The 57,452-nt window shown below is 62.4% G+C and carries 52 protein-coding genes (1 of these 52 running past the window's edge); 28 read left to right on the forward strand and 24 right to left on the reverse strand.

Annotated elements, in window-relative coordinates; all coding sequences use genetic code 11:
* Positions 1–180: 180 nt before the first annotated feature.
* Positions 181–1,200, reverse strand: coding sequence for a TRAP transporter substrate-binding protein (locus CXP40_RS21825; RefSeq protein ID WP_106735426.1), 1,020 nt, complete (start codon positions 1,198–1,200; stop codon positions 181–183).
* Between the two features lie 118 nt (positions 1,201–1,318).
* Positions 1,319–2,239, reverse strand: a complete 921-nt coding sequence (locus tag CXP40_RS21830) for a LysR family transcriptional regulator (RefSeq protein WP_106735427.1) — start codon at positions 2,237–2,239, stop codon at positions 1,319–1,321.
* Between the two features lie 168 nt (positions 2,240–2,407).
* Here CXP40_RS21830 and CXP40_RS21835 point away from each other — a divergent pair, with 168 nt between their 5' ends.
* Both CXP40_RS21835 and CXP40_RS21840 read left to right on the forward strand, forming a co-directional pair.
* On the forward strand, positions 2,408–3,610 hold the full coding sequence (locus tag CXP40_RS21835; protein WP_106735428.1) for a CaiB/BaiF CoA-transferase family protein: 1,203 nt from the start codon (positions 2,408–2,410) through the stop codon (positions 3,608–3,610).
* 163 nt (positions 3,611–3,773) lie between these two features.
* The gene (locus CXP40_RS21840) at positions 3,774–4,709 is read left to right on the forward strand and encodes a hydroxymethylglutaryl-CoA lyase (RefSeq protein ID WP_106735429.1); all 936 of its coding nucleotides are present in this window, start codon (positions 3,774–3,776) and stop codon (positions 4,707–4,709) included.
* Between the two features lie 63 nt (positions 4,710–4,772).
* Here the strand turns inward: CXP40_RS21840 and CXP40_RS21845 are convergent, their stop codons facing one another.
* From CXP40_RS21845 to CXP40_RS21870, 6 genes are all read right to left on the reverse strand, one after another.
* The gene (locus CXP40_RS21845) at positions 4,773–5,768 is read right to left on the reverse strand and encodes a TRAP transporter substrate-binding protein (protein WP_106735430.1); all 996 of its coding nucleotides are present in this window, start codon (positions 5,766–5,768) and stop codon (positions 4,773–4,775) included.
* A gap of 74 nt (positions 5,769–5,842) precedes the next feature.
* Entirely contained in the window at positions 5,843–6,670 is an 828-nt protein-coding gene (locus CXP40_RS21850; protein WP_106735431.1) for a CoA ester lyase, read from the reverse strand.
* Positions 6,670–7,872, reverse strand: coding sequence for a CaiB/BaiF CoA-transferase family protein (locus CXP40_RS21855; RefSeq protein ID WP_106735432.1), 1,203 nt, complete (start codon positions 7,870–7,872; stop codon positions 6,670–6,672). Before CXP40_RS21855 ends, CXP40_RS21850 begins: the two co-directional genes overlap by 1 nt.
* Before the next feature lie 14 nt (positions 7,873–7,886).
* A complete protein-coding gene (locus tag CXP40_RS21860; protein ID WP_106735433.1) occupies positions 7,887–9,239 on the reverse strand; it encodes an MmgE/PrpD family protein in 1,353 nt (450 codons plus the stop codon).
* Positions 9,240–9,249: 10 nt separating this feature from the next.
* A complete protein-coding gene (locus CXP40_RS21865; RefSeq protein WP_106735434.1) occupies positions 9,250–10,413 on the reverse strand; it encodes an acyl-CoA dehydrogenase family protein in 1,164 nt (387 codons plus the stop codon).
* 68 nt (positions 10,414–10,481) lie between these two features.
* Positions 10,482–11,309 carry a MaoC family dehydratase N-terminal domain-containing protein gene (locus CXP40_RS21870; RefSeq protein WP_106735435.1) on the reverse strand — a complete coding sequence of 276 codons (828 nt, stop codon included), beginning with the start codon at positions 11,307–11,309 and terminating at the stop codon, positions 10,482–10,484.
* 213 nt (positions 11,310–11,522) lie between these two features.
* On the opposite strand from CXP40_RS21870, the gene CXP40_RS21875 reads away from it, so the two are divergent.
* Both CXP40_RS21875 and CXP40_RS21880 read left to right on the forward strand, forming a co-directional pair.
* Positions 11,523–12,410 carry a LysR substrate-binding domain-containing protein gene (locus CXP40_RS21875; RefSeq protein ID WP_106735436.1) on the forward strand — a complete coding sequence of 296 codons (888 nt, stop codon included), beginning with the start codon at positions 11,523–11,525 and terminating at the stop codon, positions 12,408–12,410.
* Between the two features lie 227 nt (positions 12,411–12,637).
* A complete protein-coding gene (locus CXP40_RS21880) occupies positions 12,638–13,192 on the forward strand; it encodes a nucleoside deaminase (protein ID WP_106735437.1) in 555 nt (184 codons plus the stop codon).
* Positions 13,193–13,278: 86 nt separating this feature from the next.
* Here CXP40_RS21880 and CXP40_RS21885 read toward each other — a convergent pair whose 3' ends face one another.
* On the reverse strand, positions 13,279–14,832 hold the full coding sequence (locus CXP40_RS21885) for a sigma-54-dependent transcriptional regulator (protein WP_106735438.1): 1,554 nt from the start codon (positions 14,830–14,832) through the stop codon (positions 13,279–13,281).
* A 70-nt stretch (positions 14,833–14,902) separates the two neighbouring features.
* On the opposite strand from CXP40_RS21885, the gene phhA reads away from it, so the two are divergent.
* The 6 genes from phhA to ggpS all read left to right on the forward strand — a co-directional run bounded on the left by phhA (position 14,903) and on the right by ggpS (position 22,917).
* Positions 14,903–15,871: a phenylalanine 4-monooxygenase gene (gene phhA, locus CXP40_RS21890; RefSeq protein WP_371916979.1), complete on the forward strand. Its 969-nt coding sequence runs from the start codon at positions 14,903–14,905 to the stop codon at positions 15,869–15,871.
* A gap of 93 nt (positions 15,872–15,964) precedes the next feature.
* Positions 15,965–16,372 (forward strand): 4a-hydroxytetrahydrobiopterin dehydratase, encoded by a 408-nt coding sequence (locus CXP40_RS21895; protein WP_106735440.1) that lies wholly within the window; start codon positions 15,965–15,967, stop codon positions 16,370–16,372.
* A complete protein-coding gene (locus CXP40_RS21900; RefSeq protein ID WP_106735504.1) occupies positions 16,372–17,517 on the forward strand; it encodes an amino acid aminotransferase in 1,146 nt (381 codons plus the stop codon). Before CXP40_RS21895 ends, CXP40_RS21900 begins: the two co-directional genes overlap by 1 nt.
* 244 nt (positions 17,518–17,761) lie before the next feature.
* Positions 17,762–19,105, forward strand: a complete 1,344-nt coding sequence (locus tag CXP40_RS21905) for a DUF2254 domain-containing protein (protein ID WP_106735441.1) — start codon at positions 17,762–17,764, stop codon at positions 19,103–19,105.
* 145 nt (positions 19,106–19,250) lie between these two features.
* Positions 19,251–20,513, forward strand: coding sequence for an MFS transporter (locus CXP40_RS21910; RefSeq protein ID WP_106735442.1), 1,263 nt, complete (start codon positions 19,251–19,253; stop codon positions 20,511–20,513).
* 145 nt (positions 20,514–20,658) lie between these two features.
* On the forward strand, positions 20,659–22,917 hold the full coding sequence (ggpS, locus tag CXP40_RS21915; RefSeq protein ID WP_106735443.1) for a glucosylglycerol-phosphate synthase: 2,259 nt from the start codon (positions 20,659–20,661) through the stop codon (positions 22,915–22,917).
* 141 nt (positions 22,918–23,058) lie between these two features.
* Here the strand turns inward: ggpS and CXP40_RS21920 are convergent, their stop codons facing one another.
* The 6 genes from CXP40_RS21920 to zwf all read right to left on the reverse strand — a co-directional run bounded on the left by CXP40_RS21920 (position 23,059) and on the right by zwf (position 29,027).
* Complete coding sequence (locus CXP40_RS21920) at positions 23,059–23,478, reverse strand: VOC family protein (RefSeq protein ID WP_106735444.1); 420 nt, start codon at positions 23,476–23,478, stop codon at positions 23,059–23,061.
* Positions 23,479–23,480: 2 nt separating this feature from the next.
* Entirely contained in the window at positions 23,481–23,915 is a 435-nt protein-coding gene (locus CXP40_RS21925; protein ID WP_106735445.1) for a YciI family protein, read from the reverse strand.
* Between the two features lie 205 nt (positions 23,916–24,120).
* Positions 24,121–26,043, reverse strand: a complete 1,923-nt coding sequence (locus CXP40_RS21930; RefSeq protein WP_106735446.1) for a methyl-accepting chemotaxis protein — start codon at positions 26,041–26,043, stop codon at positions 24,121–24,123.
* Between the two features lie 141 nt (positions 26,044–26,184).
* Positions 26,185–26,856, reverse strand: a complete 672-nt coding sequence (locus tag CXP40_RS21935) for a bifunctional 4-hydroxy-2-oxoglutarate aldolase/2-dehydro-3-deoxy-phosphogluconate aldolase (protein ID WP_106735447.1) — start codon at positions 26,854–26,856, stop codon at positions 26,185–26,187.
* A gap of 1 nt (position 26,857) precedes the next feature.
* Positions 26,858–27,571 (reverse strand): 6-phosphogluconolactonase, encoded by a 714-nt coding sequence (pgl, locus tag CXP40_RS21940; protein WP_106735448.1) that lies wholly within the window; start codon positions 27,569–27,571, stop codon positions 26,858–26,860.
* Complete coding sequence (gene zwf / locus CXP40_RS21945) at positions 27,558–29,027, reverse strand: glucose-6-phosphate dehydrogenase (protein ID WP_106735449.1); 1,470 nt, start codon at positions 29,025–29,027, stop codon at positions 27,558–27,560. The genes pgl and zwf overlap by 14 nt, the downstream gene beginning before the upstream one ends.
* A gap of 211 nt (positions 29,028–29,238) precedes the next feature.
* On the opposite strand from zwf, the gene CXP40_RS21950 reads away from it, so the two are divergent.
* The 3 genes from CXP40_RS21950 (at position 29,239) to sugE (ending at position 31,688) form a co-directional block, all read left to right on the forward strand.
* Entirely contained in the window at positions 29,239–30,099 is an 861-nt protein-coding gene (locus tag CXP40_RS21950) for a MurR/RpiR family transcriptional regulator (protein ID WP_177429707.1), read from the forward strand.
* Positions 30,100–30,283: 184 nt separating this feature from the next.
* Positions 30,284–31,231, forward strand: a complete 948-nt coding sequence (locus CXP40_RS21955; protein WP_106735450.1) for a bile acid:sodium symporter family protein — start codon at positions 30,284–30,286, stop codon at positions 31,229–31,231.
* A 142-nt stretch (positions 31,232–31,373) separates the two neighbouring features.
* Complete coding sequence (sugE, locus tag CXP40_RS21960; RefSeq protein WP_017674886.1) at positions 31,374–31,688, forward strand: quaternary ammonium compound efflux SMR transporter SugE; 315 nt, start codon at positions 31,374–31,376, stop codon at positions 31,686–31,688.
* 75 nt (positions 31,689–31,763) lie between these two features.
* Here the strand turns inward: sugE and CXP40_RS21965 are convergent, their stop codons facing one another.
* Complete coding sequence (locus tag CXP40_RS21965; protein ID WP_106735451.1) at positions 31,764–33,638, reverse strand: MFS transporter; 1,875 nt, start codon at positions 33,636–33,638, stop codon at positions 31,764–31,766.
* A gap of 623 nt (positions 33,639–34,261) precedes the next feature.
* Between CXP40_RS21965 and CXP40_RS21970 the strand changes: the two genes are divergently transcribed.
* Positions 34,262–34,966, forward strand: a complete 705-nt coding sequence (locus CXP40_RS21970) for a 4'-phosphopantetheinyl transferase (protein WP_106735452.1) — start codon at positions 34,262–34,264, stop codon at positions 34,964–34,966.
* A gap of 120 nt (positions 34,967–35,086) precedes the next feature.
* On the opposite strand, the gene CXP40_RS21975 is transcribed toward CXP40_RS21970, so the two are convergent.
* On the reverse strand, positions 35,087–36,694 hold the full coding sequence (locus CXP40_RS21975; protein WP_106735453.1) for an ATP-binding protein: 1,608 nt from the start codon (positions 36,692–36,694) through the stop codon (positions 35,087–35,089).
* 10 nt (positions 36,695–36,704) lie between these two features.
* Positions 36,705–37,460 carry a winged helix-turn-helix domain-containing protein gene (locus tag CXP40_RS21980; protein ID WP_106735505.1) on the reverse strand — a complete coding sequence of 252 codons (756 nt, stop codon included), beginning with the start codon at positions 37,458–37,460 and terminating at the stop codon, positions 36,705–36,707.
* Positions 37,461–38,222: 762 nt separating this feature from the next.
* Here CXP40_RS21980 and CXP40_RS21985 point away from each other — a divergent pair.
* From CXP40_RS21985 to CXP40_RS23735, 5 genes are all read left to right on the forward strand, one after another.
* Positions 38,223–41,129: a ribonucleoside-diphosphate reductase subunit alpha gene (locus CXP40_RS21985; RefSeq protein ID WP_106735454.1), complete on the forward strand. Its 2,907-nt coding sequence runs from the start codon at positions 38,223–38,225 to the stop codon at positions 41,127–41,129.
* Between the two features lie 430 nt (positions 41,130–41,559).
* The gene (locus CXP40_RS21990; RefSeq protein WP_106735455.1) at positions 41,560–42,810 is read left to right on the forward strand and encodes a ribonucleotide-diphosphate reductase subunit beta; all 1,251 of its coding nucleotides are present in this window, start codon (positions 41,560–41,562) and stop codon (positions 42,808–42,810) included.
* Between the two features lie 323 nt (positions 42,811–43,133).
* Positions 43,134–44,060 (forward strand): hypothetical protein, encoded by a 927-nt coding sequence (locus CXP40_RS23730; RefSeq protein WP_157831705.1) that lies wholly within the window; start codon positions 43,134–43,136, stop codon positions 44,058–44,060.
* Positions 44,061–44,072: 12 nt separating this feature from the next.
* Complete coding sequence (locus tag CXP40_RS22000) at positions 44,073–44,447, forward strand: STAS-like domain-containing protein (RefSeq protein ID WP_106735457.1); 375 nt, start codon at positions 44,073–44,075, stop codon at positions 44,445–44,447.
* Positions 44,448–44,924, forward strand: coding sequence for a hypothetical protein (locus CXP40_RS23735; protein WP_157831706.1), 477 nt, complete (start codon positions 44,448–44,450; stop codon positions 44,922–44,924).
* A gap of 892 nt (positions 44,925–45,816) precedes the next feature.
* Here the strand turns inward: CXP40_RS23735 and CXP40_RS22005 are convergent.
* Both CXP40_RS22005 and CXP40_RS22010 read right to left on the reverse strand, forming a co-directional pair.
* Positions 45,817–46,008 carry a DUF1289 domain-containing protein gene (locus CXP40_RS22005; RefSeq protein ID WP_106735458.1) on the reverse strand — a complete coding sequence of 64 codons (192 nt, stop codon included), beginning with the start codon at positions 46,006–46,008 and terminating at the stop codon, positions 45,817–45,819.
* Complete coding sequence (locus tag CXP40_RS22010; protein ID WP_106735459.1) at positions 45,992–46,327, reverse strand: hypothetical protein; 336 nt, start codon at positions 46,325–46,327, stop codon at positions 45,992–45,994. The genes CXP40_RS22005 and CXP40_RS22010 overlap by 17 nt, the downstream gene beginning before the upstream one ends.
* A 241-nt stretch (positions 46,328–46,568) precedes the next feature.
* Here CXP40_RS22010 and CXP40_RS22015 point away from each other — a divergent pair, with 241 nt between their 5' ends.
* The gene (locus CXP40_RS22015) at positions 46,569–47,741 is read left to right on the forward strand and encodes a GGDEF domain-containing protein (RefSeq protein ID WP_106735460.1); all 1,173 of its coding nucleotides are present in this window, start codon (positions 46,569–46,571) and stop codon (positions 47,739–47,741) included.
* Positions 47,742–47,938: 197 nt separating this feature from the next.
* Positions 47,939–48,634: a GNAT family N-acetyltransferase gene (locus CXP40_RS22020; RefSeq protein ID WP_106735461.1), complete on the forward strand. Its 696-nt coding sequence runs from the start codon at positions 47,939–47,941 to the stop codon at positions 48,632–48,634.
* Between the two features lie 251 nt (positions 48,635–48,885).
* On the opposite strand, the gene CXP40_RS22025 is transcribed toward CXP40_RS22020, so the two are convergent.
* On the reverse strand, positions 48,886–49,185 hold the full coding sequence (locus tag CXP40_RS22025) for a putative quinol monooxygenase (RefSeq protein WP_059391271.1): 300 nt from the start codon (positions 49,183–49,185) through the stop codon (positions 48,886–48,888).
* A gap of 293 nt (positions 49,186–49,478) precedes the next feature.
* Between CXP40_RS22025 and CXP40_RS22030 the strand changes: the two genes are divergently transcribed.
* The gene (locus CXP40_RS22030; protein WP_106735462.1) at positions 49,479–50,891 is read left to right on the forward strand and encodes an FAD-binding oxidoreductase; all 1,413 of its coding nucleotides are present in this window, start codon (positions 49,479–49,481) and stop codon (positions 50,889–50,891) included.
* A 10-nt stretch (positions 50,892–50,901) separates the two neighbouring features.
* Here the strand turns inward: CXP40_RS22030 and gcvA are convergent, their stop codons facing one another.
* Positions 50,902–51,801: a transcriptional regulator GcvA gene (gene gcvA / locus CXP40_RS22035; RefSeq protein WP_106735463.1), complete on the reverse strand. Its 900-nt coding sequence runs from the start codon at positions 51,799–51,801 to the stop codon at positions 50,902–50,904.
* Between the two features lie 119 nt (positions 51,802–51,920).
* Between gcvA and CXP40_RS22040 the strand changes: the two genes are divergently transcribed.
* The gene (locus CXP40_RS22040) at positions 51,921–52,622 is read left to right on the forward strand and encodes an FMN-dependent NADH-azoreductase (protein WP_106735464.1); all 702 of its coding nucleotides are present in this window, start codon (positions 51,921–51,923) and stop codon (positions 52,620–52,622) included.
* Between the two features lie 35 nt (positions 52,623–52,657).
* Here the strand turns inward: CXP40_RS22040 and CXP40_RS22045 are convergent, their stop codons facing one another.
* Entirely contained in the window at positions 52,658–53,401 is a 744-nt protein-coding gene (locus tag CXP40_RS22045) for a class I SAM-dependent methyltransferase (protein WP_106735506.1), read from the reverse strand.
* 313 nt (positions 53,402–53,714) lie between these two features.
* Here CXP40_RS22045 and CXP40_RS22050 point away from each other — a divergent pair, with 313 nt between their 5' ends.
* The 5 genes from CXP40_RS22050 to CXP40_RS22070 all read left to right on the forward strand — a co-directional run bounded on the left by CXP40_RS22050 (position 53,715) and on the right by CXP40_RS22070 (position 57,421).
* Positions 53,715–54,806, forward strand: coding sequence for an SMP-30/gluconolactonase/LRE family protein (locus tag CXP40_RS22050; RefSeq protein WP_106735465.1), 1,092 nt, complete (start codon positions 53,715–53,717; stop codon positions 54,804–54,806).
* Between the two features lie 187 nt (positions 54,807–54,993).
* Positions 54,994–55,395: a hypothetical protein gene (locus CXP40_RS22055; RefSeq protein WP_106735466.1), complete on the forward strand. Its 402-nt coding sequence runs from the start codon at positions 54,994–54,996 to the stop codon at positions 55,393–55,395.
* Between the two features lie 211 nt (positions 55,396–55,606).
* Entirely contained in the window at positions 55,607–55,954 is a 348-nt protein-coding gene (locus CXP40_RS22060; RefSeq protein WP_106735467.1) for a cupin domain-containing protein, read from the forward strand.
* 227 nt (positions 55,955–56,181) lie between these two features.
* Positions 56,182–56,772, forward strand: a complete 591-nt coding sequence (locus CXP40_RS22065) for an SCO family protein (protein ID WP_177429706.1) — start codon at positions 56,182–56,184, stop codon at positions 56,770–56,772.
* The gene (locus CXP40_RS22070; RefSeq protein ID WP_106735469.1) at positions 56,762–57,421 is read left to right on the forward strand and encodes a cytochrome c oxidase assembly protein; all 660 of its coding nucleotides are present in this window, start codon (positions 56,762–56,764) and stop codon (positions 57,419–57,421) included. Before CXP40_RS22065 ends, CXP40_RS22070 begins: the two co-directional genes overlap by 11 nt.
* A 20-nt stretch (positions 57,422–57,441) precedes the next feature.
* On the opposite strand, the gene CXP40_RS22075 is transcribed toward CXP40_RS22070, so the two are convergent.
* Positions 57,442–57,452 carry the final stretch of a DUF2798 domain-containing protein gene (locus tag CXP40_RS22075; RefSeq protein WP_106735470.1) on the reverse strand. 259 nt of this gene lie beyond the right edge of the window, so 11 of the gene's 270 nt are visible here — the last part of the coding sequence; its start codon lies off the right edge, out of view — the gene reads right to left on this strand; the stop codon is at positions 57,442–57,444.

Consider the following 57,452-nt stretch of genomic DNA (forward strand, 5'->3'; position numbering starts at 1 on the left):
TGCTCCCAGCCGCGCCGCAAGGCGTTCATGGCATCTCCGCGAGGTTCTTGTGATTGTCAGGAGTCGGACGAATCTAACCGAGCCTGGAACGGCGCGATATTCGTCATTGGCAAACGCCGTCTTAGGCGACGGCGAATGAAAGGCCGCTCCGGGTGCGTGGGCCCGGAGCGGCTGTGGGGCTTACGGCTGGTTGGCGGCTTGCGCGGCTTCGATCACGTCGGTGCCGATCTCGGCTTCGAACTTCTTCCAGGCCGGGCGTACGGCGTCACGCCAGGCAGCACGTTGCTCGGGCGTCAGGGTGATGATCTCGCTCTTGCCGGTAGCGACGATGGCCTGACGGGCTTCGGTATTCAGCGCCTCGGCCTGCTTGTTCACCTCGACGGTCACCTCGTCGACGATCTGCTCCAGCTCGCTGCGGATATCCGCCGGCAGACCGTTCCAGAACTGGGTGTTGGTGATCAGCAGGTAGTTGCCGATGGCATGGTTGGACTCGGTCATGTACTTCTGCACCTCGAAGTACTTCTGCGAGTAGATGTTCGACCAGGGGTTGTCCTGGGCGTTGACCACGCCAGTCTGCAGGCCCTGGTAGATCTCGGCGAAGGCCATCTTGCGCGGCACCGCACGCAGGGCGCTGTATTGCGCGGCCTGCAGGTCGGAAGGTTGCACGCGGAATTTCTGCCCACGGGCATCGGCAGGCTCGACCAGTGGTTTGTTGGCGGTGAGCTGGCGCATGCCGTTGAGCCAGTAGGCCAGGCCGGTGATGCCTTTGCTCTCCATCGACTTGAGCAGCGCTTTGCCCTTGTCCGAAGACTGGAAGCGCTGCGCGGCAGCCACGTCATCGAACAGGAACATCATGTCGAACAGCTGCAGCTGCTTGGTGTACTGCTCCAGCTTGGACGGTGCCGGCGCCAGCATCTGCACTTCATTGAGCAGCAGCGCTTCCATTTCCTTGCCATCGCCATACAGCGAGGAGTTGGCATAGACGTCGACCTTGACCTTGCCGGCCAGGCGCTCCTCCACCAGCTTCTTGAACATCAGCGCGCCCTGGCCCTTCGGCGTGCTGTCGGCGGTGATATGGGAAAACTTGATCAAGATCGGGGCGGTCGGCTGCGACTCGGCTGCGTGTGCCGAGAGTGCGCCAAGCAGTGCGCAACCGGCGAGCACACCGGCCAGGCCACGACGGACGAAAGAAAACTTCATGGAAGGCTCCTGTTGTTTTTGTCTGAGCGTCGAGGGAGAAACCCCTTCGATTGGCACGGACTCTACTCCGCCGTCCCCCAGGCTGAAATTCACATTTGAACAACCGAGCCTTCGGCATTCACGAAGGCAGCGCAGAACTCTCCCCCGCCACACCGCTGTTTCTCAGGTGATCGAGCATCTGCTTCGCGGTCAGCGAAAGGTTGTCCTGATTACGTACCGCCACCTTGAGTTCGCGCCGCGCCCAGGGGTCGTGCAGCGGGATGACCCGCACATTGAGCGCCGGCAGGTAGGTACGTACCGCCAGGTCCGGCAATACGCCGACGCCCATGCCGGTGTGGATCATCCGGCAGATGGCCTCGAAGCTGCGCACCTGAATACGCAGGCGCAGTGCTACGCCCTGACTCTGCGCCGAATGCTGCAACAGGCCATGTAATGAGGCGTCCTGCTGCAGGCCGATGAAATCGAAGCCCACCGCCTCGCGCAGGAACAGGCCGTCGCGCTCGGCCAGCGGATGCTCGCGCGGGGTGACCAGCACCAACTGATCGTGACGGTAGGTGAACACCTGCAGATCCTCGGCCGGCACATGCCCGGCGAAGATGCCGATATCGGTCAGCCCCTCGCGCACGGCGCGGATGGTTTCGCTGCTGACCCGCTCCTCCAGATCGATCTTCACCTGCGGGTGCAGGCGACTGAAGCTGGCCAGATCCTCGGGCAGAAACTCGATCACTGCCGAGGTGTTGGCGTGGATGCGCACATGGCCTTTCACCCCTTCGCTGAACTCGCTGAGGTCGGCATTGAGCTGCTCGAGGTTGTCCATCATGTTGCGCGCGTGGTGCAGCAGCGCGTGGCCGGCCGGGGTCAGTTCTACGCCCTTGGGCTGACGATAGAGCAGCGCGATGCCGAGCTGATTTTCCAGGTCGCTGACGCGCTTGCTCACCGCCGCCAGAGCCAGATGCTCGCGCTCGGCGGCGCGGGTCAGGCTGCGCTCGTCGGCGATGGCGACGAACAGCTTGAGGGTGACGAAATCGATACGGCGCATGAAGGTCTCCATTTCGTGTCTGGCGAAGCGAGGCTGCCAGAAAGCTGATTTACAGCATGCCACTTCGCGATACGCGAAGCCTAGCTTGGCCATTGGGCAATTGTCGGCACCGCGCCGCTGCGCCATTCTGCGCACCACGAGAAACGCACAGGCAAATCAGGTGCAGCCATGACTCAAAACAACACCAGCAACATGGCCCTGCAGGGGCTCAAGGTGATCGAGATGGGCCAGCTCATCGCCGGTCCCTTCGCCAGCAAACTGCTCGGCGAATTCGGCGCCGACGTGATCAAGATCGAGCCGCCGAGCGTCGGCGACCCACTACGCAAATGGCGCAAGATCAAGGACGGCACCTCGCTCTGGTGGCACGTGCAGTCGCGCAACAAGCGCTCGCTGACGCTCGACCTGAAGCAGGCTGAAGCCCAGGACATCGTGCGCAAGCTGGTGGCCGAGGCCGATGTGCTGGTGGAGAACTTCCGCCCCGGCACGCTGGAAGGCTGGGGCCTGGGTTATGACGCGCTGAAGGCGATCAACCCACGGCTGATCATGCTGCGCATCTCCGGTTACGGGCAGACCGGCCCCTACCGCGACCTGCCAGGTTTCGGCGTGATCGGCGAAGCCATGGGCGGCCTGCGCCACCTCTCCGGCTACCCCGGCCAGGCGCCGGTGCGCGTGGGCATCAGCATCGGCGACTCGCTGTCCTCGCTGTACGGCGTGATCGGCGTGCTGCTGGCCCTGCAGGAGCGTGCGCGCAGTGGCGAAGGCCAGGAAATCGACGTGGCGCTGTACGAGTCGGTATTCGCCATGATGGAAAGCCTGATCCCCGAATACGATGCCTTTGGCTACATCCGCGAGCCAGCCGGCAGCGCCCTGCCCGGCATCACGCCGTCCAATTCCTACCCGTGCAACGACGGCAGCTACGTGCTGATCGCCGGCAATGGCGACAGCATCTACAAGCGCCTGATGAGCCTGATCGGCCGCGACGACCTGGGCAACGACCCGCGCCTGGCGCAGAACGACGGGCGCAGCCAGCACGCCGAACTGATCGACGGTGCCATCGCCGAATGGACCGCCCAGCGTGGCCGCGACGAAGTGATCGAAGCACTCAAGGGCGCCCGTGTGCCAGCCGGCTACCCCTACACGGCTGCGGACATCGTGCAAGACCCGCACTACCTGGCGCGGCAGATGATCGAGCAGGTGCAGACCAGCGTCGGCCCGCTCAAGGTGCCGGGCGTGCTGCCCAAACTCAGCCGCACACCGGGCCGTATCGGCACCGGCGGCCCGCAGCTCGGTGAGCACAATGACGACATCCTCGCCGGCCTTGGCCTGAGCGCGCAACAGGTCGCCGGACTGCGCGAGCGCGGGATCATCTAACAGCAGTACCACTTAGCCCGTAGGGTGTCGCGGGGCCGCCTAGGCCGTGCGCATTACAACAGTTCGTAGGGTGGACAACGCGAAGCTTGTCCACCAAGACAGCAACGCAGCTCAAGCCGGTGCGCACAGCGCACCCTACGCCGCGAACAACCAGGATCATGCCATGAGCAAACGCCTTTATATCCAGGACGTCGCCACCCGTGACGGCTTCCAGATCGAAGCTTCCTTCATCCCCACCGAAGACAAGATCGCCCTGATCGACCGCCTGTCCCACACCGGCCTGGCCAAGATCGAGGTCACCTCCTTCACCTCGCCCAAGGCCATCCCCAACCTGCGCGATGCCGAAGAAGTGATGCGCGGCATCCAGCGCGTGGCCGGCGTGGAGTACACCGTGCTGGTGCCCAACGTGAAGGGTTGCGAGCGCGCACTGTCCTGCGAAGTGGACGAGATCAACCTGGTCATGTCGGCCAGTGACACCCACGGTCTGGCCAACCTGCGCATGACGCCGGAGCAGTCGCTGGCGCAGTTCGCCGAGATCATCGAGGTCAGCCGTGGCAGCGGCGTATTCATCAACGCCTCGCTGTCGACCACCTTCGGTTGCCCCTTCGAGGGCGAGGTGCCCGAGGCCCGCGTATACGAGCTGACCGAGCGCCTGCTGGAGATCGGCGTGCAGGGCGTGACCCTCTGCGACACCACCGGCATGGCCGACCCGGCCCAGGTGGAGCGCATCTGTCGCGAGTCGCTGCAGCGCTGGCCCGAAGCAGTATTCACCGCGCATTTCCATAACACCCGCGGCATGGGCCTGGCCAATGCCCTGGCAGCCCTGAACGTCGGTATCGACCGCTTCGACGCCTCCCTTGGCGGCCTCGGTGGCTGCCCTTATGCACCGGGCGCCAGCGGCAATATCTGCACCGAGGATCTGGTGCACATGTTCCAGCGTATGGGCCTGGACACCGGCGTGAACCTCGATGCCCTGCTCGACGCCGCCGCCACCCTGCCCGGCCTGATTGGCCACGACGTACCCGGCGCCATCCTCAAGGCCGGCAAGTCGGACCGTCGTTATCCCAAGCCCAAGTGGATGCAGGAAGCCGGGCTCTAAGGCTCGGCCGAGACAAAAAAACGCCCGGTGCAAGCACCGGGCGTTTTCGTTTGCAGCGCAACATCACTGCTGGTTGGAATTCTCCGCCGCCTGGATCAGCTCGGCGCCGATCTCCTGCTCGAATTTCTTCCACACCGGGCGCATCGCTTCACGCCATTCGGCGCGCTGCTGCGGGGTCAGCTCGATGATCTCGGTGGTGCCGGCCTTGGCGATGTCTTGCTTGGCCGTGCGGTTGAGTTCATCAGCCTGCTTGTTCACCTCGACGGAAACCTCGGCCATGACCTTCTCCAGCTCGCTGCGCACGTCATCCGGCAGGCCCTTCCAGAACTTGGTGTTGGTGATCACCATGTAATCGATCAGGCCATGATCGGACTCGGTCATATACTTCTGCACCTCGTGCACCTTCTGGCTGTAGTAGTTCGACCAGGTGTTCTCGGTGCCGTTGACCACGCCGGTCTGCAGGCCCTGGTAGACCTCGGCGAAGCTCATCTTGCGCGGGTTTGCACGGACTGCCTTGAACTGCTCCTCCAGCACCGCCGAGGCCTGCACGCGGAACTTCAGGCCACGGGCATCGGCCGGATCGCGCAACGGTTTGTTGGCCGACATCACCTTCAGGCCGTTGTGCCAGTAGGCTAGGCCGGTGATGTTCTTGTCTTCCATGGAGGTCAGCAGCCCACGGCCCTCAGGGCTAGCCTGGAAGCGGTCGACCGCCTCCATGTTGTCGAACAGAAATGGCAGGTCGAAGATCTGCACCGGTTTGGCGTACTGCTCGAACTTGGCCAGTGACGGCGCCAGCATCTGCACGTCGCCGAGCAGCAGCGCCTCCATCTCCTTGCCATCGCCGAACAGCGACGAGTTGGGGTAGACCTCTACCTTCACCCGGCCTGGCAGGCGCTCTTCGGCCAGTTGCTTGAACAGCAACGCGCCCTGCCCCTTGGGCGTGTTGTCCGCCACCACATGGGCGAACTTGATCAGGATGGGCGCATCCGCAGCCTGGGCCAGGCCGGCACAAGAGAAGATGGCAGCGCAGGCGAGCGCCTTGGCGGTGAATTTGAACATGACGTTACCTCATTGTTTTTGTAGGTCGGTACGTGGGACGAAATGGCCGGCGGCACTGCGCCGCAGGCCGGTATTCAGGCCGGGTTCTCGCCGGCGCGTTGCAGCAGACGACGAGCGCGACCGAGCACCGGGGCGTCGACCATCTGGCCGTCGACCACGAAAACACCTTCGCCGCTGCTGGCCGCTGCCATCACGCGTCGTGCCCAGGCCAGCTCTTCCTCGGCCGGATGCAACGCGTGATGGATGACCTCCACCTGTTTGGGATGGATGCAGAGCAAACCGTCGAAGCCCATGTCACGGGCATCGCGCGTCGTGCGAGCAAGGCCGTCGCGGTCCTCGATGGCGGGGAACACACTGTCCAGTGGCGCCGCCAGGCCTGCCGTGCGCGAATGCAGCAACAGGGCATAACGAGCCTGATCGAGGATGCGTTCGGCCGCAGCGCTGCCGCTGCTCAGACCGAGATCCAGCCCCAGGTCGAGTGCGCCAAAGGACAAACGCTCGACGCCTTCCGCGCGGGCGATTTCCGCCAACGCCAACAAACCCGCCGCACTCTCGATGATCGGCCACACCGGCTTGCCACAAGCAGCCACGCGCACCACCTGCGCGGCACTTTCCACCTTGGGCAGCAGCACGCCGATGACACCCGCATGACGGCCGCACAGTTCGATATCGGCGCCATGGCCGGCATGCTCTGGCGCGTTGATGCGCACCAGCAAGCGAGCCTCTGGATTGGCGATGAGAAAGCCATCGAGATAGGCGCGGGCCTCGACCTTGAGGCTCTCCTGCACCGCGTCTTCCAGGTCGACGATCACCGCGTCGGCACCAACGGCGAGCGCCTTGGGGATGCGCTCCGGTCTACTGGCTGGCACGAACAGCGCGGTACGAATGATGGATGGGCTCATCACACGGCCCCCTGCTGATGCAGACGCTGGATATCGCCAGCGGCGTAGCCCAGCTCGGCGAGCAGCGTATCGGTGTGCTGCCCCAACGCTGGAATGGCGTCCATGCGCGGCTCGAAGGTGTTGTTGCGCCCTGGCGGCAGCAGGGCCGGCAGGCTGCCGCTGGGGCTGTCGACCTGGCGCCAACGCTGGCGCGCTTCGAGTTGCGGGTGAGCCCAGACGCCGGCCATGTCGTTGACCTGGGCATTGGCGATCTGCGCCAGCTCCAGGCGCTCGATCACTTGCGCGGTGCTCATTCGCGAGAAGGCTTCGACGATCAGCGCACGCAGCTCTCTGCGGTTTTCGGAACGTTTGAAGTTGGCGGCAAAGCGCTCGTCACTGGCCAGTTCGGGCTGCTCCAGCACCTTGGCGCAGAACGCCTGCCACTCACGTTCGTTCTGCAGGCCGAGCATCACCGTGCCGCCGTCGCCAGCCGGGAACGGGCCGTAGGGGTAGATGGTCGAGTGCGCGGCGCCAGCGCGCGGCGGCGGCGTGGCGCCATCGTAGGCGTAGTACAGCGGGTAACCCATCCACTCCACCAGGCTTTCCAGCATCGACACATCGACGCGACTGCCGACACCGGTCTTGCCGCGCAGCATCAGCGCTGACAGCACGCCGGTGTAGGCGTACATGCCGGCAGCGATATCGGCGATAGAGCAGCCGGCCTTGGCCATCTCCTCCTCGCCAGCACCGCCAGTGACAGAGAGAAAGCCGCCCTCGCTCTGGATCAGCAGGTCGTAAGCCTTCTTCTGCTCGTACGGGCCGCCCTCGCCATAGCCGGAGATGTCGCAGACGATCAGTTGCGGGAAGCGTTCGTGCAGCGCTTCGAACGACAAGCCCATGCGCGCGGCGGCACCAGGTGCAAGGTTCTGCACCAGCACATCGGCCTTGGCCAGCAGGCTGCCGAGCACCTGCATCGCATCGTCCTGCTTGAGGTCGAGGGTCAGGCTTTCCTTGGAGCGGTTGGTCCAGACGAAATGCGAGGCCAGACCGTCGACGCGCTCGTCATAGCCACGGGCGAAATCGCCACTGCCGGGACGCTCGACCTTGATCACTCGCGCGCCGAGGTCGGCGAGCTGGCGGGTACAGAACGGCGCAGCGATGGCGTGCTCCAGGCTGACCACGGTGATGCCATCCAGTGGCCGGGGTTGTTGTGCGTTGTTCATGTCCATGTCCTCGGTCAGGCCAGCTGGCTCAGGTCGTCGGTCTCGCGCAGGCGCCAGACCCGCTCGATCAGCACGCCCGCCTCATCGCTGCTGCGCTTGCCGGCAAAGGCCAGCAGGCGGCGGAACTTGTCTTCCAGCTCGACACGGCTGAGGGTGTTACCGGGGTCGCCCTTGGGCTCGTCGATGGCACCACGCAGGGTGCGGCCATCGGTGGTGATCACCTCGACGCGGCCCAGCCAGCGCTGCGGATAGGCCACATCGACTTCAGGGTCCAGGCGCATCTGCACCTTGTCGCGGAAGGCGGCCACGGCCGGGTCTTGCAGGGCCAGGTTGGCGAACTCGGTCAGCTGCGCACTGCCATGCACGGCGATCAGGCCGAGCACGGTGCCCATGGAGAACTTGGCCTGGTGCACGGTCTGCGGCACCTTCACCCGGCCGAGCACATCGATGGCGCCTTGATGCACGCGGGCGATGACGCGCTCGATCTGCTCGTGGCGCAGGCCTTCGCGCTGCATCAGGCCAAGCAGTGCGTCAGCCGCCGGATGGGTGTGCCGGCAGGAGGCGTGAAACTTGAACGAGGTTTCCACCAGCGCCCAGCGCCGACCGAGACGGTCCGAGAGCTTGCCTGGATTGGCGTCACTGGACATGCCCGCGGCCATGCCCTGCTCGCCTTCGAGAATGTTCTGCGCGCCGGTCAGGCCCTGCTCGGTGAAGTAGGCGGCCAGCAGGCCATCAGCCGCGGCCTTGGCGGTATGCAGTTGCTTGGAGTCGGCGGCGTCGCGCAGGAACTCCCACAAGCCGGCGGCCTGGGTACCGGCATTGCCGAGCAGGTGGACGAACTGCTGCTGATCGAAGTCCAGCAGCTTGCCCACCGCCACCGCCGCAGCCAGGGTGCCGACCGTCGCCGTGGTGTGGAAGATGCGGTAGTGCGAGCGACCCAGGAACTCGCCGATGCGAATGCCCGCCTCATAGCCGGCGACCGAGGCCAGCAGCAGCTCGCGGCCGGATTTTCCGAGGTCCTGCGCCGCAGCCAGGGCCGCCGGAAACACCACCGTGGCCGGGTGCAGCACCGAGCTGTTGTGCAGATCGTCCTGCTCCACCAGGTGCGACGATGCGCCGTTGACCAGTGCGGCAAAGTACGCCGAGGTGCCACGACCATTGACCAGGATGCGCGCCGGACCATCGGCCGGGCCCATCTTCTGCGCATAGGCCTCGAACAGTGGGATCGGCCGTGCGCCTTCGCTGGCGAGGGCCGAGCCGAGCCAGTCGAGGAACAGGTCTTCGGTGCGATCCAGTACGTGCTCGGGAATCTGCTCGTAATTGAGATTGGCGAGGAATGCAGCGAGTTGCTGAGTATGTGTGCTCATCGCGGAGACCTCAGAAAGAGCGTGGCAGCTCGAGCAGATGCTCGGCCACGTAGCTCAGGATCAAGTTGGTGGAAATCGGAGCCACTTGGTACAGGCGGGTCTCGCGGAACTTGCGCTCGACGTCGTATTCGTTGGCAAAACCGAAGCCACCGTGGGTCTGCAGGCAGGCGTTGGCCGCCTCCCAGCTGGCCTTGGCCGCCAGGTACTTGGCCATGTTCGCTGCCGCTCCGGCGTTGCGCCCGGCGTCATATTCCTCGCAGGCGCGCCAGCGCATCAGGTCGGCGGCCTCGATCTCGATATGCGCCTCGGCGATGGGGAACTGCACGCCCTGGTTCTGGCCGATGGGTCGGCCGAACACCACGCGATCGCGGGCGTATTGCGCGGATTTCTCGATGAACCAGCGACCGTCACCGATGCATTCGGCAGCGATCAGCGTGCGCTCGGCATTGAGGCCATCGAGGATGTAGCGGAAGCCCTTGCCCTCTTCGCCGATCAGGCTGCTGGCGGGAATTCCCAGGTTGTCGAAGAACAGCTCGTTGGTCTCGTGATTGACCATGTTGGCGATCGGCTGCACGGTCAGGCCGTTGCCGATGGCCTCGCGCAGGTCGACCAGAAAGATCGACATGCCTTCGGACTTGCGCTGCACCTCGGCCAGCGGCGTGGTGCGCGCCAGCAGGATCATCAGGTCGGAGTGCTGCACGCGGGAGATCCACACCTTCTGCCCGTTGATGACGTACTTGTCGCCCTTCTTGACTGCAGTGGTCTTGATCTTGGTGGTGTCGGTGCCGGTGGTGGGCTCGGTGACGCCCATCGACTGCAGACGCAGCTCGCCGCTGGCGAGCTTGGGCAGGTAGTAGCGCTTCTGCTCCTCGCTGCCGTTACGCAGCAGGGTGAACATGTTGTACATCTGCCCGTGGATGGTGCCGGAGTTGCCACCGCAGTGGTTGACCTCCTCGAGGATCACCGAGGCTTCGGCCAGCCCCAGGCCCGAGCCGCCGTATTCCTCGGGGATCATCGCCGACAGCCAGCCGGCTTCAGTCATGGCCGTGACGAAGGCCTCGGGGAAGCCCTTCTCTTCATCGATCTTGCGCCAGTATTCGGCCGGAAACTCCGCACAGAGCGCGCGCACGCCTTCACGGATGGCGTTGAGTTCTTCGTTGTTATAAGCGTTCATCGGTGTCCCTCGGAAATCGCGTCGTGGCACCCGCCGGGCTCCCACGAATCAGTGTTTGCAATCAGAAATCAGTCGAACTGCACGTCGGCGCGCTGCGCCAGGCCGGCCTCGTTGCCCGCCCAAAGCTCGGCCTGGCCCTCGCCGCTGATGCGCCCGCCCACCTCGAACGGCTGCGGCGCGATCAGCGGGCGCAGGCCGCGGTAGGCGAAGCGGCGCAGACGCGCCTGCGGGTTGGCGCGGCAGAAGGCGCGCAGGTTCAGGGTGGCGGTCAGCGGGCCGTGCACCACCAGGCCGCTATAGCCTTCGGTTTCGGTGACGTAGGGCCAGTCGTAATGGATGCGGTGGCCGTTGAAGGTCACGGCGCTGTAGCGAAACAGCAAGGTGCTGGACGGCGTGACCGCCTCGCGCCAGTCGCCGGCAACCAGCGGTTCGCCGCTGCTGGTCTTGGGCGGGCTTGGCTCGCGGTAGACGATGTCCTGCTCCTCGCGGATGGCCAACTGGCCGTCCTGCAGGTAATCGTGCTGCACCGTGACGAACAGCAGCGCGCCGGTACGGCCGTGCTTTTCCTCGATGTGTTTGATGGTCGAGACCCGGCTGGCTTCGCCGCCCACGCGCAGTGGCTGGATGAACTCGACACGACCGCCAGCCCACATGCGGTTGCGGTTGTCAGCCGGCGGCAGGAAGCCACCGCGCGCCGGATGGCCGTCCTCGCCCAGACCGTTCTCGGCGACCGGCTCCTGAAAGAATGCCCAGTGCCACAGCGGCGGCAGCGCCTCGCCATGGGCCGGCGTGGCTTCGCCGAAGGTGGCGGCGATGCGCTTGACCAGATTGCGGCTGAGTTGGTCGTGGACTTCTTCGCTACGACCGATCCAGGCGGAGAAAGCAGAATCACTCATGAGGCAGGTTCCAGCTCGGTTCTTGTGTGAGCTGGAGCATGCGACGCAGCATGCGTTCAGAGAATCCGCATTTATTTAAACCAGCGTTCGGATATGCTTAACACCACATTTCTATATGGGAGGGGCTTTAGCCGCGATGTTTTCCGGGGAAGCCAGGGCGTCGCGGCTAAAGCGGATCGCCGCCCGGCCCCTCCCACAGAAGCAGAGGAACCCATGCATTTCGATCTGCCCGACCTGCGCCTGTTCATCCACATTGCCGAGTCGCCGAGCCTAACCCAGGGCGCGCGTAAGGCGTTTCTCTCGCCGGCCGCCGCCAGTGCGCGGATCAAGGCATTGGAGGGCCAGCTCGGTTCGCGCCTGCTGTACCGCGACAGCCGTGGCGTCGAGCTGACCCCGGCCGGCCAGCGCCTGTTGCAGCATGCGCGGCTGATCATGCGTCAGGTGGACTACCTGAAAAGCGAATTCACCGAATACGGCACCGACGCCGCCGGGCATATCCGCATCTTCGCCAACACCACTGCAGTGACCGAATTTCTCCCCGAGGTGCTGGCCGGTTTTCTCGCCGAACGTCCCGGCGTTACCGTCGACCTGCAGGAGCGTCTGAGCCGCGATATCGTCCGTGGCGTACTCGATGGCGCGGCGGATCTCGGCATCATCGCCGGCCCGGTGCAGGCGCCAGGTTTGCAGGTGCTGCACTTCAGCACAGACCGCCTGGTGCTGGCCGTGCCGCTGGGCCATGCCCTGGCGCAGCGGCAGTCGGTAAGTTTCGCCGACACCCTCGCCTACCAGCACATCGGCCTGCACGAAGGCAGCACCCTGCTGAGTTTTTTGCGTGAGCAAGTGGAAGAACTCGGCGGCAACCTGGCCCTGCGTATCCAGGTCTCGAGCTTCGAGGCGATCTGCCGGATGATCGAAGGCGGCGTCGGCATCGGCATCATCCCCGAGTCGGCTGCACGCCGGCACAGCCGCACCATGCAGCTGGCCATCCTGCAGTTGGACGAAGCCTGGGCGGTGCGCGAGCGCAGCATGCTGGTACGTGAGCTGGATGCGCTGCCGGGCAGCGTACGCGCGCTGATCGACCGGCTGAACCAGGGCGTCTAGCGCCGGGCGAAATTCCGGGCAAAAAAAGGGCGACCAATTGGTCGCCCGCCCATTCAAGGCATTCCTCGAAAGGAATGCGGAAACGCTTGCACCCAAATCACGCAGGATGATCGGGACGACCTCAGTGTCGCCGCCGGTGCCTGCCCTGCCTATTGCACCAAGGTCGTAGGGCACGTGACCAATGGCGGGCCATACTCCGGCAACATTTCGCCGGCCATGGAGACGCCATGAACACCGAGCACCTCGCCCTGTTGCAGCAGGCCCCAGCCAGCATCCACGACGATGACACCTGGGCCAGGCTCTGCTGCGAACAAGCCCTGCTGGCACTCGAAGAAGGCTGTTATGCGGTCGGCGCACTGCTGGTGGATGGCGCAGGTGAATTGCTGTGCAGCGCTCGCAACCAGGTGTTCACCTCGACTTACAGCAGCGCCGCTCACGCGGAGATGCAGGTGCTCGACCAGCTCGAAAGCGAACATGCGCAAGTCGACCGCCGAGGTCTGACCCTCTACGTCAGCCTCGAACCCTGCCTGATGTGCTACGGCCGTATCCTGCTGGCTGGCATCACCCGCGTGCGCTATCTGGCACGCGACCGTGACGGCGGCTTCGCCCTGCGTCACGGCCGCCTGCCTCCGGCATGGGCCAATCTCGCTTCCGGTTTGTGCGTGGTGCAGGCCAAGGTCGATCCCTACTGGCTCGACCTGACCGGGCAACTGATCGAGCGCCTGCAAGACCGACGAGCCATGCGCGAGCGCGTGCTCGCGGCCTGGCGCGGCGGTCGTTGAAAGCCGCAGGGGGCGCCGTGCGCACCAAAAATCTCAGGCATCAGCCAGGGCTAGCGGGGCGTTGGTGCGCGCGGCGCACCCTACGTCTACTCCTTGCCCAGCCCGTGCTGCCGTAGCTTGTTGGCGATGGTGGTGTGGGAAACGCCGAGGCGCTTACCCAACTGACGGCTGCTCGGGTGGTCGCGAAACAGCCGCTCCAGCACCGCCTTCTCGAAGCGGCCGAGAATATCGTCGAGGCCGCCTTCCACCGAAAACTCGCCCAACGGCTGTGGCGCACCATAATCCGGCAGGCGGATATGCTCGGCCTTTACCGTGCCGCCATCGCACAGCGAAACCGCCTGAAACAGCACGTTCTCCAACTGCCGCACGTTGCCCGGCCAGTGGTAATGGGCCATGCGCTCGAAGGCCTGCGGCGCCAGCTTGGGCAGCGCGCAACCGATCTGCCGGCTGGCCGAATCGAGAAAGTGCTCGACCAGAGGCGCCAGGCCGTCGAGGCATTCACGCAGCGGCGGGATATGCAGGCTGAGCACATTGAGGCGGTGGTAGAGATCCTGACGAAACTCGCCGTGGGCGCAAAGCTCGGACAGGTCGACCTGGGTGGCGCAGATCACCCGTACGTCCAGATACACCTCCTCATCGCTGCCGACACGGCGGAAGCAGCCATCCTGCAGAAAGCGCAGCAACTTGGCCTGCAGACGCGGGCTCATCTCGCCGACGCCGTCGAGAAACAACGTGCCGCCAGCAGTCAGCTCTAGCAGACCGAGTTTGCCTTCCGGGCGCGCGCCCTCGAAGGCGCCGGGGCCGTAGCCGAACAGCTCGGTCTCGGCCATGGACTCGGGCAGGCCGGCGCAGTTGAGCGCCATGAACGGCGACTGCCCACGCGGGCTGGCCAGGTGACAAGCGCGCGCCAGTAATTCCTTGCCGGTACCGGTTTCACCCTCGATCAGCAGCGGCGCATCCAGCGGCGCCATGCGCCGCGCTTCCTTGACCACCGCCGCCATCACTTTGGAGCTCTGGAAGATCGAGTCGAAGCCGCGCAGCTCCTGTTTGCGCACGTGGTAGATGCGCTCACCGACGCGGTCGGCGCGGTGCAGGGTCAGCACCGCACCGGCCAGCGCCTCGCTGTCGTCGTGTTCGTTCTGCAGCGGGGCGATATCGGCGAGAAACACATCGCCCTTGATCTTCACCCGCAGGCCGTTGATCCGCGTCTTGTTGGCGCGCACCAGCTCCGGCAGGTCGAAGTCTTCGGCGTAGCGCGACAGCGCCATGCCCGGTACCTCGTCCACGCGCACGCCGAGCAACTGCGCGGCGCTACGGTTGGCGGCGACGATACTGCCGCCCATGTCGATGGACAGCACGGGGAAATCCAGTGCACCAAGCAGCGCATTGAGCTCCAGGTGACGCCGTTCGCTGGGCATCAGTCCGACGCGCTTGACACCGAATACGCCGGCAATGGCCTCGAACTTCGGCCTCAGAGACTGGAACTGCAGATTGATCAGATTCGGACAGTGCAGGTAGATGGCGTTGCCCTGCTCGCCCCCGACTTCGCCACGGGCGACGTTGATGCCGTAGTCGACCAGCAGGTTGAGGATGTCACGCAGGATGCCGACTCGGTTCTGGCAGTGGACCTTGATACGCATGGCTCAGGCTCTTGTTGTTGTGGCCGCCGGGTCGCAGAAATCGACGATGGCAGCATAATTTCCGTCAAGAATATGTGACACCAAAACCAACCAGCAAGCTGGATATTCGCCATTCCGGCAAAATCGTAATCAAAATTTTACAGTTTCTGGACTCTGCGTAAGGCACCGCCTCTCACTCGCCTGCTTTCAACCCGAGCAATCAGCGGCATGCTCGGGTCAAGACAAGAACAACAGCCCCCAGAAGGAGGCAGCGATGAAGAGTACGCAGTACCTGGCCCGGGAACCGGACGAGAGTGGCTTTATCCATTACCCGGAAAGCGAGCATCAGGTGTGGAATACCCTGATCACCCGCCAGCTGGAGGTGATCGAGAATCGCGCCTGCCAGGAATACCTGGACGGTATAGAGCAACTCGGCCTGCCCATGGAGCGCATTCCGCAGCTCGGCGAGATCAACCGTGTGCTCGAAGCCAGCACCGGCTGGCGCGTGGCGCGGGTGCCGGCGCTGATCCCGTTCCAGACCTTCTTCGAGCTGCTGGCCAGCAAGCAGTTTCCCGTCGCCACCTTCATCCGCACGCCCGAGGAGCTGGACTACCTGAAGGAACCGGACATCTTCCACGAGATATTCGGCCACTGCCCAATGCTCACCAACCCCTGGTTCGCCGAATTCACCCACACCTACGGCAAGCTCGGCCTTCAGGCCACGAAAGAGCAGCGCGTCTATCTGGCGCGGCTGTACTGGCTGACCATCGAATTCGGCCTGCTCGACACCCCACAGGGCCGGCGCATCTACGGTGGCGGCATCCTCTCCTCGCCGAAGGAAACTCTCTACGCGCTGTCCGACGTGCCCGAACACCAGCCCTTCGATGCACTCGAAGCGATGCGCACGCCGTATCGCATCGATATCCTGCAGCCGGTGTACTTCGTCCTGCCCGAGCTCAAGCGCCTGTTCGAGTTGGCTCAGGAAGACATCATGGCGCTGGTGCATCAGGCCATGGCGCTCGGCCTGCACGCGCCGAAATTTCCGCCGAAAGCCGCGTAGCCTTTTTAGCTCCCTCGCCCATTCATTGGCGAGGGAGCTGTTCGATACCGCTTACCTTCTATGCTCTGACCTCTAATCCTCAAGGAGCCTGAAATGACCAGCCTTGCCCAAGCCCAATGTGAAGCCTGCCGCGCCGATGCGCCGAAAGTGACCGATGAAGAACTGGCCGAGCTGATCCGCGAGATCCCCGAATGGAACATCGAGGTGCGCGGCGACCACATGGAGCTGGAGCGCGTGTACCTGTTCAAGAACTTCCGCCATGCCCTGGCCTTCACCAATGCCGTGGGCGCCATCGCCGAGGAAGTGGGTCACCATCCGGCGCTGCTCACCGAATGGGGCAAGGTCACCGTCACCTGGTGGAGCCACGAGATGCGCGGCCTGCACCGCAACGACTTCATCATGGCCGCACGTACCGACGTATTGGCCGCCAGCGCCGAGGGCCGCAAGTTAGCCATTTCGCCCAGGTCGCCCGCGTGCCGGGCGATCCCATCCTCAGCCTGATGGAAGCCTATCGGCAGGACAGCAACCCGGCGCGCCTGGACCTTGGCGTCGGCGTCTACAAGGACGCCCAAGGCCTGACGCCGATCCCGCGCGCAGTGAAACTGGCCGAGCAACGCCTGCTCGACCTCGAACAGACCAAGACCTACATCGGCGGCCATGGCGACGCGGCGTTCGGCACGCTGCTCAGCCAGCTGGTGCTGGGTGTGGACTCGGCACTGCTCGCCGAGCAGCGCGCCGGCGCAACGCAAACACCAGGCGGCACCGGTGCCCTGCGTCTGGCGGGTGATTTCATTCGTCACTGCCTGCCGGGGCGTGGGATCTGGCTGAGCGATCCGACCTGGCCGATCCATGAAACCCTGTTCGCCGAAGCCGGGCTCAAGGTCGGCCACTACCCCTACGTCGGCGCTGACAACCGCCTCGACGTGGAAGCCATGATCGCCGCCCTCGCTCACCTGCCCAAGGGCGACGTGGTACTGCTGCATGCCTGCTGCCACAACCCCACCGGTTTTGACCTGACCCCGCGCGACTGGAAACGCGTGCTGGAGGTGGTCAAGGCACGTGAACTGCTGCCGCTGATCGACTTCGCCTACCAGGGCTTCGGTGATGGCCTGGAAGAAGACGCCTGGGCAGTGCGCCTGTTCGCCGCCGAGTTGCCGGAGCTGCTGATCACCAGCTCCTGCTCGAAGAACTTCGGCCTCTATCGCGAACGCACCGGTGCCCTGATCGTCTGCGCCAGCGGCGCAGAGAAACTCATCGACATTCGCAGTCAGTTGGCCTCCATCGCCCGCAACCTGTGGTCGACGCCGCCCGCCCATGGCGCGGCGGTGGTGGCGCAGATACTCGGCGACGAGGAGTTGAAAGGCCTCTGGCTGGACGAGCTGGAAGGTATGCGCCTACGCGTGGCCAGCCTGCGCCGTGGCCTGGTCGAAGCACTTGCGCCGCACGGTTTGAACGAGCGTTTCGCGCATATCGCCGAACAGCGCGGCATGTTCTCCTACACCGGCCTGTCGCCGCTGCAGGTGCAACGCTTGCGCGAGGAGTTCAGCGTGTACATGGTCGGCAGCGGCCGCGCCAACGTCGCGGGGCTGGATGCCAGCCGACTGGATCAACTAGCCGACGCCATCGCTCGAGTCTGCGTGAACTGAGTCAACAGGCGGCTGGTCTTAGAGCCTGTTTACGATCTCGCGAGCTAGAGCGATACAAGGCAAAAACAAGCGAGGAAGCGCAGTTTACGAGTGGTAAATGAGCATTCCGACCGGGCTGGCGCTCCAGCTTGTTTTTAACGCAGTAGCGCCGACGCGCAGCAGATCGTAAACAGGTTCTTAGAGACCGCCGCCTGCCAGCTTCACAGCTATAGTGCGGTCATCGCCATTCACGACGGATTCGCCAATGGCCGTACCCAGCAACATCCTTTTTCGCGCCTACCAGCGCATCATCCACAGCCTGGCGTTTTACCCGACGCTGATCGCCATCGGCTTTTTCCTGCTGTGCCTGCTGACCATGGCTGCCGAGTACCAACCATGGATGATGGCGTTCAAGGATCACGTCGATCTTGGCCTGGTAAGCAATGCAGACAATGCCAGGCTGATCCTCGGCACGCTGGTCACGGGTATTCTGTCATTGATGGTGTTCAGTTTCTCGATGGTCATGGTGGTGCTCAACAACGCAGCCGCATCGCTGTCACCACGGGTGATTCCCGGCCTGGTCAGTAACAAGGGGCACCAGAAAACCCTGGGGTTCTACCTCGGCACCATCCTCTACGCGCTGCTGCTGATCACCACCATCGAGCAGGGCAACAATGAGCGAATACCCAGCCTCGGCGTACTCATAACCCTGGCCCTGGGCATCGTCTGCCTGGGCTTGTTCGTGCACTTCATTCGCTCGATATCGCAGTCGATTCAGGTCGAGCACATCCTCGGTAACCTCTACAGCACCAGCCTGGAAAAGCTCGATGCCTGCGGTGGCAGTCCAGCTTCGCGCGACGTCGCGCCCCAATGGCCGGATGACAGTGAGTGGATCACCGTTCACGCGCAGCGCAACGGCTACTTCAAGGAGCTCAACATCAAGGAGGTCAACACGCTGCTGCAGCGCCATCAGGTACGGATGACAGTCCTTGCCCACCGCGGTTTCTTCGTCAGCGAGGGGCATCCGCTGTTTCGCCTGGAGCGTCCGCTAGATGGAGCCGTGTGCCAGCAACTGCTCGATTGCTTCGACTTCTTCATCGAGGAGTACGCCAGCAGCCATTACTTCTTCGGTTGCCGGCAGATGTCGGAGATCGCCGTGAAGGCGCTGAGCCCCGGCATCAACGATCCGGGCACGGCAATCAAGACCGTGGACCTGCTCAGCGTACTGTTGAGCAGACGCCTGGCGCTGTCCGAACGAGATTTCGCCAGCCTGCCCGACGAGCCACCGCGGCTGTGCTACCAGGAGCTTTCGCTGGACCAGCTACTGCTGCAACTGCTGGGTCCGATACGCACCTATGGCGCCGCCGATGTCTGTGTGCTGGTCAGCCTGCTGCAGGCCTTCAAGAACCTGCTGCATCGCCCTGCCAGCTGCCAGCAACGCGCCGACCTTCTGTGCCATGCACGCAGCGTACGCGACACCGCCGAGCGCCATTTGCGCGAGCGGCGTGATCGCGAGGAAATCAACGATTTCATCACTCGCATCAATCGCGCGTTGCAGGACTCGGATCAGCCGCTGGCGCCCCTGCAAATCGCGAACGAGGCACCATGATGGTGCCAAGTTTGCCGCCAAAAAATTGCATGACCGTTCATCAGTAAAAATAATCGTTATAAATCAAATAGATAAAAACGAAACGCAAAAAACATGGCGTACTTCATGCTTGCTATCAGGGGCACAGTTCCCTAGGGTAGTTTGCATGTGGTCCCTGATTGCCCCCATCAGTTCATTGCTGAGCGGGGTCGCGTTACTCCTGCTTGGCAATGGTCTGCTCAACACCCTCCTGACCCTGCGTGGCGTCGCCGAAGGCTACTCCACCACGATGCTCGGACTGATCATGTCCGGGTACTTCGTCGGGTTCCTCCTCGGTACCTGGCTGGCGACTCCGCTGGTCAAACGTATCGGGCACATTCGCGCGTTCGCCTGTTGTGCCGCCCTGGCCGCCATCGCCGCCCTGCTCCATCTGCTGCTGATAAATCCCTGGGTCTGGCTGGGCCTGCGGGTGCTCTACGGCCTGGGGCTGGTGACGTTGTACATGGTCATCGAGAGCTGGCTCAACGCCCAGGCGCCCAACGAGAAGCGCGGCCAGGTGTTCGCCGTGTACATGGCGGTCAACCTTGGCGCACTGGCGCTGGCCCAGCAGTTGCTGCACCTGGCCGACCCGGTGCAATTCACGCTGTTCGCCATCGCAGCAATCCTCATCAGCGCTGCGCTGATGCCCATTACCCTGACTCGTCAGGCACAGCCGAGCCTGCCGGAAACGCCGCCGACCAACCTGCGCCAACTGTGGACTATCGCACCGCTGGCGATAGTCGCCGCCGGGCTTTCCGGCCTGGCCATGGGCGGTTTCTGGGGCATGGCGCCGGTCTACGCCAGCCTGGCCGGCTTCGATACCTCCGGCGTAGGCCTGCTGATGACCGCGACCATTCTCGGCGGCGCCCTGTTGCAATGGCCCATCGGTATCTACTCGGATCGTCACGACCGGCGCCAGGTACTGCTCTGGGTGGTGATACTGGCAGTCGCCCTGGCGCTGATCATGAGCCTACTGCCGGCCGGTCCGCTGCTACTCGGCGCCATCTTCATCTGGGGTGGGCTGGCCTTCGCCATCTACCCAATCGCTGTGGCGCAACTGATCGACCAGTTGCACAGCGACGAGATTCTTTCCGGCTCAGCCAGCTTGCTGATGGTCAATGGCATCGGCTCGGTGTGCGGCCCGTTGCTGGCTGGCGTGCTGATGGAGCAACTGGGCGCCAGCGCACTGCCACTGTACTTCGCCTGCACCCTCGGCCTGCTGGCCGCCTATACCTTTTACCGGCTGCGCCATGTCAGCGATCTGGTCAGCGGCGACGCCGCGCACTTCACGCCCATGCTGCGTACCAGCCCTACGGTGCTGGAGCTGATGCCCGATGCACCACCGCAAGATCACGAAGCTACGGAGGAACCTTCCCCCCACGCCTCCTGAACACCTGGCAGGCTGTTGAAAAACGACCTGCTGAAGGACGGCTGTTTCGGCAAGGCCCCGAGCCTACCCCAAGCAGCCAGAAACCCGGCCCCTCGGCCGCGCACATTCGCGCCGAGCCGCAGCGGCCACTTCTGGAGAAACAACGATGCTATTAGCTACCGACCTGGATGGAACCTTTCTCGCTGGCGACCCCGAAGATCGCCTGAGCCTCTATCAGACCATCGCCGCCCACCCCGAAATCAAGCTCGCCTACGTCACCGGGCGCAGCCTAGAAGCCGTGCTGCCGCTGCTGGCCGACCCAACGTTGCCGCAGCCGGACTACATCATCGCCGACGTCGGCGCGACCCTGGTGCATGGCGACAGCCTGCAACCGATCCAGCAGTTGCAAAGCGTGGTCGATGCCCGCTGGCCCGGCGAAACCCAGGTAGCCAGCGCCATCGAGCCGTTCGGTCTGGAACGCCAGGACGTGCCACAGGCGCGTCGCTGCTCCTACTTCTGCACGCCCGAACAGGCGGCCAACCCGGCACTACGCGAGATCGCCGATGAGCTCGGTTGCGACCTGCTGTACTCCGCCGAGCTGTACCTGGATTTCCTGCCCAAGGGCGTGAACAAGGGCAGCAGCCTGCAGGCCCTGGCCGACTGGCTGGAGCTGAGCCACGATCAGGTGCTGGCCGCTGGCGACACGCTCAATGACCTGTCCATGCTCAGCTCCAGCTTCCATGGCGTGTGCGTCGGCGAGTCGGAAACCGCATTGCTGGAAGCCACCAACCACCATTCACGCACCCTGCACGCCGAGCGTCCGGGCTGCGGCGGCATCCTCGAAGCCTTTGCCCACTTCGGCTTCCTCGGCGAGCACGGTATCGCCGCCGAACGCCGCCAGGCCGCGCAACCCGGCAAGGCCGAGCTGGTGATGGTCTATCACCGCCTGCCCTATGAGGAATACCGCAACGCGGCCGGCAAGCTGCAACGCCGCCGACCCACTTCGCCCAATGGCATCATCCCCACCCTGCTCAGCTTCTTCGGCGACGGCCGCCCCGGTTCCTGGGTTGCCTGGGCTGTGCACGAGGATGGCGACGAACCGTTCGACAGCCACACCACCGTGGACGCCGAGCGCTATCCCAAGCTCACCGCCGCGCGGGTCAAGCTGAGCAAGGAAGAAGTCGATATCTTCTACAAGCGCTTCTCCAAGGAAGCCTTCTGGCCAACTCTGCACACCTTCTGGGAACGCGCCACCTTCAACGAGGACGACTGGCAGGTATTCCTCAAGGTCAACCGCGCCTTCGCCGAACGCACCGCGCTGGAGGCCGCCGAAGGCGCCATCGTCTGGCTGCACGACTACAACCTGTGGATGGTGCCGGCCTACCTGCGCGAGCTGCGCCCGGACCTGCGCATCGCCTTCTTCCACCACACCTACTTCCCCTCGGCCGACGTGTTCAACGTGTTGCCGTGGCGCCGGCAGATCGTCGGCAGCCTGTTGCAGTGCGACTACATCGGCTTCCACATTCCACGCCAGGTGGAGAACTTCGTCGACGTCGCTCGTGGCGTGTTCCCGCTGAAAACCCTGGAGCGGCAGAACTGCGCGCCGCGCTTCATCACTTACGGCTGCGCCGTGGGCCTGGAGCGCATGACCACCGAACTGGACACCGGCACCCGTCAGGTCAAGCTCGGCGCACACCCTGTCGGGCTGGACATAGACCGCGTGCGAGGCGCCCTGGAGGCGCCGAAGATCAAGGAACTGATGGGTCAACTGCGTGAGGAAATGAAAGGCGTGAAGCTGATCCTCTCGGTAGAGCGCCTCGACTACACCAAAGGCATTCTGGAAAAGCTCAACGCTTACGAGCGCCTGCTGGCCGATAACCCCGAGCTGATCGGCAAGGTCACCCTGGTCACCGTGTGCGTACCGGCGGCCAAGGAGATGACCGTCTACAACGAGCTGCAAAGCCAGATCGAGCAGGCGGTCGGCCGTATCAACGGCCGCTTCGCACGCATTGGCTGGACGCCGCTGCAGTTCTTCTTCCGCAGCCTGCCCTTCGAGGAAGTCAGCGCCTGGTACGCCATGGCCGACGTCATGTGGATCACCCCGCTACGTGACGGCCTCAACCTGGTGGCCAAGGAGTTCGTCGCAGCGCAGGGCTTGCTCGGCGGACGTGGCGTGCTGGTGCTGTCGGAGTTCGCCGGTGCCGCAGCCGAGCTCAAGGGCGCGCTGCTGACCAACCCGCATGATCCGGCAGACCTGGCGCAGACCTGCTATCTGGCGTTGAACCTGCCGAAAAGCGAGGCCCAGGCGCGCCTGCGCGAGCTGTTCGATATCGTCTGCTACAACGACATTCGCCGCTGGGGCGAGGAGTTCCTGGCGGGCGTGCAAGTGCAGGAAGAACCCAAGCCGCTGACGTTGGTGAGCTGAGAAAGCCCTTCGCGGCTGAAGCGGAATACCGCACAGCCGCTCCTACGGCCTAACTGGTCTGGTAGGAGCGGCTTCAGCCGCGAAGGCGCAGTCTCGTTTCCCCGGATTTCATCCGGGCTACGTTTGCCGAGAAATTCGCCGTCAACCTTCCTGGCTATCGACCACGCAGTTGATCATCCATGGCACACCGAAACGGTCAGTGAGCATGGCGAATTGGGTCGCCCAGAAGGTAGCCTGCAACGCCATCTGCACCTCGCCACCAGCCGACAGTGCTTCATATAGGCGTTCGGCCTCCGGCACGTTGTCCACCTGCAGAGAAATCGAGCAGCCCTTGATGCCCTCGTGCGGATACTGCGGGATGGTGTCCGACGCCATCAGGATCTGATCACCCGCCGTCAGGCACACGTGCATCACCCGATCGTGAAACTCCGGCGGCACCTCGCCAGCATCCGGGCTCTCGCCGAAGCGCATCAGTTCCAGCTTGCCGCCCAGTAGCTCCGCGTAGAAGTTGAAGGCTTGCTCGCACTGGCCATCGAACATCAGATAGGCATGAATCTTCATCGCTACTCTCCTTGATTTTCACTGCTCATGCGTGCGCGGATACGTTCTTCCTGCTCACGCAACTCGGGGGTGAATTCGGCGCCGAAATCTTCGGCCTCGAAGATCTGCCGAATCTCGATATCGGATTCGCCAGGCATGGGGTTGGGACAACGTTTGACCCAGTCGACGCAGGCCTGCAGCGACTCGACCTGAAAGATCCAGAAGCCGGCTACCAGCTCCTTGGTCTCCATGAACGGGCCATCGATCACCGTGCGCTGCGCCCCGGAAAACCTCACACGGGCGCCCCTGGAACTGGGGTGAAGACCTTCGGCAGCCTGAATCACGCCAGCGGCCGCCAACTCTTCGTTGTAACGGCCCATGGCCGTCAGCAGCTCTTCGCTGGGCATCACACCGGCTTCGGAATCGGCCGTCGCTTTGACAACCACCATGAAACGCATCGCCTTTCTCCTTGTTCGAGTCGAAGTCGCGCGCAGGGTGTCTCCCTACGGCTGACAGTGAACCCAGGGCGGGGTTCTATGCAGTAGTCGAACGAGTGAAGAAAGAATCGACAGGCGCTAGGAATATTTTCGTCGGGTCGCCTGATACGACCCGCGGCAGGGATAGAGTGCGCGGCGCCTCAAGGAACGCGCCGCGCAGGCAGGATCAAACGCGGAAGCGACTGACCATGGACTGCAATTGGCCGCCCAGGCGCGCCAGCTCGGCCGAGGATTTGGCCGTTTCGTCGCTGGCAGTGGCGGTCTGTTCGGAGACATCGCGCACGCTGAGGATGCTGCGGCTGATTTCCTCGGCCACGGCGCTCTGCTGTTCCGCAGCAGCGGCGATCTGCTGGTTCATCGACTGAATGTTGGACACCGCCAGGGTGATGCTGCCCAACGAGTCGCCGGCCTTGCGCGTCAGCTCGACACTGCTGTCGGTCAGGTTGCGACTGTTGCGCATCACCGCGGCGACCTGCTGAGTGCCGCTCTGCAGGCCAGCGATCAGCGCTTCGATTTCCTCGGTGGACTTCTGCGTACGCTGCGCCAGGCCGCGAACCTCATCGGCGACCACGGCAAAACCGCGCCCGGCCTCGCCAGCACGCGCCGCCTCGATGGCAGCGTTGAGCGCCAGCAGGTTGGTCTGCTCGGCCACCGACTTGATCACGTCCATGACGCTGCCGATCTTGTCGCTTTCCTGCTGCAACCCATTCATCGCATCGCTGGAGCGGCTGACTTCGGCGGCCAGACGTTCGATCTGCGAAATTACCTCGGCCACCACCTGATCACCGACACGCGCCTGGCCATCGGCCTGGTTGGCTGCCTGCGAAGCCTGCTCGGCGTTGCGCGCGACTTCCTGCACGGTGGCCGACATCTCGTGCATGGCGGTAGCGACCTGATCGGTCTCGCTCTTCTGGCTGTTGGCACCGGCGCTGGTCTGCTCGGTGACCGCCGACAATTCTTCGGCGGCGCTGGCGATCTGCGTGACGCTGTCGCGGATGCCGGAGATCAGCTCACGCAGGGTGCTGGCCATGTACTGGATACCCTGCTGCAACTGACCCATCTCGTCGCGACGGTCGACCTGGACGGTAGCGGTGAGATCGCCCTCGGCAATGCGCTGTACCGCGCCGAGAGTGTCCTGCAGTGGACGGGTGATCTGCCGGGTGATGATCCAGGCAGCCAGCACGCCGAACAGCAGGGCCAGCAACGTGGTAATGATCTGCAGATTGCGTGCAGTGGCGGTTTCCTCGTCACGACGGTCGATCTGGATCTGTACCAGCGCGGCGTTGTCCTTGACGATCTGGTAGCCCTGCTGGGTCAGCGCCACGCGTTCGGCGACGATGATGTCGTTGGCCTGACTGAAACGCTGCACTTGCGCCTGATAGGCATCGAGACCGGCGCGCACAGCGCTGATCGCGCCACCCTGCTCGCCGGCGAAGGCCGCAGCCAGGGCATCGATACTCTGCACGGCACGCTCGCTCTGGGTGCGCATCGCCTGTTCGGTATCGGCATTGGGATTGGCCGTGTAGCCGCGCACTTCGTAGCGGGTCAGCTGCAGGCTCTCACGCACATCGCGCACGGCCAGGTAACGCGGGGAGCGCCGCTCGTCGAACTCCGGCATCTGCTGCACGGCCTTGTACAGATTTTCAAGCTCAGCAAAAGCCTGCTTCGCCAGGCTGCCCATCTGCTCGCGAGCAGCGCGCGCCGTGCGATAGGCATCGGCCATACGATTGAAGGATTGCTTGTAGAGCTCGATCTGCTCGGCCTGCTGCGTCAGCAAGCGAACGTTTTCTTCACTGCGGAAGCGGCTGCGCACCTCGGCGTGTGCAGCGCTGTAGCTGGACAGCGACTTTTGCACCACCTCGGCCATCTTCTCGTCGCCGTTATCCAGCATGTAGCGCAGGCGGTCGACGCGCAGCTCGGTCAGCAGATTGCTCAGGTGACTGATGTCGGCAGTCCAGTTGCTGCGCTGAATCAGACTGCCCATGCTGGTCCAGGCCACGCTGGCGAGGATCAGGGTCAGGGCCAGCACCAGACCGAAGCCGAGCGCCAGCTTGCGGGTCACGCTTAGGTTCGCGAACCAGGTGTTCATAACAATTCTCCAACTGCGGATGTTTCAGGTTTCGCTGGAGAATTGTTTTTGTTGAAGCCAGCACAAGGGATCAGCTGACGTAGTAAGCGACTGGCAGGGCACAGATATTAAGCGGCTGCGACATTCTGCAGCGGCCGCGTATCAGTCCAGCAGCTGCAGGGCCTCGGTGCTGCATTGCTGGATACGTGCCCAGTCGCTGCTTTCCACCCACTCGCGCTGGAACATCCAAGTGCCGCCTACGCACATGACGTTGGGCTGCGCCATGTAGCGCTGCAGGTTGTCCGGGGTGATGCCGCCGGTGGGGCAGAAACGCACCCCGCCGAAAGGCCCGGCCAGCGCCTTGAGCGCCGCGACGCCACCGCAGATTTCCGCCGGGAACAGCTTGAAGCGGCGATAACCCAGGGCGTAGCCAACCATCAGTTCCGATGCACTGCTCACACCCGGCAGCAGCGGCAGCGGGTTATCCAGCGCGGCCAGCAACAGCTCACGCGTGCTGCCCGGCGTGACGATGAACTGCGCACCGGCGGCGGTCGCCGCGGCGAGCATGTCTTCATCCAGCACGGTGCCAGCGCCAACGCAGAGTTCGGGGCGCTCGGCACGCAGGCGGCGAATCGCTTCCAGACCGTGCTCAGAGCGCAGGGTCACTTCCAGTACGCGCAGGCCACCAGCGGCCAGGGCGTCGGCCAGCGGCAGGATGTCCGCCTCGCGGGCGATGGTGATCACCGGCATGATCCGCGCCTGCGCGCAGATGCGGTCGATCTCGGCGATTTTGTCGGCCATGCGCGCGCGCTGGCCTTGGTCGAGGCTGGTCATGTCAGGAGCACCAATGGATTTCAAGAGGGGAATTGAGGAAGGCGCGGATCGGCAGCTCGGAGGTTTCACCGGGCTGCAGCGCCGCACTGAGGATGTTCAGTTTCGCCTGGCCCTGGATCGCCAGCAGCGGCAGGCGTGCGCTGGCCAATATCGGCAGAGTCAGGGTCAGGCGTTGCGCCGGCTCGCTCGGCGCGAGCATCGGCAGCACGCGGCGCGCGCAGTCCGGCTGTAGCGCCTGCTGCAGATTAGGGCTGTGCGGGAACAGCGAGGCGGTATGACCGTCATCGCCCATGCCCAGCACCAGCACATCGATGGGCGCCAGCTCGGTAACCGCGGCATCGGCCAGCTCGGCTGCCTGCTCGAGGTTGCCAGCGACCTGATAGAGACTGAGAAAACGCGCTTCGGCGGCCGGGCCACGGAGCAGATGACGACGCACCAGCGCCTCGTTACTGCCCGCATGATTGATCGGCACCCAACGCTCATCAGCCAGGCTCACCAGCACCTGCGCCCAGGGCAAATCCTGCTGCGCCAATGCCTCGAAGAACGGCACCGGGCTGCGCCCGCCGGACACTACCAGGGTGGCCTGACCGCGACTGGCGATGGCTTGGCGCAGCGCATCGGCCACGCGCGCGGCCAATGCCTGGGCCAGTTGCTCGGCGTCATCGTGCGGGCAGGCCTGCACGCCTGACGGCAGTTTCAGTTCAGAGATCGCCATACCAGCTCCTGCCATCTCGGGTGATCAACGCGACCGAGGCCATGGGGCCCCAACTGCCGGCGGTGTAGGGTTTCGGCGCCTCGCCGAGACGATGCCAGCCGTCGATCAACTGATCGCACCACTGCCAGGCGTACTCGATCTCGTCCTTGCGCACGAACAGGTTCTGATTGCCGCGCATCACTTCCAGCAGCAGACGCTCGTAGGCATCGGGGATGCGCGCACTGCGGTAGGTATCGGAAAAACTCAGCTGCAGCGGACCACTGCGTAGCTGCATGCCCTTGTCCAGGCCCTGATCCTTGGTCAGCACCTGCAGCGCGATACCCTCGTCCGGCTGTAGACGGATGATCAGCTTGTTGCCGATCAGCTGGCGTTGCTCCGGGGCGAAGATGTAATGCGGTGGCGCCTTGAAGTGGATGACGATCTGCGACAGCTTCTGCGGCATGCGCTTGCCGGTACGCAGATAGAATGGCACGCCGGCCCAGCGCCAGTTGCGGATGTCGGCACGCAGGGCGACGAAGGTTTCGGTGTCGCTCTGGGTGTTGGAGTTCTCTTCTTCCAGATAGCCGGGCACCGCGCGCCCATCGCTGCTGCCGGCCACGTACTGGCCGCGCACCACGCGCTGGCCGAGCTGCTCGACGTTGATCGGCTCCAGCGCCTTGAGCACCTTGACCTTCTCATCGCGGATGCTGTCGGCCGACAGGTCGCTGGGCGGGTCCATGGCGATCAGGCAGAGCAGTTGCAGCAGGTGGTTCTGGATCATGTCGCGCAGTTGCCCGGCCTGATCGAAGTAACCCCAGCGCCCTTCGATACCGACCTTCTCGGCCACGGTGATTTCCACGTGGGAGATGTGGTTCTGGTTCCACTGGGTCTCGAACAGGCTGTTGGCAAAGCGCAGGGCGATGAGGTTCTGCACCGTCTCCTTGCCCAGGTAATGGTCGATGCGATAGACGCGGTTTTCCGGGAACACCTGAGCCACGGCATCGTTGACCGCACGCGAGGACGAGAGGTCGTGGCCGATGGGCTTCTCCAGCACCACCCGCGTGCCCTCGGCCAGCCCGACGGCAGCCAGGTTGGCGCAGATGCCACCGTATACCGAGGCAGGCGTGGCGAAGTAGGCGATCAACTGATCTTGCGGGCTCACATGTTCGAGCAGCGCCGCATAATCGTCGGCCTTGAGGAAGTCCATGCTCAGGTAGCTCAGGCGCGCCAAAAACCGCGCCATGTCGGTTTCCGTCAGCTCCTTGGCTGGTACGTGCAGGCGCAACGCCTGCTCGATGGCGCGCAGGTGACCACTCGGCTCGCCCGTTTCACGGGCCAGGGCGAGGATGCGCGTGCCATCGTGCAGCAAACCGGCGCGATCGAGCTGGTAAAGCGCGGGAAACAACTTGCGCAAGGCCAGATCGCCCAGCGCGCCGAACAAGGCAAAGGTGCAGGATTCAAGCTTCATCGCAGGCATGAGTTTGTTCTTTTATCAAGATGCACTAGAAATACCGGGTGATACTGCTTTTATCAAGGAAAAATGTTGTGATAGCAACAACATTATTCACTACATCCGATAAGTCAGTGGTGGCCACGGGGCGGCATCAGTAGGATAGGCCGGTTGTTTTACCGCCCATCGCCTGTCACCAAGCCCGTTCAACCGCCTGTTAGGAGCCCTTATGGACCGCGTGCGCAACCTGCTGGAACAGATCCAGAGCCGCCTGGACGACCTGAACAAGGCCGAACGCAAGGTCGCCGAAGTGATCCTGCACGACCCGCAGCAGGCCACGCGCTTCAGCATCGCTGCGCTGGCCCAGGCCGCCGCCGTCAGTGAGCCGACGGTCAACCGTTTCTGCCGCTCGTTCGGCGCCAACGGCTATCCGGAACTGAAGATGCAGCTGGCGCAGAGCCTGGCCAGCGGCGCCGCCTACGTCAGCCGCGCGGTATCGGCCGACGACGGCCCCGAGGCTTACACGCGCAAGATCTTTGGCAGCACCATCGCCTCGCTGGACAGCGCCTGCCAGAGCCTCGACCCGCAGCACGTCAGCCGCGCCGTCGACCTGCTGATCCAGGCGCGGCAAATCCACTTCTTCGGCCTCGGCGCCTCGGCCTCGGTAGCGCTGGACGCACAGCACAAGTTCTTTCGTTTCAACCTCGCGGTCTCTGCACACTCCGACGTGCTGATGCAGCGCATGATCGCCTCGGTGGCGCACACCGGCGATCTGTTCGTGATCATTTCCTACACCGGGCGCACCCGCGAGTTGGTGGAAGTGGCGCGCCTGGCGCGCGAGAACGGCGCTTCGGTGCTCGGCCTCACCGCCGCCGGCTCGCCGCTGGCCAAGGCCAGCACCCTGAGCCTGGACATTCCGCTGCCGGAAGACACCGACATCTACATGCCGATGACCTCGCGCATCATCCAGCTCACCGTACTCGACGTACTCGCCACCGGCGTCACCCTGCGCCGCGGCGTCGACTTCCAGCCACACCTGCGCAAGATCAAGGAAAGCCTCAGCGCCAGCCGTTACCCGGCGGATGAAGAGCCGCTCTGAGGCGTCTGCAGGAGCCAGCCTGCCGACGATTCGTCGTATCGGCACGATCCAAAAGGCATCGCCGGCAACCCGGCTTCTACCGTTCTGCTGCACTGCTGGCTAAATACTGTCGTGGCTCGACCAGGCAAATAGCGACGCTTCTGGTAGGCTTGCCGGCTTTTCCGACCCTGCCAGGAAATCCGTCATGCAAGCTCTGATTGCCCTCAGCCGTTTCATCGGCAACACCTTCGCCATCTGGGTGTTGCTGTTCGCCGTCATGGCCTTCTTCCAGCCCAGCTGGTTCCTGCCACTGACCGCCTGGATCGTGCCGCTGCTCGGTCTGATCATGTTCGGCATGGGCCTGACGCTCAAGGGCGCGGACTTCCAGGAAGTCGCCCGTCGCCCGCTGGCCGTGCTGCTTGGCGTGCTGGCTCAGTTCATCATCATGCCCTGCACCGCCTGGCTGCTGTGCCAGGCGTTCGCGCTGCCGCCGGAAATCGCCGTGGGCGTGATCCTGGTGGGCTGCTGCCCAGGCGGCACCGCCTCCAACGTGATCACCTGGTTCGCCCGTGGCGACCTGGCGCTATCGGTCTCGATCACCGCCGTCACTACCCTACTCGCCCCGCTCGTGACCCCGGCACTGATCTGGATGCTGGCGTCGGAATGGCTGCCGGTGTCGTTCAGCGCCATGTTCATCTCCATCCTCAAGATGGTGCTGCTGCCTATCGCCCTCGGTCTGATCGCCCAGCGCCTGCTCGGCGAGCGAGTGAAGACCGCCATCGAGGTGCTGCCGCTGATTTCCGTGGTGAGCATCGTCGCCATCGTCGCCGCCGTAGTCGCGGCCAGCCAGGGCAAGATCGCCGAATCAGGCCTGCTGATCATGGCCGTGGTGATCCTGCACAACGGCATCGGCCTGGGCCTGGGTTACCTGGCCGGACGCCTGTTCGGCATGTCGCTGGCGCAGCGCAAGACATTGTCGATCGAAGTCGGCATGCAGAACTCCGGCCTCGGCGCCGCCCTGGCCAGCGCGCACTTCAGCCCACTGGCCGCCGTGCCCAGCGCTCTGTTCAGTGTTTGGCACAACCTGTCCGGCCCGTTGCTGGCGACCATTTATCGTCGAATGAGTCAGAGCTCGGAGAAAGCCGCCGACTGACCCAACGCCTCGCACCAATCCGGGGCACCTTGCCCCGGATACGCCAATATGCACAATATTGGCGCACGCGAGGACGACCTCCGCACCCTGAGCTCAGGGTGGCTCATCCGGGGGACGGCCCCTTCAGCCACTGGAGGTGACCATGTCCTGGATCATTCTGTTTCTCGCCGGCCTGTTCGAGGTCGGCTGGGCCATCGGCCTGAAATACACCGAAGGCTTCACCCGCCCCTTGCCAACGGCGCTGACCGTCTGCGCCATGTTGGTCAGCCTCGGCCTGCTCGGTCTGGCCATGAAGGAACTGCCGTTAGGCACCGCCTACGCCATCTGGACCGGCGTAGGGGCGGTGGGCACGGTGATCGCCGGCATCATCCTGTTCGGCGAGTCGATGGCGCTGCTGCGCCTGGCCAGCGTGGCGCTGATCGTCTGTGGGTTGATCGGGCTCAAGATGAGCCATTGAGAAAGCCAGAACTCAACTTCGTGGGAGGCGCTTTAGCGGCGAATCGCGGCTAAAGCCCCTCCCACACGCCTCTCGCTATCGCCAATCCCCACGCAAGGCCGCCACCTGCGCCTGCAACGCCTCGCGCTTGGCCTGCTCCGGCGCAATCGGCGTTCCCGCCACCAGGCACACCCGCGACCACAGGCGCTTGAACACCCCTTTGTGCGGGTCGCGACTGAAGAAGCTGCCCCACAAGCCTTGCAGCGCCATGGGAATCACCGGCACCGGGTTCTCTTCGAGAATGCGCTCGACACCCGCCTTGAACTCGTCGATCTCACCATCGCCGCTCAGCTTGCCTTCGGGGAAGATGCACACCAGCTCGCCATTGCGCAGGTGCTCAGCGATCTTCTTGAACGCAGCGTCGTAGATCAGCAGGTCCTCGTTGCGACCGGCAATCGGCACGGTGCCGGCGGTGCGGAAGACGAAGTTGAGCACCGGCAGGTCGTAGATCCTGTAATACATGACGAAACGCACCGGCCGGCGAATGGCGCCGCCGATCAACAACGCATCCACGAACGACACGTGGTTGCACACCAGCACCGCCGCCCCCTCGTCAGGGATAGCATCGAGCCCCTTGTGCTCGACCCGATACATCGAATGCCCCAGCAGCCAGATGAGAAAGCGCATGCTGAATTCGGGGACGATCTTGAAGATGTAGCTGTTGACCGCGACGTTCATCAGCGAAATGGCCAGGAACAGCTGCGGAATCGACAGCCCGGCGACGCTCAGGAACAGGATCGCAACGATGGCCGAGGCGACCATGAACAGCGCATTGAGGATGTTGTTCGCCGCGATCACCCGCGCCCGCTCGTGCTCGGCGGTGCGTGACTGGATCAGCGCATACAGCGGCACGATGTAGAAGCCGCCGAACAGGCCGATGCCGAGGATGCAGCCGAGAATCCACCAGGCCTGGCCGTAGCCCAGCAGCGCCAGCCAATCATGCGGCGCAGCACCTTCCGGGAAACCGCCGGAGAACCACCACAGCAGCATGCCGAACAGGGTCAGGCCGATGGAGCCGAACGGCACCAAGCCGATCTCCACCTTGTGCCCGCTCATGCGCTCGCAGAGCATCGAGCCCAGGCCGATCCCCAACGAGAACACGGTGAGAATCAGCGTCACCACGCTCTCGTCGCCGTACAGCCACTCCTTGGCGTAGGCCGGAATCTGCGTCAGGTAGATCGCGCCGAGAAACCAGAACCAAGAGTTGCCCACCAGCGAGCGCGACACCGCAGGGCGCTGGCCCAGGCCAAGCTTCATGATCACCCAGGACTGACGGAAGATATTCCAGTCCAGCGGCAGTTCAGGCATGGCAGCCGACGCCTTGGGAATGCCCAGGCTGGCGATGTAGCCGAGCAGCGCCACGCCGACCACCGAACCGGCGACGATGGGCGCATAGCTGCTGCTGGCCATCATGATGCCGGCGCCGATGGTGCCGGCCAGAATCGCCAGGAAGGTGCCCATTTCCACCAGGGCGTTACCGCCCACCAGCTCCTGCTCCTTGAGGTGCTGCGGCAGGATCGAATACTTCACCGGGCCAAACAGCGCCGACTGCGTGCCCATGGCGAACAGCACAGCGAGCATCAGCGGCAGGTTGTCCAGCAGCACCCCGGCGGCGCCGGCGAGCATGATGCCGATCTCGGCGAACTTGATCTTGCGGATCAGCGCGTCCTTGGCGAACTTCTCGCCAAACTGCCCGCCGAGGGCAGAGAACAGAAAGAACGGCAGGATGAACAGCAAGGCGCAGAGATTGACCAGCAGATCGCGGTCGACGCCCGTGTTGAGCTTGAAGAGGATGGCGAGAATCAGCGACTGCTTGAAGATGTTGTCGTTGAAGGCGCCGAGCAATTGCGTCACGAAAAACGGCAGAAAGCGCTTCTTGCCGAGCAGGGCGAATTGCGATTGTTGGGTCATCGTCCATGGTCCTCGCGGGAGTCGGTTTTTGCCCGCACAGGCATTTGACTGCAAATCCCCCCACGAAAGCCACAAGGCAAATGCGAACGCCTTTGCGATCACACGACGCTCTGGGGGCGGACTTCCGGTAGGGTGCGCCGTGCGCACTAGGGCTTGTCGGTTTCTCGGTGCACGCGGCGCGCCCTACCACTCGCCCAAACACAGCGCAAAAAAACGGCAGCCCAGTCGGGCTACCGTTCTCGAACTCGGAGAAAACGTCAGAACTAATCGCGTTCCACCACTTCTTATGTGAACAGCATTACCTTTGTGGGAGGGGCTTCAGCCGCGACAGCAACCGCAAGAAGCTCGCCGCTGAAGCGCCTCCCACGTCCGACGGCCTCGGCCCGGTAGGGTGCACCAAACGCAGCGCAAAAAAAACGGCAGCCCAATCGGGCTACCGTTCTCGAACTCGGAGAAAACGTCAGTGCCCTCGCACTGACTACAACCTCACCTGCACTCCCTGGGGAATGCCAGCGCAGTCTGACAAAAGCCAGCCTCAGCGTCCGTTTAGCTTTGTTACCTGCCTGCAAAGAAATGTAAACGGCAGATGACTGCACGGTCCGCCGCGCGGCACAATCGCGCCCATGAACGCTCACCACCCCGCCTGCTGTAGCCCTCTCGACACGCACAACCCGCTACCCCGCGCAGTGGACGGCGCGCAGCTGATCAGCACACATTTCGACCCTGCCCTACTCGCAGAAGATGATTTCGCTCGCTGCGATATCGCCCCGGTGCGCGGCGTGGCCAAGCGTCAAGCCGAGTATCTGGCCGGACGCCTGTGCGCCCGCGAGGCGCTGCGCCGCGTGACCGGCCAGCCCAGCGTGCCGGCCGTCGGCGAAGACCGCGCGCCGCAGTGGCCACGTGGCGTGGTCGGCTCCATCACCCATGGCGACAACTGGGCTGCTGCACTTGTCGCCCAGCGTGAGCATTGGCGCGCCCTGGGCCTGGACGTCGAGCGCCTGCTGCCCGCAGAACGCGCCCAACGCCTGCAGGGCGAAATCCTCACTCCCGCCGAAGTACAGCGCCTGCAAAACCTGGACGACGAGACCCGCGCCACACGCATCAGCCTGACCTTCTCGCTCAAGGAAAGCCTGTTCAAGGCGCTCTACCCGCTGACCCTGACACGTTTCTATTTCCATGACGCCGAGTTGCTGGAGATGGACCACGACAGCGCACGCCTGCGCCTGCTGATCGATCTGCACCCGGACTGGCGCACGGGCGCCGAGCTGGATGGCCAGTTCGCGCTATTCGATAATAAGGTGCTGAGCCTGGTGGCCGTGGCGGCGTGATCAAGCTCCCCGACGTACATGGATAAGCCGGTGCGCGCGGCGCACCCTACCAAGTCGCGATATCCCACGCTTCGCCGGTAGGGTGCGCCATGCGCACCGGGGTCGGCACAAGGCCGCGCCCTACTCCCCCTGACGCCGCGGCCACACCAGGCTGAAACGCGCGCCACCGAGGCTATCGCTGCGACTGATCTGCGCCCGGCCGCCATGCCAGTAGATGATCCGGCGCACGATGGACAGGCCCAGGCCATGCCCACCGGAGGCCCGCGTGCGGCTGTCATCGAGGCGTAGGAAGGGGCTGAACAGGCGCTCCCAGGCTTCTTCCGGCACGCCCGGGCCGTCGTCCTCGACGTCGATGCGGCAACGCTTGTAGCCGACCTGGCAACTGATCAGCACCTTGCCTTCGGCGTAACGCATAGCGTTGCTGACCAGATTCTGCAGCGCGCGGTGCAAATAGCGCGGCTCAGCCTCAACCCAGCAGGCGCCCTCGGCCTGCACGCTGAGCACCGCACCCGCCTCCACGCGCACCTTGTTGCTCAGCGGCGCCAACTCGTCGATCACCTGATCGATCAGCGCCTTGAGCTCAACCTGCTGGAAATTCAGCGCCGGCGAACCCTGCTCCAGGCGCGCGTAGGTCAGCATCTCGTCGACCAGCTTGTCGAGATCCTGGATATCACTGTCCATGCCGTCCATGTACTTGCGTCGGGCATTTTCACTCGGTGCATCGGCGATCATCTCCAGACCGAAGCGCAACCGCGCCACCGGCGTGCGCAGCTCGTGGGACACCGCGCGCACCAGCTCGCGCTGCGTGCTCAGGGAGGTCTGCAGGTGCTCGGCCATGGCGTTGAAGCTGCTGGCCAGGCGCCCTACCGAGTCCGCGCCACGCGTCGGCACGCGCGCATCCAGGCGGCCGCTGGCGATGTGCGTGGCCGCGCCCTCGAGCGCACGCAGGCGCTGCTCCAGCGAGCGCACCAGGAGATAGACGATCAAGCCGATCAGGCTCAGGCCCAGCGCGCCGATCAGCACCAGCAGCTGCGGCGGATAGGGGTTCATCTGGTAAAGCGGGCCGATTTCCAGTACCCAGGGTGTATCGACGATGCCGGAGAACACATAGATGGAGTCGCCGCCCTTGCCGAGCGCCATCACCGTATCGCCCTCGTCGATGCGCCGCCGCTGGTCGAGGTCGATGGTGGCGTCCTCCAGGCGTACCAGTTGCAGGTTGAAGCCGAACTGCTTGGCTGCCTTCAGCTCGGCCAGGCGCTGCGGCTGCTCTTCCACCGGGTAACGGATCAGCTCATCGATCAGCAGGTAGTTGGTAGCCCGCGCCAGTTGCTCGCTGATCTGCTGAATCTCACCGGTCAGCAGCAGCGGCTGCTTGCCGTCGAGCAGGCCATAGACCTTGGCCGAGTGCGGGCCAGTCTGCTGCACCAGCACGTGGCCGCGCTGCAGCCGGTTGCGCTCGCTGCTTTCCAGCGGCACGTCGCTCAGGGCCTGCAGCTCCAGCGGAATGCCAAGCAGACGCGACCACACCACCAGGGCGCGCTTGCGCTCCACCTCGTTCATCGGCAGTAGGTTGTCCGCCATCAGGCGGAAGGTGCCGCGCGCCAGGCCTTCGCGGTACTGGTCGCCGCGCACCTCGTTGACCAGATGCAGAGTGCCGACGCCCAGCAGCGCCACCAGCACCAGCGCGGCGAGCATTCCGCCATAGATGCGCAGGAAGATCGAATTCATGGCCGCCCGATCAATCGCGCAGGATCGGCGGCGCATCACCGAACGGCAGCGCTTCGGCGGCCTCGGCGACGAACAGGTAGCCTTTGCTGCGCACCGTCTTGATCATCCGCGGATGCATCGGGTCATCGCCGATCTTCGGGCGGATGCGCGAAATGCGCACGTCGATGGAACGGTCCTGGCCGTCGTACTCGATACCGCGCAGGGAATTGAAAATCTCCTCGCGCGACAGGATGCGCCCGGCGTTGGCCGCCAGCAGCCAGAGCAGATCGAACTCGGCGCTGGTCAGCTCGATGCCCTGCTCGCCCAGCCAGGCTTCGCGCATGGCGCTGTCGATAGCCAGCGCACCAAACTGCAGACGTCGCGGCTGACCTTCATCACGCTCACTCTCGCTGCCCTCACGGCGGCGCAGCAGTGCACGAATGCGCGCCAGCAGCACACGCGGGCGCACCGGCTTGCACACGTAGTCGTCGGCACCCATCTCCAGGCCCAGCACCTGATCCATGTCGTCAGTACGCGCGGTCAGCATCAGGATCGGCCCCTTGTAACCGCTGCGTACCTTGCGGCAGATGCTCAGACCGTCTTCACCCGGCAGCATCAGGTCGAGAATCACCAGGTGCGGCTGCTCGGCGAGAATCCGCGCCGCCGCACGCGCACCATCGGCTTCGATGGACACACGCAGGCCGTTGCCCTCCAGATACTCGCGGGTCAACTGCGCCAAGCGCTGGTCATCCTCGACGATCAGAATCTGCCACGCTTCTTGTTCCACACCCATTCCCCTTCGCATAGCGGCAAGCGCCGCAAACACCGTCGCCATTCTAGGGGCTGAGCGCGTCCCGGCGCGAGCGGCAAACCAGCGCCCAAGCCTGGCGCCGGGTTAAGCACAGCACATGCCAAAAGCACTATATATAGTGGTAGTCTGTGCGCCGCCGAGCAGCTTCGCCAACTCGCTGAAATCCTTCCCCCAGGGGCGACGAACGGTCATTGGTAGCCAGAGCCAGAGAACACGCGGGCTACGCCGCCAACACCCACAAGGCACTCACAGCTTATCCACAGGCAGTTCTTTTTTTAGCGCCTTGCAATGCCTCCAACAGCGCACTATCTTGTATCCCCATCGTGCAGCACCCACCAGATGTTGGGTTACCGCAGAAAAACGGACACAAAAAGAACGAATCGCGCAAGCCCTTTTCGCAGGGTTTTCCAGGTGTCCCGGCTAACCGTTTCGCCTTAGCCCAGGCCTGGCCTGGGTTACAGCCGCGCAGCAACGCCAGACGTTGCGTGTGAGCTGGTCAGACTGCGGCCTTATCCGCCAGTCGACCACTATATGTAGTAGGCGGGGTGTGGTAATGCCCCGCTGTGACTTATGCGCCAGGACGGCACTTGAAGTCGTGCCTAACCTGCCCGCTCTTGCGACACCCCGTACCCGGCCCCGCTGCCGCGTGCGGTTCAGTTGTTAATGGAATGAACGGCGGACAGGGCACAGTTTCTAATCGTGACGTCCAACCAAAAATTACAGAACACGGAGATCTCCATGCATACCGACACTACTCGCGAGAACCCGCAGGCCGTGGCGCCGCAGGCCGCTGAATCCTCTCAGGATCTGGCTGCCACCGCGCCCGGCCAACTGCGTGTGATCAAGCGCAACGGCACCGTCGTCCCTTATACCGATGACAAGATCACCGTCGCCATCACCAAGGCCTTCCTTGCAGTAGAAGGCGGCACCGCTGCCGCTTCGTCGCGTATCCATGACACCGTCGCGCGCCTGACCGAGCAGGTCACCGCTACCTTCAAGCGTCGCATGCCCTCCGGCGGCACCATCCACATCGAAGAAATCCAGGACCAGGTCGAACTGGCCCTGATGCGCGCCGGCGAGCAGAAAGTCGCCCGCGATTACGTGATCTACCGCGAAGCCCAGGCCAACAAGCGCAAGGCCAGTGCCGGCAGCGAAATCGCCCAGCCGCACCCGAGCATCCGCATCACCACCGCCGGCGGTGAAATGCAGCCGCTGGACATGGGCCGCCTGCAGACCATCATTCGCGAAGCCTGCGAAGGCCTGGCCGAAGTCGATGGCTCGCTGATCGAGCGCGAAACCCTGAAGAACCTGTACGACGGCGTGGCCGAGAAAGACGTCAACACCGCCCTGGTGATGACCGCCCGTACCCTGGTCGAGCGTGAACCGAACTACAGCTACGTCACCGCCCGCCTGCTGATGGACAACATCCGCGCCGAGGCCCTGAGCTTCCTCAACATCTCCGCCAGCGCCACTCACCACGAGATGGCCGACCTGTACGCCAAGGCCCTGCCGGCCTACGTGGAAAAAGGCGCCGAGTACGAACTGCTCGACCCGAAACTCAAAGAGTACGACCTGGAGAAACTGGGCAAGGCGCTGAACCACGAGCGTGACCAGCAGTTCACCTACCTGGGCCTGCAGACCCTGTACGACCGTTACTTCATCCACAAGGACGGCATCCGTTTCGAACTGCCGCAGGTGTTCTTCATGCGCGTGGCCATGGGCCTGGCCATCGAAGAGCCGAAGAACCGCGAAGACCGCGCCATCGAGTTTTACAACCTGCTGTCCTCGTTCGACTACATGGCGTCGACCCCGACCCTGTTCAACGCCGGCACCCTGCGTCCGCAGCTGTCCTCGTGCTACCTGACCACCGTGCCGGACGACCTGTCGGGCATCTACGGCGCCATCCACGACAACGCCATGCTGTCGAAATTCGCCGGCGGCCTGGGCAACGACTGGACGCCGGTGCGCGCGCTGGGCTCCTACATCAAGGGCACCAACGGAAAATCCCAGGGCGTCGTGCCCTTCCTCAAAGTGGTCAACGACACCGCCGTGGCGGTCAACCAGGGCGGCAAGCGCAAGGGCGCGGTCTGCGCCTACCTGGAAACCTGGCACATGGACATCGAGGAATTCCTCGAGCTGCGCAAGAACACCGGTGACGACCGTCGTCGTACCCACGACATGAATACCGCCAACTGGATTCCGGACCTGTTCATGAAGCGCGTCTTCGAAGACGGCAAGTGGACCCTGTTCAGCCCGTCCGAAGTACCGGATCTGCACGACCTGACCGGCAAGGCCTTCGAAGAGCGCTACGAGTACTACGAAGCCCTGATCGAGTACGGCAAGATCAAGCTGTACAAGACCATCCAGGCCAAAGACCTGTGGCGCAAGATGCTCTCCATGCTGTTCGAGACCGGCCACCCGTGGCTGACCTTCAAGGACCCGTGCAACCTGCGCAGCCCGCAGCAGCACGTCGGCGTGGTTCACAGCTCCAACCTGTGCACCGAGATCACCCTGAACACCAACAAGGACGAGATCGCGGTCTGCAACCTGGGCTCGGTCAACATGGTCAACCACATCGTCGACGGCAAGCTGGACATCGAGAAACTCGGCCGCACCGTGAAGACCGCTGTGCGCATGCTCGATAACGTCATCGACATCAACTACTACAGCGTCGACCAGGCACGTAACTCCAACTTCAAGCACCGTCCGGTCGGCCTCGGCCTGATGGGCTTCCAGGACGCCCTGTACCTGCAGCACATCGCCTACGGCTCCGACGCTGCCGTCGAGTTCGCCGACAAGTCGATGGAAGCCATCAGCTACTACGCCATCCAGGCCTCCTGTGACCTGGCCGAAGAGCGTGGCAGCTACAGCACCTTCGAAGGTTCGCTGTGGAGCAAAGGCATCCTGCCGCTGGATTCGCAGCAGATCCTGATCGAAGCCCGTGGCCAGAAGTACATCGACGTCGACCTGTCCGAGTCGCTGGACTGGGCGCCGATCCGCGAGCGCGTGAAGAAAGGTATTCGTAACTCGAACATCATGGCCATCGCGCCGACCGCGACCATCTCCAACATCATTGGCGTGTCGCAGTCCATCGAGCCGACTTACCAGAACCTGTACGTAAAATCGAACCTCTCCGGCGAATTCACCGTGATCAACCCCTACCTGGTGCGCGACCTGAAAAACCGCGGCCTGTGGGACAGCGTCATGGTCAACGACCTGAAGTACTACGACGGCTCCGTGCAGCAGATCGAGCGCATCCCGCAGGATCTGAAAGACCTGTACGCCACCGCGTTCGAAGTGGAAACCAAGTGGATCGTCGACGCTGCCAGCCGTCGCCAGAAGTGGATCGACCAGGCTCAGTCGCTGAACCTGTACATCGCCGGCGCCTCGGGCAAGAAGCTGGACGTGACCTACCGCATGGCCTGGTACCGTGGTCTGAAAACCACCTACTACCTCCGTGCCCTGGCCGCTACCAGCACCGAGAAGTCCACCATCAACACCGGCAAGCTCAACGCAGTTTCCGCTGGTGGTGACGAAGGCTTCTCGGCCAAGGCCCAGGCTCCTGCCCAGCAGGCCGCCCCGGCCCCAGCGCCCGTACCAAAGGCCTGCGCCATCGACGAACCCGACTGCGAGGCTTGTCAGTAAGGCTGGCGCGTGGATCTGAGCGGCGCCCGCGTCGTTGCCCGGTAGGCCGGCCCCCATCACGTACTGAAGTACGCTCAGGAGCTCCGACCTACCAGGCGCCTAGCGCTCACTCGCTCAGCTACACGCTCGAAGGTTGGATGAAAAACTAGAGCAACACAGTGATCGAACCAGGGAGAGGGAAGGCTTTTCGTAGGAGCGGCTTCAGCCGCGAAGCTCGCGGATAAATCCACTCCTACAGAGCCCTCCTCCCCACCAAATTCCCGCCCCTCCTCCTCCGGGTCGAGGGGCAACGGTCAGCCAGCAATCCACCGCCTGCTGACCAGCGGTACCCGTTTACCCTTGCGCGCATCACGCAACGGAACATAATTCAAATTATCTGTATATCCATACAGGCCGGTTTATTCGCCGGCCCTCACGCAGGAGCCAAGCCATGCTGAGCTGGGATGAATTCGACAAGGAAGACGGCGCAGAAGCAGCCGCCGCAAGCAACGCCAACGCACAGAGCGCCGGCACCAACTTCGACAAGCTCGACAGCGAAGCTGCCGGCTCGGTCGAGCAGGCCCGCGCCGTCGACGCCAACGACTCCGACGCCGTGGCCCGCGCCAAGAAAGCCCTGAACGACCTCGACATCCAGGAAGGCCTGGACGACCTCGAAGGCGCCTCCGCGCGCGTACAGGTCGGCGACAAGCAGATGATCAACGCCCGCGCCGACCTCAACCAGCTCGTCCCCTTCAAGTACGACTGGGCCTGGCAGAAGTATCTGGATGGTTGCGCCAACCACTGGATGCCGCAGGAAGTGAACATGAACGCCGACATCGCGCTGTGGAAATCCACAGACGGTCTCAGCGAAGACGAGCGCCGCATCGTCATGCGCAACCTCGGCTTCTTCTCCACCGCCGACAGCCTGGTGGCCAACAACCTGGTACTGGCCGTGTATCGCCTGATCACCAACCCCGAGTGCCGCCAGTACATCCTGCGCCAGGCCTTCGAGGAAGCGATCCACACCCACGCCTACCAGTACTGCATCGAGTCGCTGGGCATGGATGAAGGCGAGATCTTCAACATGTACCACGAGATCCCGAGCGTCGCGAAGAAGGCCTCCTGGGGCCTCAAGTACACCCGCTCGATCTCCGACCCGCAGTTCCAGACCGGCACCCCGGAAACCGACCGCCAATTCCTGCGCAACCTGATCGCCTACTACTGCGTACTGGAAGGCATCTTCTTCTACTGCGGCTTCACCCAGATCCTCTCCATGGGCCGCCGCAACAAGATGACCGGCACCGCCGAGCAGTTCCAGTACATCCTGCGTGACGAGTCCATGCACCTGAACTTCGGCATCGACGTGATCAACCAGATCAAGATCGAGAACCCACACCTGTGGGACGCCCAGATGAAGGACGAAGCGACCCAGATGATCCTGCAGGGCACTCAGCTGGAGATCGAATACGCGCGTGACACCATGCCGCGCGGCGTACTGGGCATGAACGCCGCGATGATGGAGGACTACCTCAAATTCATCGCCAACCGCCGCCTGACCCAGATCGGCCTGAAGGAAGAGTACCCAGGTACTACCAACCCCTTCCCATGGATGAGCGAGATCATGGACCTGAAGAAGGAGAAGAACTTCTTCGAGACCCGAGTGATCGAGTATCAGACTGGTGGGGCGTTGAGCTGGGATTGATGGCAGTTTGAAATTACGATAGATTCACTCCACACCTGCCATGGATGTTGGGGTTGATACTTAGAAAAGCCCCGCCTAGTGCGGGGCTTCTTATTTCAAGTAACCATGAAAAAAATAACCATAAAACAACGCAACGGCATAGTAGCCTTATGCATTGAACATAGACAGGGCGGCTCACATAGAGCTCCACCTACTAAGTTTAATAGAAAAAAGCCCCCTCTTGACTGGCAAAAAACTAAAGCATGGTTTGAGAAAAAAAAGCTGAAGGCCTCAATTTCTCAATAAAAAACAAAAGGGAAATAATCCTCTCACTACCCAATACCATGAACTTCTCAGATGAATATGAGAAAACCGCACTACATCTCACCGCAATAAGATTGCTTACCGACAAGACAAACAAAAGCAAAAAACGCTACAAACTACGCCACGTAAATTTTGACGAGTTAAAAAAAATATCAAGCTCAGCCGCGCTCGTTCTTACCGCAGAGCTTTCTAAATGGAACGACTCCATAAGAAACAATCTCACTCCATACACAGACAATTGGGACAAGGATATTCTCCACCAGCTTCATGACTTGGGTTTTTTCCACTTATTTAAAAAAACCAAACTCCCAATCAACAATACAGAAACAACAAAAAATATAAACCTAGTTAAATATATAAAAGGATCCTGCGGAGACTCAAAGAAAACAGCCACTTTAAAAAGCGAACTACAGAGACTAGTAGGCGACAAAATTTCAAAATGGGCATTTCTACATAGCGGACTAACAGAAGCCATCACAAATGTATCTCACCATGCCTACCCACAAAATAGAAATTTCGTAGAAAAGGAAAAAAACTGGTATCTGACAGGTTCTTATAACAAAGAAGCAAATGAGCTTAAAATAAGCTTTTATGATCAAGGAATTGGCATACCAAAATCTCTACCAGAATCTGAGGTATGGGAAAAGATCTTGAGCATGACAGCGATTGTAGGCATAGGAAAAGGGATGCTTGATGAGACTCTTCTTAGCGCAGCAATGGAAATGGATCGAACCAGCACAGGAGAAAACGACAGAGGAAAAGGCCTTCAAGATTTGCTAGAGTTCATCAGGCAGAGGAAAGAAGGATATCTAACGGTGATCAGCAGGCATGGCCTATACAGATTACTTATCAGGGAAGGAAAGGAGATAGTTAAAAAGCATAGCTTCCGCACTCCTTTGAAAGGAACCTTAATCATATGGAATGTGTCTCTTACAGACTCTGGTTGACGACTAAATAAAATGGCAACTTTAAATATAGGAAAAGAATTCTCAACATATCCCGAGGGTCGTTACTATTCGGATGAAGGTGATAGTGGCGAGGAATTTCGAGAAGAGCACCTCCTTCCAAAACTAAAAAATCTTCTCAACAATGAAAAGCTGCTAATAATTTTAGATGACGGCGTCGAAGGTTATGGTTCATCTTTCCTGACAGAAGGCTTTGCCGGTGTGGTTAAATATGGGCACATGAAATCTGATGAGCTGTTGTCAAAAATTGAAATATCCTACTCAGATCCCGACTTTGAATTCTTCAAAGACCGGGCAATTCAATATATAAAAGAAGCCGTATTTAACTCAAAAATTTATACACCAACCCAGAAGCAGAAAAACAAATAAATGGCAAATGAAGAAACCAGCCTAACGGCGATGACGCTAGAGATAATTTCTGCCGGCGGCTTTGGTGCATTTGCAGCCTTTTGCTTTAACAAATTACACTGGTGGCAAACTGAAAAAGAAAGAAAAAACGAGTTAACCATCTCAACTCTGTATAATAACCTTATAGAAATAGAGCGAACCGCCATAAAATACTGGCTTTCTTCAGATAGTTCTCGCTCACCTGAAAATCTACAAATGGAGCTTCTTATAAAGTCACTACTGACAACTCAAAGGAAGCTTCTAGCAAAATTAACAAACAGATCAAAAAACATTCAAAGCATCAAAAAACTAGAAGATCTTCATAAAAGAATTTACGAGACTGCGACTGGTGGTGATTTCGAAACCAGGACTCGAAAAGCGAGTCCCAGCAAATCAAATACGATATCTAGACTAACCGCCGACATGCAGCTTTCCCTGATAGACTTAATTACGTCATAAGGTAATCGGGGGCAGACCACGATTCATTGACTCCCTCCATCACCAGTTTCGCCCTTACGGCGAGTCACTTGACTCGCTTCGCTCGCCCTTCGGGCCAGCCTGCGGCTGTTACTCCGCTACGCTCCGTTTCTCTTTACTCGCGCAGAAAGTAACCAAAGAGAAAGCGCGCCCGGCATCCGGGTTTCGCTGCGCGAAACTCCCCTCGCTCCGGCGCTGCTCCGAGGGGCGTCACGGAGGGCCATCCCTACCTAGGCGGCCCCGGCCATCGTTCCTCGTTTGGCATCCATGCCAAACGCCCCTCTCCACAGCACCTCCACTCGGCCTCCTGACGGGATTCAGAGACCGAGTCGCCTGGTCTGACGGTGTAGGTAGATCAAAAGAAAAAGCAGAGCCAAGGAAACCCTGAAAAAGTCGTCATTCCCGCGAAGGCGGGAATCCAGAACCTGCGAGCGTCCTGGGCTCCCGCCTTCGCGGGAGTGACGATAAATGACATTTCAGAACATCCCGAAAGCATCGTGGCGCTACCGCGATGCTCTAGCTCTTTAGTGTTGGAGCACCAACCTCGCAGACGACGCCAAACGCCCCGTCAGGAGGCCGAGTGGAATCGTTGTGTAAGGGGTTGAGCGGCATGGATGCCGCGATAGCCGCGATGGGCCAGGGATGGCCCTTCGCGGCGGGCCCCTGGAACGACGATGGAGCGAGGGGAACCCGACGAAGTCGGGCCGGATGGCAGGGGCAAAGACCTTTTGCTTACTTTTGGGGCGTCTGCCAAAAGTGAGCCGCTGTAAGAGCGGAACCGGTATCGGCAACAACGTAGAAGCGGCGGGTTCACGCCGAAGGGATGTGAGCCGGCTCACCATCGCAATGGTGGATAAAAAAAGCGTCATCCACCCTACTGGGTTTTGCCTTTCTTCTTGGCAATCGCCTTCATCCGCGCCGCAGCCTTATGCACGCAGGCCATCTTCTCGGGCCGTTTCATGCCGCGCCATTTGCGGATTTCCTCGCGCGTGCGTCCGCAACTGACGCACAGCTCGCTGTTGAGTTGGCACAGCGACACGCAGGGGTTCTCAATATCCTTGGCCACGCTTGCCCCTTGCCGGTCGTTCGACCGAGAACGCCACGTGGTCGGCGATGCTGGAAACGCTGATACCCACCTCATCGAAAGCAGCCAATGTCAGCGCCCGCATTCTCGCCTTGTCGGCACAGGCAAGTGCACGCGCCTTGTTCGCCTCGCTATCGAACACCCAGGTCACCACAAGGCTCTGCGGAAACTGCTCGTAGTCCACGTCATGGGTCAGCCACTGGAAGCCGACGATTTCGCTTTTCGCCGCTTCACAGGCAAGGGTCAGGGTGCGAATCAGCTCGCGCTCGATGCCTGAGTATTTTCGTTTCAGCGATGGCACAAGGTTCTTCCGGTCTGGGGCGGTGCGCCGCCATGTTACCCGAGACGCGCTAGGCGAGGATGCTGTACTGGCGTTCCCACGCAGAGCGTAGGAGCGATCAAAAGCGCCCAATCATCAATGCAGATACCCGACCGCCAGCCCTTTGAAAATCCTCCCTGCACTTTACAATCTGCCGCCAAACAAACCGTCGGCGTAATGCACACCGCTCCCCCATCATCGATTCATACAGGCCCTTCAGAACATGGCGTTCGACGCCCCGACCATGCTGACTCTCACCGTCGCCCTCGCCGTGGCCGCTGCGCTGTACCTGGCGGTGGAGTGGCGCAACGTGCGGGAGTCGCCCTTGCTGTTCTGGAGTGCGGGCTTCGCGACCATCGCCATCGGCTCGACCCTGGCCCTGCTGCGTGGCAGCGGTCTGATCCTGATCGGCATCTGGTTCGCCAATGGCCTGCTGATAACGGCCCACTGGTTGTTCCTGCTGGGCGTGGCGCGCTTCACCGAGGCGCGCTTCTCGAGAGCCTGGTACCTGATCTTCGTCGCCTGGCTGGCGATGCTGCTCCTGCCAGAGGGGCCGCTGTGGTCCAGGGTCATGCTGTTCACCAACTCGATGCTGGTCGCCCTGGTTACCCTCAAGGCCAGCGCCCTGCTGCGCCCTCATGGCAAGTCATTGAGCGTGGGCGCCGTTCAGTTGCGCTATGTGTTGCTGATGCACGGCCTGTTCTATGCGGCCAAGGCAATGACCGCCGTGATTCCCGGCACGCTGATAGACCTCAGCGCCTTTCGCGGTTTGATCATTCAGATTTCGTTGGTGGAAGGCGCCATGGCGCTGATGCTGATCGCCCTGTCGATGACCGGCACCGTGCGCTGGCGCCGCGAGAAACGCATCGAACGCCTGGCTGCTCGCGATCCGCTGACCGCGCTGTACAACCGCCGCGCGCTGGAGGCGAGAGCCGGCAACCTGCTGAAGGAAACCTCGCCCACGCGCCCTGGCGCGCTGCTGTTGATCGACATCGACAACTTCAAGCAGGTCAACGATCTCCACGGCCACCTTGCGGGGGACCGGCTGCTGATCGCCCTTGGCGAGATGCTGCGCGCGTTGCTGCCGGAGCGGGCGCTTACGGCCCGCCTGGGCGGCGACGAGTTCGTCATTCTGATGGGCGATGCATCGAATGATCGCGTCGTGGCATTGGGCGATGCACTGCGACAACGCTTCAACCACATGGCAGCGCAAGCCTTTACCACGCCGCAGGCCGTCACCCTGAGCATTGGCGCCACGCTGTTCGACCGACCACCGGCCAGCCTGGCGGCACTGATCGAGCAAGGCGACACCGCGCTTTATCAGTCCAAGCGCGGCGGCCGCAACAGCACGCGAGTGGATGACCGCACAGGTGGCGAGTCGAGACCGGCCGAATAGAGACAAAGCGCACGGTGGCGCCGACCCGCCAGCAATCCTTATCGAGGTCGAACGCTGGAGTTTGCGACGCGGAGCGTCACGCCATGCAACCCCTCGCAGAGCGTGGGAACGACCCTGTAAGCCTGAGGCGGATCATGAGCGCAGCCCGCGGGTTACAATCCACAGCCCACGCATTTTCCAGCGGACTCCATATACCGATGTTCACCCTTTCCCACCTCAGCAGCCCGCCGCCCGAGTCATTGAAGAGCCAAGTGCAGCAGATGGTGGTGGACTACTTCGCCGATGTCAGCGCGGTACCGCTGCTGCCGAGCAATCCGCTGTATCAGCTGTACCAGTACGTGATCGGCTATGAGCTGCATCTGCACCTGCAGACCATGAACGGCGACGCCGAAGGCCCCGTGCAGTTGCTACTGGCGCTGGACGATGAAGACCCGGCCCGTGTGCTGGGGTTTGCCCTGTATCTGCCGAGCCCGGACGATGCTGCCGCCTGCACCCTCGCCTATCTGGCGGTGCACAGCGAGCATCGCGCTCAGGGCATCGGCCGGGCGCTGCTGCAACGCGTGCTGGAGCGACGCCCGCATCTGGAGCTGGCCTGCGTGGCAGGCAAGGTGCCGCTGTTCGAGGCCCTAGGCTTGCAGGTGCTGGCCGCTCAGGGTGCGCTGGTGGTGATGAACAGCCGCGACTACCGCTCCACCGGCATGGTAGCGGTCGCCGACTTGGCGCCGGTGTTTGCCTCCACCGAGGTCAGGCAGATTCACGCCTACCTGCTCAAGCAGCACGGCCAGCGCGCCATGCAACAGGCGGAAAAACAGCGTGACGCGCATCTCGACACGCTCGCCCTTCTGGCTCAGCAACTGGTCGACGAGCGCTTGCCCTCGCGCGCGTTGCATTGAGGCGATGCCCCACGCTAGCCGTGGGGTTTCACGAAACGCCGATTGCAATCACCTGTGGAGGTCAGCCGACACCACGCATGCACACGCGCAGTTGGCGGACGTTGAACGCCCGCCAACGCTGATAAAGCATTAAGGCAGGGACTCTCACCCGGTCGGCGCAGACCACCAGGCGGCCCATCTAGAGGCGTGGGAGCGACCATCAGCGAACCAACGGGCATCCCCCTGCATCAAGCAATGGCCATGGGTCCCACTCAGTTGGACACCTGCTCGAGGAATATCAGCTGCAATGGCTCGCTGAGCAGTTCATCAGCGGTGGCGGCAAACGCCTGAAAATAGGGCGTCGCAAAATGCGCATCCAGAGCTGCCTGATCCTTGAAGGCTTCACGCATGTAGAAGGTGCCCGGCTCATCACGCATTTCGAACAGCACGTAATCAAGATTGCCCGGCTCGGCCCGCGTGGGTTCTATCAGGCTCAGCAAGCCTTCTTTCAGTTCCTGTTGTTTACCGGGTTTGGCCTTGAGTACAGCAAGGGATACCAATGGTTTGCTCATGGTGTTAACTCGTTCGATGGGTTGGCTTGCGCACCCGGCAAGGGCAGTGAACAGCAGCGCGCACAGCCAAAGACTCGGGTGTTTGATCATGGGTTTCATCGTCATCACTCTTTGTGGAGTGGGGTCATCCTTGTCCATTCAGTCGAAAAGAAACACCGACAGAACGTGCTAATACTTTCTTCGACCTATTGAAAATGAAGCACCCTGAATGGCCACTGGCGATTGCCACCTGAGCACGCCACGACGCACTATCAGCCAAGCCATTCGTTCTCCGCTGCGAACAAGGAAGCTCCATGCGCATCGCCCTCGTCCTTCTGCTGTTTCTGTGCCATTGCGCGCACGCCACCGAGACCGTCAACGACGTCACCGGCATGAACCCCATCGAAGTGGCGCAGGTACTGGCGCCCACCGAACTGGAGCAGATCGTCACGGCCGTTAGCGGGCATGCCGGCCCCATCGCCGTTGGCGGCGGGCGCTACAGCATGGGCGGGCAAACCGCCACCGAGCAGGCCCTGCAACTGGACATGCGCCGGTTCAACCAGGTGCTGGAGTTTTCCGCAGAGCGCCGGGAGATTCGTGTGCAGGCCGGCATCACCTGGCGCGAGATACTGGAGTACATCGACCCACATGGCCTGTCGCCGCAGATCATGCAGTCCTACGCCAACTTCACCGTTGGCGGCGCACTGAGCGTCAACGCTCATGGCCGATACGTCGGCCAGGGGCCGTTGGTGCTCGGCGTTCGTTCGCTACGCCTGGTGCTGGCTAACGGTCAGGTGGTGGATGCCAGCCCGACGCACAACAGCGAGCTCTTCTACGGGGCCATTGGCGGTTACGGCGGGCTCGGCGTCATCGTCGAGGCCACCCTGCCGCTGGTGGAGAACAGCAAGCTGGTGCGTCAGACGCAGCTCATGCCGCTTGGCGACTATGCGCAGTTCTTCGCCAGCCAGGTAGGCGGCAACCCAGACATGGTGATGCATAACGGCATTCTCTACACCGACGACTACGACAGCGTCCGCGCCGTGTCCTACCTGCGTACGGATGCGCCGCTGACCGTCACCGAACGCCTGGTACCGCTGGACCGCGACTACAAGGCCATGCGCGCCGCACTGGCAGTAGCCAGCAGCAATGGCGGCGCAAAGGTGCGTGAAAGCGTCGTCGACCCACTGCTGCTGAAACGACCGCAAGTGCAGTGGCGCAACCATGAGGCCAGCCTGGATGTGCGCGAACTGCAGCCAATTTCCGGCACCGACTACAGCTATGTGCTGCAGGAATATTTCGTGCCCGAAGCCCAGTTGGAGCCTTTTGTCGCGGGCATGAGAGACGTGCTCAAAGCGCACAAGGTCAAGGTCGCCAATATCTCCATCCGCCATGCCAAGGCCGACCCGGGTACGCTGCTGGCCTGGGCCCGTGAAGACACCTTCGCGCTGGTGATCTACTACCGCCAGGGCGTCTCGCCTAGCGAGCGCGCCGCTGTAGGCGACTGGACACGACAGCTGATCGATCTGGCCATCGCCCACCAGGGCAGCTACTACCTGCCGTATCAAATCCACGCCAGCCGGGAACAGTTCCTTGCCGCCTACCCTCGCGCCGAGGAGTTCTTCGCGCTGAAAAAGCGCGTCGACCCGACCAACAAATTCCGCAACAAGCTGTGGGATGCCTATTACCTGCAGCCCAGTGGCCGGATAACCGCCGCTTCAGGCCACTGATTGACAGTCGTCACAGCGAACACAACCCACCCGGCACCGCCATGATCCACTCCCGCACAGCGAGAATGGTCGGATCGTTTCTACGGCTCTCCGGGTACACCAGAAAGAATGGCTTGCCTTCCAGCTCCGGGCCGAAGGGCTGCACCAGTCGCCCCTCTCTCAGCTCATCCTCGATCAGTTGCCGGCTCATCAGCGCCACGCCCTGGGCGCCAACGGCCGCCGAAACGGCGTGGGTTTCGTCGGAGAACACCAACCCAGCACCGACATCCAGCCCCGGCACCTGCGCCTGCTTCTGCCAGACGGCCCAGTCCATCGGCGAAGAGATCGCTGCCTGGTTGCGGAAGTGGATCAGCGTATGCCTGGGCAAGTCGGCGGCATCGTGCAATTCCAGTAGCGGGCTGCAGGCGGGAACGAAGGTGTTGTCGAAGAGTTTTTCCGCCACCAGGCCTGGCCAACGGCCATCGCCATAGCGGATGGCGATATCCGCCGTGACTCCATCGAGCGCCACCGGCTCGTGCGAGGCGTGGATACGCAAGTCGATAGTGGGGTGGGAGTCGCGCAGCATGCATACCCAGGACAGCAGCCAGCGCACGGCCACGGCCGGCGTGGTGCTGAGGGTGATGGCCTGTCGGCTGGGCATTGCACTGAGGCGTTCGACCGCGGCGCCGATGCTGTCGAAGGCGCTTTCCAGCGTTTGCTGCAGTTCACGCCCGGCCATGGTCAGTTCCAGCTGCCGCGGCTTGCGCACGAACAGCGCAACGCCGAGGGCGTCTTCCAGCGCGCGAATCTGGTGACTGATCGCCGTGGCGGTAACGGAAAGCTCTTCCGCGGCCTGCTTGGCGCTTTCGTGGCGTGCGGCCGCCTCGAAGGCGCGCAAGGCGGAGAGCGGAGGAAGTCGGCGCCGGCTCATAGATGAATTCCCCTCATCCATTGCGAAAAATATTGATCGTTTGTCGCCCGACCGGGGCGAACTTAGCCTGAGTCTGCTGCCAATCACAGATGAATTCAAATTCAAGCAGGAGACTCATCATGACCCATATTCTGCATCTCGACGCCAGCGCCCGCCCCGGCCTCGCCGGCAAGGACTTGCACGGTTCGCACAGCCGCAACCTCAGCCATCGTTTCATCAGCCAGTGGCAGGCGCGCCGCCCGCAGGATGTCGTCACCTACCGCGACATCGGCCAGAACCCGCCCTCGATCATCAGCCATGACTGGATCGCCTCATCCTTCACGCCCGAGCCGAAACGCGAGGCCTGGATGCACGACACCCTGGCCGAAAGCGATCGCCTGGTGGATGAACTGATCGCCGCCGACCTGCTGGTGATAGGCACGCCGCTGTACAACTTCGGCATGCCCGCCGCGCTCAAGGCGTGGGTCGACCAGGTGGTGCGCCCCGGCCGCACGGTGGACGTGGATGAAAGCAATCCGCTCGATCCCTATGTACCCAGGCTGGCCGACCGGCCGCGCCATGCAGTGATCCTCACGGCGCGCGGTGGTGTCGGTTTCGATGTGGGCGGAGAGATGGCGCACATGAACCATCTGGAGCCGAACCTGATCACCGCACTCGGCTTCATCGGCATCACCCGCGTGCATCAGGTCGCCATCGAAGGTCAGGAAGTCGGCGGTGAACTGCTTGCCGAGTCCGTCAAACAAGCCTTGGCCAAGGTCGATGCGCTGGTAGCCGAGCTGCAGCGTTCATTGCACACCGAGCGCGTCGAGGAGCCGGCGTGAGGCAATGGCCAGGCCGAGGATGACGCTGCCTCGCCTCAGCGCTTGGTGCAGGCAAACAGCGCGTTGCCGGAGCTGCCATCCCACGGCGCCAGCCGCTGATAGTCGTGCTCCAGCACCTGCACCTCGAAGTGCGGCGCCAGCAGGCTCTGCAGCTCGGCGAAGTTCACCGCCACCATCGGGTGTTCGTCGTGCCAGACCTCGGTCTGTTCGGCGAGGGTACGTTCGATACGCAGCCTTAGCGCCTGCTGTTCGCCTTCACCGCAGTAGTACCAGCCGGAGCTGAAGCGGAACTGCCCTTCGGCATGCCGTGCGCTGTGGGCAACGAACGAGGCGTTATCGATGCGCTGCTTGTCCACCGCGTTGAAGCAGAACAACCCGCCAACCGCCAGAGCGCCGTGCACGCTGGCGATACAAGCCTTGAGCCGTTCGATGCTGGCGCTGTAGTGGATGGAGTAGAGAAAACAGGTGATCAGGTCCAACGGCTCGTCGACCTGAAAACCGCACATATCCTGCCGGGCAAAGCGTGCCTCGGGGCAGCGCTGGGCGGCGCGGTCGAGCATCGGCTGGTTGATGTCCAGGCCGCTGCTGGAGTAGCCAGCATCGAGAAAATGGCGCACATGCGGACCGGTGCCACAGGCCAGATCGAGGTGGCGCTTGCCGCCGTTGCCGAACAGTTGTTGCAGGCGGTGCACGCAATGACTCTGAGCGGCGTAGTCGATGTCCGCGCACATCAGATCGTAGTAACCCGACAAGTCGGTATAGAGGGCATTGCCGGACATGATGACAGGGGCGCGCAGACGAAGGGCGCGCATCATAGCTCAGGCTGATGCCGCTGGGCATTGACTTGAAGTGGCACGCCTTGAAACAGTCACGTTCACTCCGAAAATGAGGCATTTCGCGGAAGTCATCATACGACATAGCAAAAACAAGCCAACTTCACCCTAGGTGATTTCCAGCACCAATCAATGCCTGCAAGCAATCTTGGACAGTCAATCTGTCATCGCAGCACTGAAGCACTTTCATAGTCATCACACATCATATAAGTTCCTGAAGTCGCATCTGCGATCAACAAGAACAACAAGGAACCTCATGATGAATGACGAACAACGCCCCGACGGCTCGCGCCGCCACTTTCTCAAGCAGTCGCTGGTCTATTCCGCTGCCGCCGCTAGCGCTGCCTCTCTGCTGCCGCAACTGGCCAACGCCACGCAACCTCTCGATCTGCGCTACCCATCCGGCGCGGTCAAGGCGCTGGATGACAGCTTTATGCAATTGCGCCTGTTCAACGCCAGCGTGGAAAAGCTCGCCGATGGCATCCGCTGGGCCGAAGGTCCGGTGTGGTTCGGTGACGGTCGCTACCTGCTGGTCAGCGACATCCCCAACAACCGCATCATGCGCTGGGACGAGATCAGCCAGTCGCTGGCCGTCTACCGCCAGCCATCGAACTATTCCAATGGCCTGGTTCGCGACCGCCAGGGCCGGCTGATCGCTTGTGAGGGCTCGACCACCCAGGACGTTGGCCGACGCATCACCCGTACCGAACACGACGGCAGCATTACCGTGCTGGCCGATGCGTTCGAGGGCAAACGCTTCAACTCGCCGAACGACCTGGTGGTCAAGCGCGACGGTTCGGTCTGGTTCACCGACCCGCCCTTCCAGACCGGCAACTTCTACGAGGGCTACAAGATCGAGCCGGAGCTGCCCCATGGGGTCTATCGCATCGACGGCGAAACGCAGCAGGTCACCCGTGTGATCGAGGATCTGGCCGGCCCCAACGGCCTGTGCTTCTCGCCCGACGAGAAGACTCTGTACATCGTCGAGGGCCGCGCCAAGCCGCATCGCCTGGTGTGGGCTTATCAGGTGAACGACGACGGCAGCCTCGGCCAACGCCGCAAACACATCGAAGCCACCGACACCGGCGCGCTGGATGGCATCAAGTGCGACGAGTTCGGCAACCTGTGGTGTGGCTGGGGCAGCAATGGCTCGGCCGAGAGCGATCCGGAAAAGCTTGATGGCGTGCGCGTGTTCAACCCGCAGGGCAAGGCCATTGGTCATATCTCACTGCCGGAACGCTGCGCCAACCTGTGCTTTGGCGGCGAGAAAGGTAATCGCCTGTTCATGGCCAGCAGCCATGGCATCTATTCCCTGTTCGTCAACGCACGCGGCGCCACCTTCATCAACTAAGCGCTGCGCCACGGCCTACGCGGCCGTGGCCGGCCTTTCCAAATAGGCTTAGAGCGCTCTATTTCGGCCATTACAGCAAACATCAGCGGCATCGATGTTCACCATCATGCCAATGAAGTTCTCTGAAAAAATCCAGTGCGTAACATCTGCTCCATACCCAACCACAACACCGCTGGAGCAAAACACCATGAAACGCCAACTCATCCTCAGCTTCGCTTTCTCCGTACTGGCAGCCAACGTATTCGCCGCCTCCTCCGCCCAACCTGTAGTCGCCGAAGGTGGCTCTGATCGCCTGATCGAAAGCCGCATCGCTGAAGGTGGCTCCGACCGTCTGATCGAAAGCCGCATCGCTGAAGGTGGTTCCGATCGTCTGATCCAGAACCGCGTCGCCGAAGGTGGTTCCGACCGTCTGATCCAGAACCGCGTCGCTGAAGGTGGCTCGGACCGTCTGATCCAGAATCGCGTCGCTGAAGGTGGCTCTGATCGTCTGATCCAGAATCGCGTCGCTGAAGGTGGCTCTGACCGTCTGATCCAGAATCGCGTCGCCGAAGGTGGTTCTGACCGTCTGATCAAAAGCCGAACTGCCTGATACCTTCCTGATGAACTGATCGAGAACGTCGTATGACTCGATGGAACGCGCAGCCCCACAAGGCCGGCCTGATAAGCCGGCCTTGGTTTTTTCAGCACTAGAAAGTCTCGCGCACTGCGCGAATGAGCAGCCCCGTGTCGACCCCAGGCAATCGACCGCCCCGCCCCCGCTCTATGGTGAACGCCCCTTTGATCACTCACCGGAGCACCCCATGGCCAACAAACCGATCACCGTTCTGCGCGATACCCAGCCGATGCCCGTCGTCGATGCCTGCAAGTGGGAGCGCATCGAAGGTGACCCGCACACCGTCAACCTCAACGCCTACACCTCCGAAGACGGCAGCAAGATCATGGGCACCTGGATCTGCACGCCCGGCAAATGGCGCGTGGAGTACGTGAAGTGGGAGTACTGCCACTTCCAGGAAGGCTACTGCATCATCACCCCGGACGGCCTGGAGCCGATCCACCTCAAGGCCAGCGATATCTTCGTGGTCGAGCCTGGCATGAAAGGCACCTGGGAAGTGGTCGAGACCGTGCGCAAGTACTTCGTGTTCGCCTGATCGCGGTGGGCCTATCGGTGTGCGCCCGGCGCGGCGCCCACCGACTTGTCCGCTGCTGAGTACGAGCAACGCCGACCACCCTCGGCATTCAGTCATGCCTAATTCCTCCAACATCGTGCCCACCGAGCCAAGCACGCTCGCCATCATGCAAACGACAGATTTTCCGGGCACCCAATGGCCGATTGCAGGTCTGTAAAGATCGGGGGGACGCGACGCGAGAGGGCATGATGAGACGATCACTATGGGGCACAGCAATTTGCATCACCCTATTGCTGGCAGGCTTGCCGCTGGCCTACAAGCTCTGGCCGGCAGCCGTACCGGCGGCCGCGCGGGTCGGGGAGGTCGCCGGGTCATTCGAGTTGGTCGACCATCAGGGCCGACACATTGACCAAAACAGTTTTGCCGAACGCTGGGTCCTGCTGTTCTTTGGCTTCACCCATTGCCCGGACGTATGCCCGACTACCCTGGCTACAGTCGCCAAGACGCTGGACAAGCTCGGGCCACGTAGCCAGCACGTGCAACCCGTTTTCATCAGCCTCGACCCGGAACGCGACAGCCCACAGCTTCTACAGCGCTACACGGGCTTCTTCGACCCGCGCATTATCGGCCTGAGCGGTAACGTCCAGCAGGTCAGGCAGGCCGCCGACGCCTATGGAGTGTATGTCGCGCGGCGCGAGGCTAACGGCACCTACCTGCTTGATCACACCACCAGCCTCTACTTGGTGGCCCCGGACGGACGTCTGGTTGAACTGTTCGCACAGAACATCACACCCGAACACCTGGCCAGCAGTATCGGTGACTACCTCGATGCAGATTGAGCGCACCGAATCATCACGTAACTGGCCCCTGCTCCTGGGCTTGCTGATACTGGCAGTCCTCTGGCTTGGCCCCTTGCCGGCCATGAGCCGCACGGCGTTCTCGCTGCACATGATCCTGCACCTGGGCGTCGTGGCACTCGCAGCCCCGCTGCTGGCCATCGGCCTGGCGCGCGCCGGGCTCCGTCTCGACCGTTACGCAAGAGCAAGCTGGCTCAGCGCCGCCTTCATCACCGAGCTGGTGGTGGTGTGGGGCTGGCACCTGCCTGCCGCGCACGAAGCCGCTGCCTTGCACACGCCCCTGTTCGTTGCGCAGCAGGCCACCTTCCTAGCCGCTGGCCTGGCCATCTGGCTACTGGGTTTCGCCAGACAAACCCAGCAGGGGCAGGTGCTGACGCTGTGCGGTTTTTTCCTGACGTTTGCCCACATGACCATGCTGGGTCTCGTTCTGATCATGGCGCCACGGCTCATCTACCCTCCCGAACTGTGCCTGGGGGCTTTCGGCCTGCAAGCCCTGGACGACCAACGCCTGGGTGGCATGCTAATGGCGGGCTGGAGTGCGCTGGTCTACCTCGGCGCCACACTGGCACTGGCAGTCCGCCTGCTCGGGGATGATGAGCGTCCAGGCATCGAGGCAGGGCCGCCCCGATAGCGCACGCCTCGGTATCCCGTTCACGGCAAGC

The organism is Pseudomonas sp. YY-1, assembly GCF_002843095.1.
GTDB classification, from domain to species: Bacteria; Pseudomonadota; Gammaproteobacteria; order Pseudomonadales; family Pseudomonadaceae; genus Aquipseudomonas; species Aquipseudomonas sediminis_A.

Coding starts and splice junctions, on each gene's coding strand:
- CXP40_RS21825 (WP_106735426.1), bottom strand. CDS start 1,200: ATGAAGTTTTCTTTCGTCCGTCGTGGCCTGGCCGGTGTGCTCGCCGGT.
- CXP40_RS21830 (WP_106735427.1), bottom strand. CDS start 2,239: ATGCGCCGTATCGATTTCGTCACCCTCAAGCTGTTCGTCGCCATCGCC.
- CXP40_RS21835 (WP_106735428.1), top strand. CDS start 2,408: ATGACTCAAAACAACACCAGCAACATGGCCCTGCAGGGGCTCAAGGTG.
- CXP40_RS21840 (WP_106735429.1), top strand. CDS start 3,774: ATGAGCAAACGCCTTTATATCCAGGACGTCGCCACCCGTGACGGCTTC.
- CXP40_RS21845 (WP_106735430.1), bottom strand. CDS start 5,768: ATGTTCAAATTCACCGCCAAGGCGCTCGCCTGCGCTGCCATCTTCTCT.
- CXP40_RS21850 (WP_106735431.1), bottom strand. CDS start 6,670: ATGAGCCCATCCATCATTCGTACCGCGCTGTTCGTGCCAGCCAGTAGA.
- CXP40_RS21855 (WP_106735432.1), bottom strand. CDS start 7,872: ATGAACAACGCACAACAACCCCGGCCACTGGATGGCATCACCGTGGTC.
- CXP40_RS21860 (WP_106735433.1), bottom strand. CDS start 9,239: ATGAGCACACATACTCAGCAACTCGCTGCATTCCTCGCCAATCTCAAT.
- CXP40_RS21865 (WP_106735434.1), bottom strand. CDS start 10,413: ATGAACGCTTATAACAACGAAGAACTCAACGCCATCCGTGAAGGCGTG.
- CXP40_RS21870 (WP_106735435.1), bottom strand. CDS start 11,309: ATGAGTGATTCTGCTTTCTCCGCCTGGATCGGTCGTAGCGAAGAAGTC.
- CXP40_RS21875 (WP_106735436.1), top strand. CDS start 11,523: ATGCATTTCGATCTGCCCGACCTGCGCCTGTTCATCCACATTGCCGAG.
- CXP40_RS21880 (WP_106735437.1), top strand. CDS start 12,638: ATGAACACCGAGCACCTCGCCCTGTTGCAGCAGGCCCCAGCCAGCATC.
- CXP40_RS21885 (WP_106735438.1), bottom strand. CDS start 14,832: ATGCGTATCAAGGTCCACTGCCAGAACCGAGTCGGCATCCTGCGTGAC.
- CXP40_RS21895 (WP_106735440.1), top strand. CDS start 15,965: ATGACCAGCCTTGCCCAAGCCCAATGTGAAGCCTGCCGCGCCGATGCG.
- CXP40_RS21900 (WP_106735504.1), top strand. CDS start 16,372: ATGGAAGCCTATCGGCAGGACAGCAACCCGGCGCGCCTGGACCTTGGC.
- CXP40_RS21905 (WP_106735441.1), top strand. CDS start 17,762: ATGGCCGTACCCAGCAACATCCTTTTTCGCGCCTACCAGCGCATCATC.
- CXP40_RS21910 (WP_106735442.1), top strand. CDS start 19,251: ATGTGGTCCCTGATTGCCCCCATCAGTTCATTGCTGAGCGGGGTCGCG.
- ggpS (WP_106735443.1), top strand. CDS start 20,659: ATGCTATTAGCTACCGACCTGGATGGAACCTTTCTCGCTGGCGACCCC.
- CXP40_RS21920 (WP_106735444.1), bottom strand. CDS start 23,478: ATGAAGATTCATGCCTATCTGATGTTCGATGGCCAGTGCGAGCAAGCC.
- CXP40_RS21925 (WP_106735445.1), bottom strand. CDS start 23,915: ATGCGTTTCATGGTGGTTGTCAAAGCGACGGCCGATTCCGAAGCCGGT.
- CXP40_RS21930 (WP_106735446.1), bottom strand. CDS start 26,043: ATGAACACCTGGTTCGCGAACCTAAGCGTGACCCGCAAGCTGGCGCTC.
- CXP40_RS21935 (WP_106735447.1), bottom strand. CDS start 26,856: ATGACCAGCCTCGACCAAGGCCAGCGCGCGCGCATGGCCGACAAAATC.
- pgl (WP_106735448.1), bottom strand. CDS start 27,571: ATGGCGATCTCTGAACTGAAACTGCCGTCAGGCGTGCAGGCCTGCCCG.
- zwf (WP_106735449.1), bottom strand. CDS start 29,027: ATGCCTGCGATGAAGCTTGAATCCTGCACCTTTGCCTTGTTCGGCGCG.
- CXP40_RS21955 (WP_106735450.1), top strand. CDS start 30,284: ATGCAAGCTCTGATTGCCCTCAGCCGTTTCATCGGCAACACCTTCGCC.
- sugE (WP_017674886.1), top strand. CDS start 31,374: ATGTCCTGGATCATTCTGTTTCTCGCCGGCCTGTTCGAGGTCGGCTGG.
- CXP40_RS21965 (WP_106735451.1), bottom strand. CDS start 33,638: ATGACCCAACAATCGCAATTCGCCCTGCTCGGCAAGAAGCGCTTTCTG.
- CXP40_RS21970 (WP_106735452.1), top strand. CDS start 34,262: ATGAACGCTCACCACCCCGCCTGCTGTAGCCCTCTCGACACGCACAAC.
- CXP40_RS21975 (WP_106735453.1), bottom strand. CDS start 36,694: ATGAATTCGATCTTCCTGCGCATCTATGGCGGAATGCTCGCCGCGCTG.
- CXP40_RS21985 (WP_106735454.1), top strand. CDS start 38,223: ATGCATACCGACACTACTCGCGAGAACCCGCAGGCCGTGGCGCCGCAG.
- CXP40_RS21990 (WP_106735455.1), top strand. CDS start 41,560: ATGCTGAGCTGGGATGAATTCGACAAGGAAGACGGCGCAGAAGCAGCC.
- CXP40_RS23730 (WP_157831705.1), top strand. CDS start 43,134: ATGAACTTCTCAGATGAATATGAGAAAACCGCACTACATCTCACCGCA.
- CXP40_RS22000 (WP_106735457.1), top strand. CDS start 44,073: ATGGCAACTTTAAATATAGGAAAAGAATTCTCAACATATCCCGAGGGT.
- CXP40_RS23735 (WP_157831706.1), top strand. CDS start 44,448: ATGGCAAATGAAGAAACCAGCCTAACGGCGATGACGCTAGAGATAATT.
- CXP40_RS22015 (WP_106735460.1), top strand. CDS start 46,569: ATGGCGTTCGACGCCCCGACCATGCTGACTCTCACCGTCGCCCTCGCC.
- CXP40_RS22020 (WP_106735461.1), top strand. CDS start 47,939: ATGTTCACCCTTTCCCACCTCAGCAGCCCGCCGCCCGAGTCATTGAAG.
- CXP40_RS22025 (WP_059391271.1), bottom strand. CDS start 49,185: ATGAGCAAACCATTGGTATCCCTTGCTGTACTCAAGGCCAAACCCGGT.
- CXP40_RS22030 (WP_106735462.1), top strand. CDS start 49,479: ATGCGCATCGCCCTCGTCCTTCTGCTGTTTCTGTGCCATTGCGCGCAC.
- gcvA (WP_106735463.1), bottom strand. CDS start 51,801: ATGAGCCGGCGCCGACTTCCTCCGCTCTCCGCCTTGCGCGCCTTCGAG.
- CXP40_RS22040 (WP_106735464.1), top strand. CDS start 51,921: ATGACCCATATTCTGCATCTCGACGCCAGCGCCCGCCCCGGCCTCGCC.
- CXP40_RS22045 (WP_106735506.1), bottom strand. CDS start 53,401: ATGTCCGGCAATGCCCTCTATACCGACTTGTCGGGTTACTACGATCTG.
- CXP40_RS22050 (WP_106735465.1), top strand. CDS start 53,715: ATGAATGACGAACAACGCCCCGACGGCTCGCGCCGCCACTTTCTCAAG.
- CXP40_RS22055 (WP_106735466.1), top strand. CDS start 54,994: ATGAAACGCCAACTCATCCTCAGCTTCGCTTTCTCCGTACTGGCAGCC.
- CXP40_RS22060 (WP_106735467.1), top strand. CDS start 55,607: ATGGCCAACAAACCGATCACCGTTCTGCGCGATACCCAGCCGATGCCC.
- CXP40_RS22065 (WP_177429706.1), top strand. CDS start 56,182: ATGAGACGATCACTATGGGGCACAGCAATTTGCATCACCCTATTGCTG.
- CXP40_RS22070 (WP_106735469.1), top strand. CDS start 56,762: ATGCAGATTGAGCGCACCGAATCATCACGTAACTGGCCCCTGCTCCTG.